Source organism: Ruminococcus sp., from assembly GCF_019417665.1.
Classification (GTDB): domain Bacteria; phylum Bacillota; class Clostridia; order Oscillospirales; family Ruminococcaceae; genus Ruminococcus_C.
This window is the reverse complement of record NZ_DXUU01000003.1, coordinates 57672-115342: the sequence shown is the minus strand read 5'-3', so window position 1 is coordinate 115342 and position 57671 is coordinate 57672. Positions and strand designations below refer to the sequence as shown.

Genomic DNA, 57671 nt, shown 5'->3' with positions numbered 1-57671 from the left:
GTGATTACATTGGGGAAAAAGGGCGTTGTGCTCAGCGAACCCTCTGCCATTGCTTATCATACACGCACGAAGGAAGTTCTTGCTGTGGGCAAGCGTGCTTATCAGATGATCGGCAAAACGCCGGATTATATTGAGGTAGTGCGTCCGCTTTCTGGGGGCGTCATTTCTGACGACCGCATGACCCAGTATATGATCCGGGAGTTTATCCTACAGGTCACCGGACACCGTCTCACAAAGCCACGGATTATTATTTGTGTGCCGTCTTTTATTACGGATGTGGAAAAGCGTGCGGTAGTAGAGGCTGCTATGAGTGCTGGGTCTCGAAAAGCTTATCTGATCGACGAACCCATTGCGGCGCTGATCGGTGCTGGGGTGAATATCGGCAAGGCACGAGGTAATATGGTTGTGGATATCGGCGGCGGCACTACTGATGTGGCGATTGTCTCCATGAACGGTGTTGTTACTTCTCATTCTGTCCGTGCGGCAGGGAATACACTGGATCAGGCAATTATCCGCTATATGCAGACCAAGTACAAGCTTCTCATTGGGGAACGCACAGCGGAACGAATCAAGATCGAGATGACCAATCTCTACGACCCCAGAGCCGATGTGACGGCATGGGTCAAGGGACGTAATCTGGTCAGCGGACTGCCGGAAATGCAGGAGGTCAGCGAGCTGGAGATCTTCGAGGCGGTGGAGGACGTAGTTGCTGATATTATTGAGGCAATCAAAACGGTTCTGGAGGAAACACCGCCGGAATTGGTGGGAGATATCTACGAAAACGGTGTACTTATGGCAGGCGGCGGTGCTATGCTGGGCGGTCTGCGGAAACTGGTGGAGCGTACGTTACAGGTGAAGTGCGTTGTGGCAAAGGATGCTATTCACTGTGTGGCAAAGGGCACGGCAATTGCATTCCGGAAGATGGATACGCTGCTGGATGGGTTTGAGAATATTGCGGTGTATCAGTTTAAGTGAGTTTTTTTGGGGAGAATTTTTGGATCTGAAAAAGTACTTGACAAAAATGAAATTATGTTATTTATGTATATCGAAAGGGACTGTTCAACAACCCTTTTTCGACAGTTATAACGAGAGAATACATGTTCACAACAAAAAACGACAGTTCAATCGATAAAACCACTGTTTAGTAATTAAAAGGAAAATGCTATTATGAATATCCCGAATATTCCGGACAACAGTATAACAGAAGAAATAAAGGAAATTGTTGCTTTATGTGAGGAACTTGAAGCAGAATATGGTGAGGATGCATCTTGGTTTTCGGATCCTGTTTCCGAGACTGAAATTGCAAAATGGGAGTATGAAAGCAAAATGATCATTCCAGAATCATATAAAGAATGGTTAATGTTTTCAAACGACTCACAAATACTTAATAATACCGCACGCTTTTTCGGTTTGAAAATGATCGGTACTTATAATGATGATGTTCCAAATGATTATGTTGTGATAGGTGAACTGATTGGAGATGGAGAATTATTATGTTTTTCAAAAACGACAAATAAAATTATCAGATATAATCATGGAAAGTCAAAAGAATGCCAAAACTTTAAAGAAATTCTAAATCTAATTTTAAATATAGTGTGAGATTATCCTCAAAAAACCGCTTCTGGTTCTATTTTTTGAATTCAGAAGCGGTTCCTTATTTTTGGAGTGCTGCAACAGCCCCTTTGATTCACTTTATCAGATATACCCCAACGTCTTCAAAACAAACAGCCACGCAGTCAGCGTAAATGCACTGAGCAGGGTTGTCGTCATCACCGCACATGCTGTGATTGTTCCCTCGTGCTTCATATTGCGTGCCATGACGAAACAGCTACCCGTGGTGGCGCTGCCCAGCATGACCAGAATGGCGATGAGTTTTTCATCTCGGAATCCCAGCCAGATGGCAGCCGGCAGGAAAATGCCGCAGAACAGCACCAGCTTGATAAAAGCAATGCTCAGTGTTACAGGCAATTTTCCCTTGGCATTGCCCAGCTGGAAGGATGCACCCAGTGCAATCAGGGACAGGGGCGTTGCCATATTGCCCAGATAGGAGACGGACTTCGACAGGATCACCGGCTGGGGAATATGCAGTACCGACCAGAGCATCCCTACCACAATCCCCAGGATAATGGGATTTGTGAGAACGTCTTTCAAAGTTCGCAGGAACAATGCTTTTGGATTGGTCTTTTCGCCGTCTTTCGGCGCAGTCAGGGAAAGGGTAATAACAGCAATGATGTTGTATAGGGGGACAGTTCCCACGATCATGAGCGCCGCCATGGTGGCTTCACCGTAAATATTGTTGACAAAGGCTATGCCCAGGATTGCCGCACTGCTCCGGTAGGATGCCTGGATGATCTCACCCCGTTCGACCTTGTTTTTGTGGAGCAGGGAGAAGAGCAGGGCGATGACAATGCTGCATACCGTAGCAAGAAAGCAAAACAGCACGAATTTTGTGTCCCAGACTGTCAGGAAATCTGCTGTGGAGAGATCCATAAACAGCAGCGCTGGCAATAGCGCCTTGAATACGAACTGGTTGATCCTGGCGGTAGTGTGGTCGTCCAGCAAGTGGACTTTTTGCATACACCAGCCGAATACCATCATGAGAAACACCGGGATCGTGGCGTTGAGACTGAAAATCAGATTTTGGGTGAAGGTTTGCATCACATTCGCTTCCATTCTTTGTTTTTCCTCTTTTATAGTGTAGCGCATTTTGGGAGATTTGTCAAATGGTGACTTTTCAGCCAGATGAAATGATATTGATTAAAAGGTAAAACAAATGAGAATTGACATTCGACAAAAAGTGCCCTTTTACGACAATTCCATTTTTAGGATGATTTTAATTTTGAAAAAACGTACGTGATAAAGTTAAATATATTTTAACGGAACAAATTCACTATTATAGTGACTATATAAAATTCAACGTGATTTCTAACTAAAATTGTGCTTTTATATACTATAAAAATATGGTAAAAATCAACATATGTATTTTTACACATATGATTATATTTTTGTGTACAATAAAATTTTACAAATCTAGCACATGCTTAACTCTTGACATTGAAAATGAATCGGCGTATAATAATAGTAAAAGATGAAACTGTGTAAAGAGTATAGAGTTATTCCACATATGTTGAAAGGATGAAGGCTTTTTCTTCCTTCGTTTTAAATTGTCATTCTGAAGCAGAGGATATAAGAAAAAGTTTTGGCTGTGGGCACAACTCTTTCTAATATATACATAGCAAGTAAGCAATTTTTAATCGTAGTATATATGAATACAGCAGATATAATCTGTTGATATTTTTTAAGGAGGTAATTTTATGAAAACAAGAAAGGCAATCTCATTTCTTACGGCAGCAGTCATGGCTGTTTCCGCACTTCCAATCCTATCTGTCAGCGCAGAAGAAAGCACCTATGCACTGGGCGATGTAGATATGGATGGCTATATCACTGGTCATGATGCAGCTAGGGTGTCTCGTTATTTAAAAGTTGGTGATGTCACATTGACAGAGGAACAGCTTGCATTGGCTGATGTTAATGGGGATGGCGCAGTAGATCAAGCGGATGCGGATTGGATTTTTGAAAACTGTGCGTATATGTTGGGTGACATGCTGAAAGATGGAACAGTGGACTATATAACTTCATTAGGCACGAGCTTCGCCATTGCAATACACGTATATGCTAGGGAGAGTGTTCTCAAATCTGTGAATATTATTGAGTCTCCCATTCCTGATATGCCGCATCTCCATGGATTTGGTGTTTCTGGACGAGACCCTGGAGTTGCAACCGTTGAGATTTGCGAAGGAGAGGAGCGTAAATGGCGCACACTTGATCCGACAGAAGATGCTGCAATTTATAATGAAGTGTTGCGTCTTACTTGGTTGGAAGATTATGATTGTTCGCTTACTCAAATGGAGTACAATCTGTTGGACATTGATGGTGATAACAAAATTTCTATGGACGATGTTACATTTTTGATGGGTATGTATGTCGAAGATGCAGTTGGTCGTGACATAGTTGAATTGTACTTTGGCGATGGAAAGTATTATGTGGATATGGACAGCTTAGGTGATCGTGTACAATTTAATCAGTGAGCTTAGGTTGATTGGCATGTGTGATAAGAATAAATCTGTGCAGGTTTGGGCGAATAAGCGATTCATGTGACAAAACGCATATTTTATGACGGAAAGACCGTCGGCAGATGATTTGCCGGCGGTCTTTTGCACTGTGTATATAAAAAGGGTACTGATTTCAAAACCAGTACCCTTTTTTGATTATAAATTGTGCAGCTTATATGAGAGCGTCATGAGACTGTCGTCCAGATGCACGGTAACCACCTGAGCATGTTCCACCGCAATGTCACAGTGGCTGAAATTCCACAGACCGCGGATTCCCAGAGACACCAGACGCTCTGCCGCTGCCTGGGCAGACTCCTTTGGCAGACAGAGCACCGCTGCCGCCGGATGATGGGCTGCGCAAAACGCCTCCAGCTGTTCTAGGGGAGAAATCGCAATCCCTGCCAGTTCTTTTCCGATCAATTCCGGCTTAATGTCAAAAATGCCTATGAGCCGAAAGCCACGCTCTTCAAAGCGCACATTTTCGGAAACTACCTTACCCAGACTCCCGGCACCTACCAGAATTGCAGGCAGAAGCTGTGGCAGCCCCATAATGCGCTCCAGATTTTCCCGCAGTTCTTTCACGGCATAACCGCTGCCCTGCTGCCCGAAACAGCCGAAACAGCTGAGATCCTGCCGGATCTGGGACGCTGTCATACCCAGCTGCCTGCCCAGTTCCCTGGACGAAGTTCGCTGCTGTCCGATACGTTCCAGTTCCTGCAACAGTCGGTAATACCGGGGCAGACGGCGCACCACAGATGCAGAAGCCTCATATTTTTGTTCCAAAACCGATCGCTCTCCTGTCATGCACATGCATCATTTTTTTCGAACACACTCTAAGAGCCTGTTTAGCATCTTTTCGCACGCATCTTTTCAGTGAATTTTGTCGGTTTCTGCGTTAAAAATTCTTGCCATACGCCAGTATGCCTGCGAATTTTCGCCTTGAAATCGGCAAAAATTCCCTCGAAAATCTGCGTACGCCAAGATACTAAACAGGCTCTAAGGAAACAAACCTCGCCTTAAAAATCACGCCATTGCAAGCATGTTTCAATCAATCGGCTAAGCTTTCAGTCATTGTGCGGTGTTCTCCTGGAAAGGCATACCGCAGCTCCACCGGAAAGCACTAACAGCGAAAGCACTCCAACAGGTATCTCATTTCCTGTGGCAGGCGAACTGGAAGTTTTCTTCGTTGATGTAGTCGGCGTTGCTGTTAAAACTTCTTTCTCTGTTGTCGTGGCAACAGTTGTTGTTGTTTCCTCAGAACCCATCGTGATGTTGGTAACATTTGAAAGCGTAAATACAATTCGGATGCTCTCATGCACCTCTGTGGTGATATCGTTATAGCCTTCGCCACGAAATGTGCAAAACATGCCCCAAACACATAATTTACCATGTGTTGGATAATAATCCAGTACTACACCATTATACACCTGACCACTCACGCCTTCTGCCTTGACACCATCCAGCCAAACTTCATCAATGGAAAGGTTCACATCGCCATCATACCCGAACAAATTGTAATCCGTATGTTCAATCTTCAGTCTGATTGTTTGCGCTTCCTGAACGTTCACATCACTCGGAATCTCCCAAGTCATATCATACTGACCGTTTCCATAAACAGCGTCACCCGCCAAATTTTCCTGACCAATTTGAAGGGATGCTGTACCAATTGCTGTAGTTTGTTCCGTATCTTCCGCAGAGACAATTCCCACTCCCATGGTAGAAACTGCAAGAGCGGATGACAATGCAATGGATAAAATTTTCTTCTGAATCATTTTAATTCCCCCTGTGAAATATGATTGATAATTACACGAAATATATAGAACAACGCCGCACAAAGAGCGTTCGTCAACCTTGCATGTCATATCCTTTCTTCTGACGCATCATTCTTGTGCGGTATTGCTTTACGCCATCAGCGCAGCCAGACGCTCGTTGATTGCCTCCAGGAATTCCTTGGAATTCACCTTCTTCTTGTTCTCCAGCTTGGAGATCAGATACAGGTCACCAGTCATAACGCCATCCTCAATGGTCTGGATGGTTGCCTTTTCCAGCTTATCTGCAAACTCTACCAGTTCCGGCAGCTTGTCCAGTTCGCCGCGCTTGCGCAGTGCACCGCTCCATGCAAAGATGGTTGCAACGGAATTGGTAGAAGTCTCCTCGCCCTTGAGATACTTATAATAGTGGCGCTGTACAGTGCCGTGTGCAGCTTCGTATTCATAGATACCGTCCGGTGAAACCAGAACAGAAGTCATCATTGCCAAGCTGCCATAAGCGGTGGAAACCATATCGGACATAACATCGCCGTCATAGTTCTTGCAAGCCCAGATATAGCCGCCGTTAGAACGAATGACACGGGCCACTGCGTCGTCGATCAGGGTGTAGAAGTATTCGATGCCAGCAGCCTCGAACTTCTCCTTGTACTCTGCATCGTAGATTTCCTGGAAGATATCCTTGAAGGTGTGGTCATACTTCTTGGAAATGGTATCCTTTGTTGCAAACCAGACATCCTGCTTCAGATCCAGACCGTAGTTAAAGCAAGCACGAGCAAATCCGGCAATGGAGTTTGCCTTGTTGTGCAGACCCTGGATGATGCCGTCTGTATCCTTGAAATCAAAGATCAGTTCCCGGGACTCGTTGCCTTCTGCATCGGTAACGATCAGCTCAGCCTTGCTGCCCTGCTTTACCTTCATTTCGGTATTCTTGTACACATCGCCGTAAGCGTGACGAGCAATGGTAATGGGCTTTGTCCAGGTGGGGATATACGGTTCAACGCCTTTCACCAGGATCGGAGTACGGAATACGGTGCCGTCCAGAATTGCACGGATGGTGCCGTTGGGGCTTTTCCACATCTGGGACAAGTTGTATTCCGGCATTCTTGCCGCATTGGGAGTGATGGTAGCGCACTTCACTGCAACGCCATATTTCTTGGTTGCGTTGGCGCTGTCGATGGTTACCTGATCTTTGGTCTTTTCACGATATTCCAGACCCAAGTCATAGTATTCGGTCTTGAGGTCTACATATGGGTTCAGCAGAATGTCCTTAATCCACTGCCACAGAATACGAGTCATTTCGTCGCCGTCCATCTCAACCAGCGGTGTTGTCATTTGAATCTTTGCCATTATTTTTTCCTCCTGCCCATCTGGGGCTGATTATTTTCTTAAAATTGCTTCATTTTGTCAATTCCAAAGAAGTCAAGGGATTTCCACTTCATCAATGGTATGTCCTGCCAACAGTGCCAGATTGTAAACCGACAAATGCTGTTCTTTCGACAATATGGTCAGTTCATAATCATCGCTGTCCATACAGAATTCACAAAGCACCAGTCCATGCTCAAACCAGAAGAACTGCCTATACTCCTCTAGCCAGCCATAGAATCCTTCTGCTTTTGGCTCTGGCACAGTCAAATTCATCTTTTTGACCAGATTCAATTGACTGAGCGACCAGCGCAGATCTTCTGCTTCACATGCGGTATCCACACCAACCAGATCGCCGGAGTCCTCCAATTCATCTGCAAGCGCAATCCAGCAAAGCGTGTCCCGATCACAATGCGCGATGTCGATGCCACGCTGTGCATAACGTTCTGCATACTGTCTGCTGTACGCCAGCGTTTCGTCAAGACAATATACCATAGAAGCGTGTAATGTGGGGTTGTTTTTGCTGAGAATATCAGCAATTTCAATGAGTTTTTCCAAATCTCGATCTGGTTGCTTTTTCTTTTTCAGAAACCCGAACATTTAGGCAAACACCACCCACTTCAACAGTCCCAGCACCAACAAATGCGCTGGATAGAATACATAGAAAAACCATTTATGTACCGTTTTTTTGCTGCCGCTTTTGCCGTTATAGCAGAACTGAATAAGCAGCGGCACCAGAAAAATACCAATCTGAAACAGCTGTGTCCAACCAAATATGAGCATAGGACTACAAACAAAAAAGCCAACACAGCAGAATGCAATCCATTTTCCTTTGGTGTTTTCACGAAATATGTACAGAAACAAACACCACAGCACATCGAAGATTGCCCAGTCTCCCACAATTGAAAGTGCGCACAATCCGATAATGCCTAAAATCTTTACCGGTTTCGAACATTTGCCCTTATCCCAGAGCCAGATGGCAAGCAGTCCCAGCAGCAGGGTGTACAGCACGCCGAAATAGGGACGCACCTGTACAGAACCTTCCTGTATGACAATCGGAAGTGTGCCATATTCAAAGTATACAAAGGGAATCCACGACAACAAAGCGAAAATCCCCAGCCGCAGGGCGTATTTTTTCACGTTTCGGGTGTAATGATACCCTTCCGCCACAAAGTACGCCATAGTCGGACCGGTCAGCCGCCCGATGAAGTGCATTACCTGTCCCAGCAGAGAAGCTGTTGGGACAAATGCCCAGGCAATATGGTCGATGAGCATAGCCGCAATGACCAGATATTTCAATTGGTTGCGGTTCAAAAAACCGCTTTGCTTCGTCAGTCCCATGCAGTTAGTTCCTTACTTTTTTCTATTCCGGAAATAATTCCGAATCACAGTAATTCCGATTGCCAGTGCAATTGCAATAACCAGGATCAAAATCGCCTTTACAGGACTTTCTTGAAAAACACCGAGAAGATTTCGTACTGTCCGCTGTCTGCGCCATGCATAGAGCAGAAAGACAACGACAAATGCCAAAATCCATCCCAAAATCCCGCCCAATTTTCCGCCTTTTCCGCTTCCATTTTCCGACATGTCCAATTTCTCCTTTTTGCTTGCTTTGTCAGCTGATTGCGGTTCAAAGAACGTTTTGTCAACGTGTCACCTCAGTTTAACAGTTCCAGAATGATCTCTATCACGGTTTCTGCTATGTCGCCGATCCATTCCGTACGTTTTTTCATTTTCCAGTGCTGGTTTTGAGATGCACGCTGCTTTTTTCTGTGCTTTTTCGGCATTTACTTGTTCAGAGAATCACGAGTATAATCCAGCAGACCGCCGGCAAGAATGATATCCTTGGTACGGCCAGTCAGTTCGCACAGCACCGGAATTTCTGTACCAGTTGTCTTGTTGACAACGGTCAGCTCTGTTTCGTCTGCTTCTACCTTGGCACGAATATCTGCCAGTTCCAGTACATCGCCCTGGGAGATCTTGTCATAATCTGCTTCATTCACGAAAGTCAAAGGCAGGATGCCAGCGTTAATGAGGTTCGCACGGTGGATTCTAGCGAAGCTCTTCACCAGAACTGCCTTGACGCCCAGATACAGGGGAGCCAGTGCTGCGTGTTCACGAGACGACCCCTGACCATAGTTAGAACCGCCTACGATAATGCTCTTGCCCATTTCTTTGGCACGTGTCGGGAACGCTTCATCACAAACCGTAAAGCAGTGCTGAGAAATTGCCGGGATATTCGAACGCAGCGGCAGGATCTTTGCACCCGCCGGCATAATGTGGTCGGTGGTGATATTGTCGCCAACCTTCAGGGAAACGCCTGCGGAAATGGTTGCTTCCAGCGGTGCAGTCTCCGGGAACGGCTTGATGTTCGGGCCACGGAGAATTTCTACGCTGTCCATTTCCTCTTCCGGTGCCGGCAGAACGATCATATTATCATTGACTGTAAACTTCTCCGGCAGAACGAATTCCGGCATTTCGCCCAGTTCTCTCGGGTCACTGAGATAACCGGTCAGTGCGGAATAAGCTGCCAGTTCCGGCGAAACCAGATAGATCTGACCATCCTTTGTTCCGGAACGTCCCAGGAAGTTCCGGTTAAAGGTACGCAAGGAAATACCACCAGAATTAGGAGCCTGTCCCATACCAATGCACGGACCGCAGGCACTCTCCAGGATTCTGGCACCAGCGTCGATCATGATACCCAGCAGACCCATATCTGCCATCATATTCAGCACCTGCTTCGAACCCGGTGCAATTGCCAGAGAAACATCAGGATGTACAGTTTTGCCCTTGAGGATATGGGCAACCTTCATCATATCCAGCAGCGAGGAGTTGGTGCAGGAGCCGATGCAGACCTGGTCAACCTTCAACTTTCCGATCTCTGCCACGCTCTTGACATTGTCCGGAGAGTGCGGACATGCTGCCAGGGGCACCAGTTCGCTCAGGTTGATCTCTACGACTTCGTCATATACTGCATCCGGATCTGCCTTCTGCTCTGTCCAGACTTCACCTCTGCCCTGGGCTTCCAGGAACTGCTTTGTCACTTCATCCGACGGGAAGATGGAAGTTGTTGCGCCAAGCTCTGCGCCCATGTTCGTAATGGTTGCACGCTCCGGCACAGACAGGCTTTTGACACCTTCGCCGCAGTATTCGATAACCTTGCCTACGCCGCCTTTGACAGACAGACGCTTCAGGACTTCCAGGATCACATCCTTTGCAGCCACCCAAGGAGACAGCTTTCCGGTCAGTTCCACTTTTACAACCTTCGGGCAGGTGATGTAATAAGTACCGCCGCCCATGGCAACTGCCACATCCAGACCGCCGGCGCCCATAGCGATCATACCGATACCGCCGCCAGTCGGGGTATGGCTGTCAGAGCCGATGAGTGTCTTTCCCGGTACACCGAAGCGTTCCAGATGTACCTGATGACAGATACCGTTGCCCGGACGGGAGAAGTAGATACCGTGCTTCTTTACCACGCTGCCGATAAAGCGGTGGTCGTCTGCATTTTCGAAGCCGCTTTGCAGGGTGTTGTGATCAATGTACGCTACGCTGCGTTCTGTCCGTACACGCGGTACGCCCATTGCCTCAAATTCCAGATATGCCATTGTGCCAGTTGCATCCTGTGTCAAAGTCTGGTCAATGCGGATTCCGATTTCAGAACCCTTTACCATTTCGCCCTCTACCAGGTGCGCTTTCAGGATCTTTTCCGTCAGGGTCAGTCCCATGTCCATCATTCCTTTCGTGTTTGGCTCTGCAAACGCACGGCAAGCCATCCATTTACGAGCATTTATCAATACCCTATTATTATAGCAAAAATCGGACATACTTGTCAAGGGTCGGGTTCGGGATTATGTTATGATTGATAATTGACAAACTCTATCGGAACATGCTATAATAAAGTAACGTAAAATGCAGCGTATATCATAGACGATACGATGGTCTTCATTTGGGCATTTTGATGAACGTCATAGATTTTTAGAAGCATCATTTAGATATAGGAAGAAGGAACAACAATGGAACAGGAATATAGCGCAGATACCTCGGTCATTCTGGTGTGCGCCGGAAATGCCACAAGAATGCAGGGAAAAAACAAGATCTTACTGCCCTTGGGAGATACCACAGTCATTGGTCAGACCATGCGTGCTTTTGAAGCGTGTGATCGGGTGGCGGAAATTATCGTTGTGGCACGTCCGGCAGATCATGATGCGATCTGGGAATCGGCAGATCAGTGCGGAATATCCAAGCTGCACGCTGTTGTGGAAGGCGGTTCCACCCGGCAGCAGAGCGTCATGTGCGGTCTGCGTGCGCTTTCCAAAGGAACGACCCTGATTGCGATACATGACGGCGCACGTCCGCTGGTACAGACAAAGCATATTGCACAGGTAATTCAGGATGCTTCTGTTTTCGGCGGCGCAACCCTGGGCGTTCCGGTAAAGGATACTATTAAAATAGTAAATGATCACTTGATCGTGGACACGCCTTATCGCCCCCATTTGTTCATTACCCAGACACCTCAGGTATTCAAGCGGCAGCTATACTTTGAGGCAGTGACCTTTGCCCAGGAACATGCCCTGGATTTTACCGACGACTGCCAGCTTGCAGAGGCGATCAATTGTAAGGTGTACATGACCACGGGCGACTATACCAATATTAAAATTACAACGCCGGAGGATATTGCAATTGCACAGCTGTTATTGCAGCGGCTGGAGGAGGAAGCATAATGGAAACGATACCTTTTCGGATCGGACATGGCTATGATGTGCACCGCCTGGTGGATGAACGGAAGTTGATTCTGGGCGGCGTGGAAATTCCCTTTGAAAAGGGTTTGCTGGGGCATTCTGATGCAGATGTGCTGCTCCATGCGATTTCGGATGCCCTATTGGGTGCATTGGCACTGGGGGATATCGGAAAGCATTTCCCGGATACAGACCCCGCCTATGCCGGGGCAGACAGCCTGAAGCTAATGGAATGTGTAGTGGAAAAAGTGCATAACTGCGGCTATGTTGTGGGAAACCTGGATGCCACCATTCTCTGTCAGCGTCCGAAACTAGCGCCCTATATTGTGCAGATGCGGGAGAATATTGCAAACGCCTGTGGTGTTTCTGTAGAACAGGTCAGCGTAAAGGCAACGACCGAGGAAAAACTGGGCTTCACCGGAGACGGTTCAGGTATTTCCGCCCACTGTGTTTGCTTATTGGTAAAACAGTGATAGAATACATAGGCGGAGACACCGCTTTTTCTGAAAGCAACACTGTGTAAAGATTTGATGAAAGTTCAAATCTCATTTTGCATTTGCCCATTCTCACCCGATTCTTTCCCTTGGCATATACTGAAATGAGGAACTAGTTTCCTCATTATGATATGTAAAGGGGTGAGAAAGATGTCTGGATGCAAGGCGGCTATGGTTTCGTATACGAATGCCAATCAGGCACGCCGGATTTTGCAGCGGTATGGATATTCCAGCGAGATTCGCCGATTGGAACACCTTGGACCGGAAGGCTGCGGATTTGTGCTTTTGGTGCAGGGAGACTGCGGAAAGATTTCGGATATTCTGACAAGAGAAGGCGTTCCGTTCCGGGAACTGCAAGAGGGACGTGAGATGTGGTGATAGTCAATTTTGACAATGCGGCGACCACATATCCGAAGCCGCCGGAGGTTCGCCAGGCTGTGGCAGAAGCTGTAGCAAAGTACGGCAACGCCGGCAGAGGCGGTCATGCAATTGCAGAGCGCACTTCGGAAATGGTCTACCATGCACGAGAAACTGTGGCGGATTTTTTTAACGCTAAAGTAGAAAACACTATTTTTACACTTAATTGCACCCATGCACTGAATTTGGCGATTCAGGGCATTTTAAAACCCGGAGATCATGTGATTATCAGCGATCTGGAACACAATTCCGTTTATCGTCCCGTTGCGGCACTTGCCAAAGCGGGAAAGATCTCCTATAGTATTGCACAGGTCTCACCGGATGATGCTGTGACCCTACAGCATTTTCGGGCAGAGATACGACCAAATACGCGTGCAGTCATCTGCACGATTGCTAGTAATGTGACTGGACAGATCCTGCCCTATCGGGAAATCGCTCAGTTGTGTCGAATGCACGGGATCTGTTTTATTGCGGACGGTGCTCAGGCGTGTGGGATTCTACCCCTGTCATTGGAACGGGACGGTATGAATATACTGTGTACTGCCGGGCACAAAGGTCTGTATGGCATTACTGGAACAGGCGTGCTCATGACGGACTGTGCATTCCCCATCCAGCCTCTTATGCAGGGCGGCACAGGCAGTGCTTCACGCAGTCCGGAACAGCCGGAGTTCTTGCCGGATCGGCTGGAATGCGGAACACTCAATGTCATCGGCGCAGCATCGCTCTGTGCTGGGATCTCGTTTGTAAAACGGCGCACGGTGCAGGGACTGTACCGGCATGAATCCCGGTTGTGCGAACTGTTTTGTCAGGCACTGCGGGATATACCGGAAATTACGATCTATCGGAAGCCCGGTGTCTCTTATGTGCCAATTGTGTCTTTCACTGTGGACGGTGCGTCACCGGAAACAGCGGCCGCATGGCTCAGTCAGCAGGGATTTTGCCTTCGTGCTGGTTTACACTGTGCGCCGTTGGCACATGAGAAACTGGGCACAGAGGATGGTACGATTCGGTTTGCACCTTCTGCTTTCAGCAGGGAGACGGATACCCTGAGACTGGCATCCTCCTTGAAAAATTATGTCAATATTCTGAAAAATCAAGGAAACCTATTGAAAAAATCCGGTGATATGTTACAATAGTAATAGGATCGGGTGCGAGGGCGCTGCCCTCGTTACATAAGGCAACACTGCACAATCCTTGTGTGGTATTGCTATGAAAAATGATGATTGCTTTTATACGGCATTGCAATATATACATAACAAGAAGTGAGAAAGGACGGAATGCGCATGGATTGGAAATGGAGAGACTTGTTGGATATGGTTTTCAGCGTCATTAAGACGGCTGAACCAGTGGATATTTTGGATATTCTTGTGCTTTCTTACGTGGTTTATGTGGTGATGAAGCTGGTACGTGAAACACGTGCTGGTCAGCTGCTGAAAGGTATCCTTCTGCTTTTGATCGTCTATATTGTGTCCATGTGGATCAACATGAAAGCGATTTCTTATTTGCTTTCAGAGACGCTGAATATCGGTATGATCGCCGTAATTATTCTGTTTCAGCCGGAATTGCGGCGAACACTGGAAAAAGCCGGATATACAAAGCTGGGACTGCGATTTGCGAGTGGATATGGAACAGACGATGGCGTCTGGCGCAATGCCATTGATGTCATATGCGATTCCTGCGTGGAATTGTCCGCGACTTCTACCGGTGCACTGATTGTCATCGAGCGGCAGACAAGACTGGGGGAACAGATCGACAACGGTACGATTCTGGATGCCATTCCCAGCAAGGAATTGTTTGGAAACATCTTCTATAATAAGACGCCTCTGCACGATGGAGCAGTGATTATCCGTGACGGTAAGATCCTGGCGGCGGCATGCTTTCTGCCGAAGCCCCAAAAAGAAGAACTGATCAATAAGCGTCTCGGTTCCCGCCACCGTGCTGCCATTGGTATGAGCGAGAACTCTGATGCCATTGTTATTGTAGTATCAGAGGAAACTGGAGCGATTTCTGTAGCAGAAAATGGTGTGCTTAAAAGCGGCTTTACACGAGAAAATCTGCATCATCTGCTGACAGATCGTCTGATCACAGTAAATACAGAAACTCCTATTGTTAAGGTGGCGAAAAAAATTCCGTTCATTAAACTGGGCAGGACAAGAAAGGAGAAGGACAATGTCAAAGATTCCGAACAATCTGCAGAAACAACGCCGGAAGAAACAGAAGACCAGCCATAACAGCACGCTTTTTCAGCGGTTTTATGAAAGTCGTCCGGCAATGATGATTGCATCTATTGCCATTGCCATTATTCTTTGGTTTGTTATTTCCATTGCCATTTATCCCACAACGCCTCGTACCATCAATCATATTCCATTACAGGTGGAGATCGCCGGGACTTCTGCAGAGGAAAACGGACTCAGCGTCATTGACTTTGATGTGGAAGAAGTCACGGTGCAGATCGAGGGAAACCGCTCGAAAGTGGGAAATATCGAGGCGAATGATCTGACCGCAACGGCTGTGATCGAAAATGTTACTGCTGCAGGAACCAAAACCCTTTCTATTGCTGTCACAGGTAATAATAATGAGCAATTTAATGTGAAATCCATTGCTCCATCAAAGGTGAATGTGACCTTTGACCGTATTGATACTTATACATTTGATGTTCGTCCCTCTGTGCCGAATGTTACTTATACAGATGGATGCGTTTTGGATGAGGAAAATTTTGTGAGCAATCCGGCTACCATTGATGTTACCGGACCTCAGCAACAGTTGGATCAGGTTGCCTATTGTGTAGCGGAAACGCAGCAAAAAGAACAACTGAGTGCTTCCAAGATCCTGACTACAGATACGCTTCTCTTTTATAATGAGGCAGGAACTCAGGTGGATTCTTCCAATTTTACATATGACGTGGCGGCATTCTCTATCGAAGTGCCGGTGTTGTATCAGAAAACGATGGATATCACATACCAGATCACCAATGCGCCGGCAAATTTTGATTTGGATTCGCTGAATCTTTCTCTCTCAGAAGATCAGATCACATTGGCTGCCCCCAATACTTCTCTGGATGAAATGAATGAGTTCAACATTGGTTCTATTTCTCTCCGGGATATTGACCTGAATTATTCCAATGACTTTGTGGTTACAGTACCCGATGATTATGTCAACCAATCTGGCTTCTCCACAGTGACACTGACGCTGGATTCCACAGGTCTGGCGAAGAAGGACTTTGTCCTATCCGATATTGGAATTGTTAATGCACCGGCATCCTATGACTTTGAAGTGTTGACCCAGCAGCTGACAGTCAGCATTATCGGACCGGAAGAAGTCATAGCTGACCTGGATGCAAGTGATATTACGGCAAATGTGGATCTGCTGAGTTATTCCACTCAGGCAGGTGCTGTAGATGGGGATACAGTGACATTTAACTACACGCCGACCATCTCTTGTGCACGATACGATACCGTTTGGGCGGTGGGCGATTATCGGGTTGCTGTAAAAGGTGTCCGGAACGCCGGCACCACCGCCATGGCAACAGCACAGAATAAAACTGTCACTGAACCGTCTCCTTCCGAGTAATCAAAAAATAAAACAAATCAATTGAAATGTAAAAGCGGCATCTTGGGTTGGGTGCCGCTTTTATATTTGAAATCTTATCTATTGCTTTTTGATATGTGCAATGATTATGTGCAGGTTGCACAAAATAAGAGGGGGATGTTTTTCGCCTCCAATCGCAATCTTAACAATTTATACATTTACTTTCACAATTATATTTGCTATAATAAATATAGCTGCAAAATGAATACTTCGTTTTGCAGCTATAAACAGAAAAGACAATCTGCCGTCTTTCCTGTGACGAAATCAACAGATGAAATTTATTGAAAAAGGAGCGATATGAATGAGCAAAACCTTTCATAAAAGAGTAAAAGCATTGCTTATTAGTGTAGTAATGGCTGCTAGCTCAGTAGCAGTTACTTCCGGCGGTACGTTTTTCGTAGAAGCTGCTGGCAGTGAAGTAACTGTGGGTAAGACGTTGAAAACAGCAAATCCGGATCCAAAGAATCCCAAGGGTGATCCGTTGAATGCAAAAGAATGTACTTATATGTGCAAAGCAAAGACGGATGAGTGGACGACATTTACAGATACGTCGGGAAAATCTCCGAAGGATCTTCTGGGAACCGATAGCCCGAAAACATTGCAGATCAATCTGAAGGCAGATCAGATGGTAACCGATTTTTCCTACTATTTCGGCTGCGCTGCAGATGAGGCTCACGATTATTACTGGGATACGAATTCTTTGACTGAGGATGGGGAAGCAATTCAGTGCCACCCTTATGCATCGGAATTTTCTGTTGTAATAGAAATTCCGAGTTATGCAGATTTGGGAGCTTCAGGAAAGTTCCAGTTCCAGAACTGCTACACCGGTCTGATCGATGAAACAGATCAAAAGACTCGGACACAGGATGCAAGTATTACACTGGTTTCCATTACTGTAAATGGTACAACAGATACAAGTAATAACGAGCCGCCGGCATGGATCAACAGCGGTGACGATCTACCGGGCGGTGCAGAAAATACCGGTGGTTTGTATTTCTCCAGTGCAAACGGCGGTGCTGCTGCCTACAGCGTAGATCAGAGCGGCGATACCTGCACGGTGAAAACACTGAATTCTTTGAAAATTGATGGCCTTGATATCAAGCTGACACCTGGTGACAATTACAGTGAGGAATATTATGCGTCTGAGGAATTCGCTGCAACAAATGATGGAAAGACCTTGACTTCTGAGTCTGCGATCCGTGAAGCTGGTCTTCCGCTGAACAGCCACAAGTTTACTTATGCAGACTTTAACTTCATTCCGGGTCAGACTGTTGCTGCAAATGCAAAGGTAAAATCCTTGAGTGTTACACTGAAAACAGCTGACAAGACAAACGTTAGCCGTGTTATGTACGGCGGCGGTCTGAATGTAGAGTACATGAGCCTGGCAGACACAGAGTATGCAAAGCTCAAGGCTGGTTTGAAGGATGACATTAATGCCGGTTATTGGTATAATGATATCGGTGGTGCCGCATTGAAGGAATGCACAGAAGCTGGTGTAGATTGGGGCAACGGCAAGGGTGAATTCGAAGTTGGCGGCGGCTCTGACCTGGCAAAGCAGGAAGTGGGCAGCTACTTCACTGTTACCTGGGATGTTCCGGAACAGGTGCTTGACTGCGTTACCACAAAGATTACAGATCAGATCTCTTTCCAGCTGTGGTATGCAGCTTTGACAGATGGCGACTTCACGGATGCTACTATTGTGGATGCAACTTTGACATATGAAGAAGCCATGACATTCCCGTGCACAGGCACTGCTTCTGTAAAGAATGCTGGTTCTTCTACTGTTGGTAAGTCTGTTTCCATCCCGTATGCTGATTTCGGCATGACATTTGACAAGACCGCTGATGTATATGCTGTACAGTTCGATGTAACCACTTCTGCTGATGCGAACCAGGTTCAGGTTGGCGCAGGCACAAGTGTTCTGGAAAAGCTGGGCATGACTGACAATTGGTGTCAGACAGATGATGTCTTTGTTGGTGACAGCGGTAATGTATCTCACCCGATCCTGCTGTATTGGGAAAAGACTACTGCTGGAAGCCGTCCGGCAGCAAATGATGACAGCGTTCCGGTATCTCCGTATCAGGATGCAAAGGGCACAAAGACCTATACTTATATGTGGATTGTTCCGCCGGTAGTTGCTACAGGTCAGTCCATTAACAGCGAAACTGGCGCCACCAAGAGTGCATGGAACAACGTTAATGCAGAAGAAGAAGGCAGCCATGTTGACATGGGCGTATGGTATGCGAATCTGGGCGAAACTGTATCCGACTCTTTCTCTATCGATAACGTAACAGTTTTCTATGCAGCAGATGATGTGAACAATTCTGCAAAGAGCTATAAGTTTGAGGATGTTCTGACAGTAGCTGAGTCTATTGATGTACAGGTTGGCGAAAGCGCAACTCTGGAAATTAATGTTCCGGGCTGCACTATCATTACTGCAGATAAGAATACTGCAACTGCAAAGATCTCCGATGGTCAGAATGCTACTGTCAGCGGTAAGAACGTTGGTACAACTACGCTGACAATTACTACACCTGGCGGTCAGACTGCTGAAGTTACAGTAAATGTACTGGCAGAAGTGACAACTGAAACAACTGAGACCACAGAGACTACAACAACTAGCACCACTACCACAGCATCTTCTGGTTCGACTAGTCAGGGGACATCTTCCTCTGCCACAACGAAAACAACTGCAAGCGGCACACAGACTACCGCTCAACTGAAGGCACTGTATGGTGACGTCAATGTTGACGGTCGTGTAGATATCACAGACGCTGTACTCCTGAATAAGGCAGCAGCAGGTGCTGTAAAGCTTTCTGCACAGGCATCACTGAATGCAGACTGCGACGCAGATGACGAACTGGGTAACAATGACGCAATTGTTCTGCTGAAGTTCCTGGTATCGCTGATCAAGTCGCTGCCGTCCACAGATTAATGCAATCAGTCGAACTTTAAAAATCGTAACAAAACAGGGCTGGTGATGTCCTGTCAATAAGAACAGCCGCAAGGGGATATGCACTAATCCTTGCGGCTGTTTTTTTTATTGTGTGTATTATTATGATTTCCCAGTGAGCGGTTGGTCAGCCTCTTCCAGCTTGCAGCGTAGCTTTCGGATGATCTTTTTTTCCAGCCGTGAGATATAGGATTGGGAAATGCCGATGGCTTCTGCTACTTCTTTCTGTGTACGTTCCCGTCCGCCAGCTAGCCCGAAGCGCATCTGCATGATCTCCTGTTCCCGTTCGCCCAGTTCGGACACAGCCGCCCGGAGCATTTCTCGTTCGGCTTCTGTTTCAATATCCTTACAGACAATATCCTCGTCTGTGCCGAGAATATCGGAAAGCAGCAGCTCATTGCCGTCCCAATCGGCGCTCAGCGGTTCATCAATGGAGATCTCCCCTCGTGTCTGGGTATTCTTGCGCAGTACCATGAGAATTTCATTTTCGATACAGCGAGAGGCATAGGTGGCGAGCTTAATTTTTTTTGCAGGACAAAATGTCTCCACGGCTTTGATAAGACCGATGGTACCGATGGAAATGAGATCCTCCAGTCCCAGACCGGAGGATTCGAATTTTCGTGCGATGTACACCACCAATCGCAGATTGTGGACAATGAGCGTTTCCCGTGCATGGGGATCGCCTTGCTCCAAAGCGGCAAAAACCGTTTGTTCCTCTTCTTTAGAAAGGGGTGGCGGCAAGGTGTCCGTACCGTTAATATAGTCCACTCGGCATGGCGCAGCGAGTTTTTCTCGAAGCTGGGTGAAAAAAAGTTGAAGTTTCCAGAATAATGATTGCATGTTCAGGTTCCTTTCTGTTATTCCATCAGATTGGGGTGAAAAATGGCGCTTTCCTGACTGCCGCTGATGCCGATCATGACGTCTACAGCACGGCTCTTTCCGGTGGAAAGATTCCGGATACAGACTTCATCCGGACGGAATACGGGGATTAGCCCTTGGGCTGTTACGGTAGTACAGGGCACCAGGCGATATCCCCGGAGTGTTTCCACGGCTCTGTCATCCAGCACATCGGAAAGCATTTCTTTGCTGCAAATGATTACCGGTATGCCGGAAAACATGTCAGTCAGGTTGTTTCCTGTGTCAGCAAGTCCTGGCAGTGCAGCTGTTTTTTCACCGAGCCGCAGAAATACTTGAAAGCGGTCATCGGTATGACGGCGGCGGTTTCGCAGCAGACTGCATAAATGCAGCAAAGAATATGCCAGTGCAGTGAATAGAATCAACTGTAACAGGGAAAAATCCAGATAGCAATAACTGTTCCCCCAGGTGGCAAATCCATGGCTGGAAAGGCTGCTGACTGCTAGAAGCAGACCTGCCAGGAGAAAATTGCATGCAAAAAAGCAGCCGAACTGCCGAAGCCAGCTTTCTCGATGGATTCCGAACGCCATGGTGACCGTCACCGCCGCTGCCAGAAGCTTGCAGACCAGCTGGAGCAGTATTGGCAGGGGCGGCAGCAGGATCAGCAGGGAAAACAGACTGCTGCCGGCAGCCGTCAGGAAACAGCGCAGCAATCGCAATCGGGAATGCGTGATTTTTGCAGCAGCACGCAGCAAAAAATAATTGACATAGAGGCTCTGCACCAGCAGAACGTCCAGATAAATCGTTTGCACTGCTATCACCTCTGTGTCCATTATAACAAAGCAACTGCGCAGTTCCTGTCAAAACGGGGTGGGGTGATTTGTGTGTTGTAAGAGCCTGTTTAGTATCTTGGCGTACGCAGATTTTCGAGGGAATTTTTGCCGATTTCAAGGCGAAAATTCGCAGGCATACTGGCGTATGGCAAGAATTTTTAACGCAGAAACCGACAAAATTCACCGAAAAGATGCGTGCGAAAAGATGCTAAACAGGCTCTAATGCGTGGGTAAAATAAGCAGATATGTAGGGACGGCTATTAGCCGCCCGCAGGCAAAGGCTTTTCAACCGAAAAATGCGGACGGATGATATCTCCCACTACAAACACGTATCGAAAACAAAATTCAGCCTTGTCAGCCCACTATTGACGGAGCATCTTTCCATGTGGTATAATGTAGGTGACAACGGTGCCGCAGGTGGGGATCGCTGCGCATCTTGTCGCAGAAGTGTTCCGTCCTGATTCAGAATAGGAGTAATGATATGATGGATCATAATGAAAACAACAGACCGTTGGTGGATGGTGTTCCTGCACTGGAACGCAAGTTGGCTCAGGTGCGCCGTGCGCAGGAGCAGTATGCGGAATACACACAGGAACAGGTGGATCGGATCTTCCGGGCTGCTGCACTTGCGGCAAACCATGCACGGCTTTCGCTGGCAAAAATGGCAGTGGAAGAAACCGGTATGGGTGTGGTAGAGGATAAGGTCATTAAGAATAATTATGCCTCTGAGTATATCTACAACGCCTATAAAAACACCAAAACCTGCGGTGTCATCGAAGAAGATCCTGCCTATGGCACTATGCGCATTGCAGAACCTATCGGCGTTGTGGCGGCGGTAATTCCCACAACGAATCCCACTTCTACTGCGATTTTCAAGGCACTGATTTGCCTGAAGACACGCAATGCTATCTTGATCTCACCCCATCCCCGTGCCAAGGGCAGCACCATTGCAGCGGCGAAAATCGTCCTGGATGCAGCGGTGAAAGCCGGTGCGCCGAAGGATATCATTGGCTGGATCGATGTGCCGTCTCTGGAAATGACCAATACCCTCATGCGGGAGGCAGATATTATTCTGGCAACAGGCGGCCCTGGTATGGTACGTGCAGCCTATTCCAGCGGTAAGCCTGCCCTGGGTGTAGGTGCCGGCAATACCCCTGCAGTCATTGACGCTTCAGCAGATATCCGGAAGGCTGTGAACTCCATTGTGCATTCCAAGACCTTTGACAATGGTATGATCTGTGCTTCGGAGCAGTCGGTGATCGTGGATACGAAAATTTATGATGCCGTCCGTGCCGAATTCCAGAAGCGTGGCTGTTATTTCCTCTCGCCGGAGGAGACAGAAAAGGTACGCAAGACCATTCTCATTAACGGTTCTTTGAATAGTAAGATCGTAGGGCAGCCGGCGGCAAAAATTGCAGCCCTTGCGGAAGTAGATGTGCCGGAGGAAACACGGGTGCTCATCGGCGAGGTCACCTCTGTGGAGATCAGTGAGGAATTTGCCCACGAAAAGCTGTCTCCGGTGCTGGCAATGTATCGTGCGGAGAATTTTGAACAGGCAGTGCAGTATGCCGACCGGCTCATCAAGGACGGCGGCTATGGTCATACCGCATCTTTGTATGTAGATGAGGTGCAGCAGCGGGAAAAAATTGCCATTTTCGCAGACCGGATGAAAGCCTGCCGTATCGTGGTGAATACACCGTCCTCTCACGGCGGTATCGGCGATTTGTATAACTTCAATCTGGCACCGTCCCTGACCCTGGGCTGCGGTTCCTGGGGCGGAAATTCCGTTTCGGAAAACGTCGGCGTGAAACATTTGCTGAATATCAAGACAGTGGCTGAGAGGAGAGAAAATATGCTGTGGTTCCGCACGCCTCAGAAGGTGTACTTTAAAAAAGGCTGCTTGCCGGTGGCACTGCGTGAGATCGAAGAGGTGCTGCATCGGAAGCGTGCTTTTATTGTGACGGATCAGTTCCTGTTCAAAAGTGGTATGACCTCCTGTGTGACAGAACCCCTGCAAAAAATGGGCGTGGCATACCAGATCTTTTCCGATGTTCAGCCCGACCCCACCCTTGCCTGCGCCAAGGAAGGTGCGGCGCTGATGCGCACCTTTGAGCCGGATGTGATTATTGCTTTGGGCGGCGGCTCGGCAATGGATGCGGCAAAGATCATGTGGGTGCTGTATGAACATCCGGAGGCAGATTTTGCAGATATGGCAATGCGTTTCCTGGATATCCGAAAGCGCACTTACGAATTTCCGGAAATGGGCGGAAAGGCGTATTTTATCGCCGTTCCCACCTCGTCTGGTACCGGTTCGGAAGTAACGCCCTTTGCAGTCATTACCGATGAGACAACCGGAACGAAGTATCCGTTGGCGGATTATCAGCTGCTGCCCAATATGGCGATCATTGACACGGATCTTATGATGTCTCAGCCCAAGGGACTGACGGCGGCATCCGGTGTTGATGCCATGACCCATGCACTGGAGGCATACGCATCTGTTATGGCAACGGATTATACCGATGGGCTGGCGTTGCAGGCACTGAAAAATATCTTCACCTATCTGCCGGAGTGCTACGAAAACGGCGCAAATGCGCCTCTGGCACGGGAGAAGATGGCGAATGCGTCTACTATGGCTGGTATGGCGTTTGCCAATGCATTCCTGGGCGTGTGCCACTCTATGGCGCACAAGCTGGGGGCATTCCACCATCTGCCCCACGGCGTTGCCAATGCCATTCTCATTACGGAGGTCATGCGGTATAATATTGCAGAAGCACCCCGGAAAATGGGAACGTTCTCCCAGTATCCCTATCCCAAGGCACTGTCCCGCTACTGCGAATGTGCACGATTTGTGGGCGTGACAGGCGAAACGGATGAAGAAGTATTTGAGAACTTCATTGCAAAGATCGAAGAACTGAAGGCGCTGGTAGGCATCAAGAAGAGCATCCGGGAGTATGGCATCGAAGAAACTGCATTCCTGGAGACTCTGGATGAAATGAGCGAACAGGCGTTCGATGACCAGTGCACTGGCGCAAATCCACGTTATCCGCTGATCTCGGAAATTCGTGAGATGTACCTGAAAGCATATTACGGCGCATGAGCCTGAGGAGGAATCGATGTATGGAACCATTGTTGGAAAGCCGGGAAAAGACCAGCTATCGAGAGGGAAACACTCGTGTAAAGGTGTTCGGTCACGGTTTTAAGAAGTCGGACATTCTTAACGAAGCCCTGAACCAGGCTCGTGTGGAGGAGACTGGCCTGCGTATCCCGAAGCTGTTGGAAGTGCGCAAGGTAGAGGGAAAATGGGCGATCGTCACGGAATTTGTGGAAGGAGAGACGCTACAGTCCCTTATGGAAACCAATCCTGACCGGATGCACAGCTATATGGAACAATTTGTGCTGCTGCAAAAGGAGATCCAGAGCAAGCGTTCGCCGCTGCTGACGAAGCTCAAGGACAAAATGAACCGAAAGATCAGCCAATCCGGGCTGGATGCCACCACACGCTATGACCTGCACACCCGTTTGAACGCCATGCCGGATCACATCAAGGTTTGCCACGGGGATTTCAATCCCAGCAACGTCATTGTGGATAAGGATGGCAGACTGTATGTCATTGACTGGTCACATGCCACCCAGGGAAATGGTAGTGCAGATGCAGCACGGACATATCTCATGTTCCGGCTTAGCGGCAGGGATGACTGGGCGGAATTATATCTGGATATGTTCTGCGACATGAACGATGTGGCAAAACAGTATGTGTCCCAGTGGCTGCCCATTGTGGCAGCGTCACAGCTGGTGAAAGACAATCCCCAGGAACGGGATTTCCTGCTGCGCTGGGTAAATGTGTTTGATTACGAGTAAATCGGAATATGCAAAAAAGGTAGATGCCGCCGGAACTTGGCGGTATCTGCCTTTTGTCATAAGGAGAAAAATCTAGGGGAAGAAAAAATTGTGAATGTGTTTATTCATCCAAAGGAGGAATGTAGGTGATATCATTTCCGCCGGCTGTATCAAAATGATTGACTGCCGGAGAACGATAGCCTTTTTCAATGGGAACAGTGAAACAAGTTTCCCCATCTTCCATTTCTCCTTTATCTGGAACAATTGTAATGGAAATGGAGGTCGCATCTATTAAGGGAGCTTCCCATGTGGAGACGCCGTTGAAACTTAGGGGAGTGTCCGTGTCAAAAATGGGCTGATACGAATTTTGATTCTGATCAGTGATATATACGGTATCATATTCTCCGAAATCACCAGACATGGCGATTTCAATGGAAAATGGTGAAACAATGATGTGTTCCAATGTAATGCCGTTTTTTGTCTCTTGGACGTCATAAGTGGTTTTCAATCCAGACTGGTATGGGACAGTTGTTTCCAGAGAAAGGTTAGCTTGACAAATGCCGATGTCCTTTGGCTCATAGCAACGGCTTCCGTCTTCTGTTTCAGAAGCCAGAATTTGAATACTTGAATTACTGCCTCTGTAATAAGGAATCGACAGTTGCAAAGGGAGTGTGTCTTTTATTTCACCATCATAGGGAGCTGTTAAAACAGTACAATATCCATTGTCAGACTTTACAAATCCTGCCAGGCTCATGGTTGCATAGGTGGTTTTTCCCTCGGCTTCTTCTGACATAGAGGCAATCACTCCAGTTTCCGAATCTACAGCAAATTCACCAGTGATGTCACGGAATTTTAACTCTTGCCCACCGAGTGTTGCTTCGATTGGTGCGCTGAGACAAGTGCTCTCTAGCATATTCTCCGGTAAATCTGTAAGCCGTAGGGTCATGCTGATATTATCACCGTCAAAGTAAACGCTTTCCACGTGAAGTGTTCCATTTTGTCCATCTGTTTCTTTTTGTACTAACTGTGCATAAGGAGAAAGGTTGTTCTGTGTGGCTGGATCCTTGGAATAGACTGCTTCACTTGAAAAAAACGCATAAATATTCTGCATGATCTCCGAAGATGCCACTGCCGGAGCAGCAAAGGTGATCCCCAGTGCTGCTGCCGCTGCCACGGAGACAATGGCGGCTGCTTTTTTGCGGACACTCCAATGGCTGCACTTTTTACCGGATGCTGATTCAAGACGGATCTGCGCATATGCCTCCTGGCATTTTTCTTCCACGATCTCCGGCAGATTGTCGTTGGATGGGGAATAGTTATCATACTTGTTCATATCAGATACCTCCTGTCGATTCTTCCGAAAGGCTGATTTTGCGGCAGGCGCTCCTGCCCCGGGACAGTCTTGTTTTCACGGTGTTTTCGTTCATGTGCATCATTTCTGCAATTTCCCTGACAGAATAACCGCCCTTATAGTAGAGCGAGAGTATCACCGCATAGCGGCTGTCGATCTTCTGTAAAAGGGAATCCGTTGCATAGGCGTGTTCCTCAGTTACCGGTTCAATACCGTCGTAGCTGTCCACATAGACGATATTCCGATTTTGCCGCAGGATTTTTTTACAGCAGTTGATGCAGATGCGTGTGACCCATGTTTTACAATATTCCGGCTTGCGCAAGGTGTGGATCTTCTGCCAGCAGGTGAGTATGGTCTCCTGTATGGCATCGGCTGCATCGGTGTCGTTGTGCAGAATGGCACGTGCTGTTCGGTACAGCTCCGGTTTGTATGCCTCCATCAGCGAAATAAAGGCTTCGCTGTCTCCGTCTCTTGCCGCAAGGATCTGTTCCATCATGGGTGCTCGCCTCCTTCCCTTTGCCTATTAGATACACGAAACAGGCAAAAAGTTTCACCACAACAAAAAATACAGTAGGAATCAAAAAAGCACCTGAAACCGCAATCAGGTGCTTTTGGTTTTTATGGGAATTCAGCAAAACTTATGCGTCAAAAGACTCATACCACACAGTTTCTTCCAGAGGTTTGCGGTCAGTGTCATAGCGATCAGCAGGCTTTACCGCTTCCGGTTTTGCATAGCCCAGGCAGAGGATATTCACGGGAATGTATTTTTCCGGGATATGGAAAGCTTCACGAAGCATATCCGGCTGGAATCGGCATACCCAGAGAGAACCCAGTCCCTGTTCCGTGGCAGCGAGCATCATATATGTAGTAACAATAGAAGCATCGATTTCGTAGATGTTATGTCCGTCAAATTTCCGTGTCCATGCGGCGTCCTTTTCTGCGCAGACGATGATGAAAGCCTTTGCGGTATAGGCATCTGGCTTCACCACGGCCTCTGCGACTTTTGCAATGCCCTCGGGGGATTGTACTACCAGCAGGCGCTGCTCCTGAAGATTCACGCCGGTGGGTGCGAGCCGTCCGGCCTCCAGAACTGCCTGTAGCTTTTCCGGTTCGATGGGCTTGTCCTCGTAGGAACGGATGGAACAGCGCTTTTTTGCCAATGTCAGAAAATCCATGGAAATCATCCTTTCAGTTTTTTCTATAGTATAGCATGCTTTGTGGGAAAATGCAACAGCTTTGGTGAAATTGACAGAATCCATACTGTTTTTGATAAGATAAAAGAAATCCTATGAAAATCGGAATTATACGTAGGGTGGGGACTTGCTCCCACCGTTCCCGAACATGACGAATGCCCCTACATGTTCTGACTAGAGATCGTGCAAGCCGGTTTCTCTGAGATTTACATTGTATGTTAATTTTTACAATGCAGAAATCTTCGAAATTGCGTGTTTTTATTCGAATTAACAAAAGTGTATCCGCTGGATTTCACATTTAGCATAGATTTAACATTGCCGGGATGATAGAGTTTACATAGGGCTGATATAATAGAATTGTTCATTGGAACAGGGAAATAAAGATGTTCCCCAAGGGAACAAATTCAGGAAGAGAATGGAGTATTACTTATGAAAAATGGAATTAAAATGGCAGCAGCTGCTGCGGCAATCAGTGTACTGGCAGGCAGCCTCACCGGCTGCGGCGGTGCAAGCGGTGCGATCTCTGTTATCACCCGTGAGGATGGCTCTGGTACCAGAGGTGCATTTACAGAACTCTGCGGCATTGCAGAGGATGACAAGGACAATACCATTTCCAGCGCAGAAGTGACCAACAGCACAGCTGTTATGCTGACTACCGTTGCTGGCAATGCATCTGCCATTGGCTATGTTTCCATGGGCTCTCTGGATGATTCCGTGAAGGCACTGACCATTGAGGGGGTAGAGGCAACCACAGACAATGTGGAAAACGGCAGCTATGCGATTTCCCGTCCGTTCAATATCATTACAAAGGAAAGCAACCTGAGTGATGCAGCACAGGATTTCTTTAATTACATCATGAGCACAGATGCTGCAACTGTAATTTCCGAAGAGGGCTATATTCCGGTAAACACCGAGAGTTATACAAGCAATGGTGCAAGCGGCAGCGTTGTTGTAGCAGGCTCTTCTTCTGTCACACCGGTTATGACTAAGCTGAAAGAGGCTTATGCAAATGTAAACCCGGATGTTACCGTTGATGTACAGCAGAGCGATTCTACTACTGGTGTCACATCTACTCAGGAAGGCATCTGCGATATCGGCATGGCATCCCGTGAACTGAAGGAAAGCGAGACAGGCGTCAAGAGTACGGTTCTTGCAATGGATGGTATCGCTGTGATTGTCAATAAGGATAACGCCGTAGAGGAAATGACCTTGGATCAGATCAAGCAGATTTATACAGGGGAGATCACCGATTGGTCCAGCCTGACCGCAGAATAATTGCAGGGAAAACTGCAATAGAGTATTCTCGAAAGGGAGAAGTTCATGAAAAAATATCGTGAGTCCATCATGAAGTTTGTCTTTCTGGTGGCGGCATGTATTTCTATTGTTGCCGTTGCTATGATCTGCATCTTCCTGTTTGTGAATGGTCTGCCGGCAATTGCGGAGATCGGACCGCTAAAATTCCTGGGCGGCATGGTCTGGAAACCCCAGGAAGGTGAATTTGGAATACTGCCCATGATCATCGGTAGTATTTATGCCACGGGCATTGCAATTCTTGTGGGCGTTCCCATTGGTCTGCTGTGTTCCATCTTTATGGCACACTTTTGCCCGAAAGGGTTGTATAAGATTCTGAAACCGGCGATCTCCCTGCTGGCAGGTATTCCGTCCATTGTGTATGGTTTCTTCGGTCTGGTCGTTCTTGTGCCCATCATGCAGAGCATTTTTGGCACAGGAAAATCCATTCTGACAGCTGGAATCCTGCTGGGTATCATGATCCTGCCGACGATCATTGAGATCTCAGAGTCGTCTCTCCGTGCAGTGCCGGGCAGTTATTATGAAGGCTCTCTGGCACTGGGTGCGACCCATGAGCGCAGTGTATACTGTGCCACACTGCCGGCAGCGAAATCCGGTATTATGGCCGGTATTATTCTGGGCGTAGGCCGTGCTATCGGTGAGACCATGGCAGTGGTTATGATCGCCGGAAACCAGCCGGTTTTACCGAAGAGTCTGTTACAGGGAGCCCGTACCATGACGGCAAATATTGTTATGGAAATGGGCTATGCTACCGACTTACATAGAGGAGCACTGATCGGTACAGGTGTGGTACTGTTCGTCTTTATCCTGATCATTAATGTGTGCTTCTCTCTGGTGAAGAAGAAGGAGAACAAATGAACGAAACAAATGTGGAATCCATTGTGGGGATCAATCAGCAGACGTTCAAGCAAAAAATGGCGGCCTATCGGCATCACCCAGGCTCTCTGGTGGTTTTGATCGTGACCATTCTCGCTGCGGCTATCACCGTAGGCGTATTGCTCAGTCTGATCGTTTATATTGTGGTAAAGGGTGTGCCCAATATCCATCTGTCTCTGTTTGAATGGAAATATACCACAGAAAACTGCTCCATGATGCCGGCAATTATCAATACGCTGCTGATGACGCTGCTCACATTGATTATCGCCGTTCCCATTGGCGTATGCTCTGCCATCTATCTGGTGGAATACTCCAACCGGGGCAGTAAATTTCAGATGACCCTGGTGAAGATCATCCGTATGACGACGGAAACGCTTCAGGGTATCCCGTCCATCGTATTTGGTCTGTTCGGATTTCTTGCCTTTGTCATTGCCTGCAAATTCGGATATTCCCTGCTGGGCGGTGCGATCACTATGGCGCTCATGGTACTGCCCCTGATCATGCGTACCACGGAAGAGGCGCTGCTCAGCGTACCGGATTCTTTCCGGGAAGGCAGTTTTGGTCTGGGTGCAGGACGCCTGCGGACGATTTTCCGCATCATCCTGCCCAGTGCCGTGCCGGGGATTCTGGCAGGCGTCATTCTCGCCATCGGACGAATCGTGGGTGAAACTGCGGCGCTGATGTATACAGCCGGTACTTCTACTGATGTATGTACCGGTCTGCTGAAGCCCTGCCGTACACTGGCAGTGCACATGTATCAGCTCCTCTGTGAGGGCAAGTACATGGATGCAGCCTATGCTACTGCGGTAGTACTGCTGGTAATGGTGATCGTGATCAATGCATTGTCCAGCTTTGTGGCAAAGAAACTGACCAAAAAGTAGGAGAGAAAAAGTATGGCAAAATTTGAAATTCACGATATGGATTTGTATTACGGTACATTCCATGCGTTGAAAAACATCAATCTGGAACTGCCGGAACATGAGGTCAGCGCATTTATCGGGCCGTCCGGCTGCGGCAAATCCACGCTGCTGAAATCCCTGAACCGCATGAATGATCTGGTAGAGGGCTGTAAGATCACCGGCGATATCCGTCTGGATGGAGAAGATATTTATGGCAATATGGATGTGAACATGCTGCGCAAGCGTGTGGGTATGGTGTTTCAGAAGGCAAATCCATTCCCCATGAGTATCTATGACAACATTGCATACGGACCACGCACCCATGGCATTCATTCCAAGGCAAAGCTGGATGAAATTGTGGAAAAATCGCTTCGGGATGCCGCCATCTGGGATGAGGTCAAGGATCGGCTGAACAAGAGTGCTCTGGGGATGTCCGGCGGACAGCAGCAGCGTCTGTGTATCGCACGTGCCCTGGCAGTACATCCCGAGGTACTCCTCATGGATGAGCCGACCAGTGCATTGGATCCCATTTCTACGTCAAAAGTGGAAGATCTGGTCATGTCGCTGAAAAGTGAGTATACCATTATCATTGTTACGCATAACATGCAGCAGGCAACACGTGTTTCTGACCGTACTGCATTTTTCCTCCTGGGTGAAGTGATCGAATATGCGGAAACAGAACAGCTGTTCTCCAAACCCCAGGATAAACGTACTGAGGATTACATTTCAGGGAGGTTCGGTTGATGAGAATTTATTACGATGCACAGCTGGCAACGTTAAAAACCAATATGATCCAGATGAGTGCACTTTGTGAGGATGCTATTTCAGCTGCGATTCAAGGAATGCTGGAGGATGATGAAAAGCTTGCGGAAAAGGTTTTCAACATTGAATTGGAGATCGATCAGTACGAACGGGATATCGAACGTCTTTGTATGCGCCTCCTGCTGATGCAGCAGCCCGTGGCAACAGATCTGCGTGTGGTTTCCTCGGCACTGAAAATGATTTCAGATCTGGAACGGATCGGCGACCAGGCATTTGATATTGCGGATATCACAAAGCATGTAACGTTCCGTGACTTTTCCAGCAAGGTGCACATCAAGGAAATGGCAAAGGCAGTCATTATTATGGTAACAGACAGTGTGGATTCCTATGTGAATCATGACGTTTCCCTTGCAAAGAAAGTGGCGGAGGAAGACGATAAGGTGGATGCACTGTTCAGTAAGGTGCGCAGTGAACTGGCAGATCTGATCCGCACGGATCAGGATAAGGCAGAGGATGCCATGGATCTGCTCATGATTGCGAAATATCTGGAGCGCATTGGTGACCATGCAGTGAATGTTTCCGAGTGGGTTATTTATGCCATTACAGGAGATCATGTGTGAGGGATATATTATATGAAATTTTGTATGTATTTACTTGACGTGCAGTCAGATTCATGATACTATAATAATGATCGGAATTCGAAAACGCCATAACAGGGTAAGAAAGGAACATCCGTGTGACGTTCCTTTTTGTATTATCGGGAACGGAACGCAGGAAAGGCGGTAATATGATTTATTTGGTAGAAGATGATGACAGCATCCGGGAGTTAGTGATCTATACATTGCGCAGTACCGGTATGGAGGCCCAGGGGTTTGCGCTGCCTTCTGCGTTTTGGAATGCCATGGCGGCGCAAAAGCCTGAACTGGTACTTCTGGATATTATGCTGCCCGAAGAGGATGGTCTGGAAATTTTGAAAAAGATCCGCAGGGAAAAAGCTACCCGGGAATTGCCTGTCATTATGCTGACGGCAAAGGGAACAGAATATGACCAGGTAGTGGGACTGGATTGCGGCGCAGATGATTATGTGCCAAAGCCCTTTGGCATGATGGCGCTTGTGGCACGTATTAAGGCGGTTATGCGCCGGACGGAGAAGCCTACGGAAGAAAAAATTCTGTATTTGGGAGAATTGACCGTAAATTCCACACGCCATGTGGTACAGGTTGCCGGTGAAACGGTGAATCTGACTCTGAAGGAATTTGAACTGCTGTGCCTGTTGCTGGAAAATCCGGGAGTGGTCTTTACCCGGGATCAGCTGCTGAACCAGATCTGGGGCTATTCCTTTGACGGAGAGAGCCGTACCGTAGATGTGCATGTACGCCACCTGCGGCAGAAGCTGGGGGAATGCGGCAAATATATTGAAACTGTCAGAGGTATCGGCTATCGCTCAGGAGATGGAACAACATGACCAAGAAGATTTTTCTCTCCACCATTACTGTGGTAGTATCCGTGCTGATGCTGAGTATGGCGCTGATCACTGGTGTGCTGTACGAACACTTCGAAAAGCTGCTTCTGGAACAGATGGCGACAACTGCATCCTTTGTGATCCAGGGAGTGGAGGATGAGGGGATTTCCTACTTCGACGCATTAGAGGAAAAGGACTGCCGTATTACATGGATTGCCCCGGATGGCACAGTGCTCTATGATAACTGCTATGATGCGGAGAAAATGGAAAATCATGCTGACCGGGAAGAAGTGAGGCAGGCAATGGAAGGCGAATCCGGCACCAGCATTCGGAGATCCTCCACCTTGTCAGAGCATACCATTTATTATGCAGTACGTGTCAGAGACGGTTCAGTGGTGCGTATCTCCAAAGCGCAGAGTTCGGTGCTCTTTCTCATGGGCGGAATGCTGTCGCCTTTTTTCTTTATTTTGCTGGCGGCGTGCATTCTCTCCGGGCTTTTGTCTTATCGAGTATCCAAAAAAATCGTGCGTCCCTTCAGTGAGATTGATCTGAAGCATCCGGAGCAGGTGGAGACCTATGAGGAACTTTCCCCTTTTCTCCAGCGTATTGCAGCCCAGAACCGGGAAATTGATGCAAAAATGGAGGAAATCCGAAAGCAGCAGCAAGAATTTTCCATGATCACAGAGAATATGAGCGAGGGGCTGTTTGTGGTAGACCGCAATTATCAGATTCTTTCGTATAACAAAAGTGCTATGCGGATCTTCGGGATACATTCGGATGAAACACATCTGAATCTTCTGGCGGTAAATCGCAGTGAAAGTTTTCGGACGGCAGTGGACAGCGCACTGCGGGGACGGCACTCACAGCAGACGCTGGAACTGGACGGCAGAGTGTATCAGATCCTAGCCAATGCGGTGTGTCAGCCGGATACAGGGCAGGATCTGGTGGGGGCAGTAATTCTTGTTCTGGATATTACGGAAAAGGAGGAACAGGAGCAGTATCGCCGGGAGTTTACGGCGAATGTTTCCCATGAGTTGAAAACGCCGCTGACTTCCATTTCCGGCATTGCAGAGATCATCCGGAACGGCATTGTGCGGCAGGAGGATATTCCCCATTTTGCCGGGAAGATATACGACGAATCTCAGCGTCTGATCACGCTGATCGGTGATATTATAAAACTGTCTCAGCTGGACGAGGATCAGGTGCCGTTGGAACGGGAACAGGTAGATTTGCTGGATATTGCCCGAGATGCGTTGCAGCAGCTTGCTCCTGTGGCAAAGAAAAACAGTGTGACCTTTGTCATCAATGGTACTCATGGCCTTGTATTTGGTGTGCGGCAGGTACTGTCGGAAATGGTCTATAATCTGTGCGAAAACGCTGTGAAGTACAATCATCCAGGTGGGCGTGTCTATGTCAGCGTAAAGCAGACGACAGATTCTGTGGAATTGACGGTGAAGGACACTGGCATTGGTATTCCCATGGCAGAGCAGGGACGTGTCTTTGAGCGGTTTTATCGGGTGGATAAGAGCCATTCCAAGGCTGTCGGCGGCACTGGACTGGGCTTGTCTATTGTGAAGCACGGCGCCGCACTGCATCATGCGGCTATTGAGATGGATAGTGAAATGGGAAAGGGCACGGAGATCAGATTGACGTTTCCCAAACGCCAGAGGTAATGGAAAAGGGACTGTTGTGTTTACAACGGTCCCTTTATTTTGTCAGACGATCAATCAGGTTCAGAACCAGTAAAAGGTCGTCATCGTTTAGTTGTTTTATTCCGTCCAGCGCCTTTTGTATCAGTTCTGGACTGGATAGATTTTCATCAAAAAATTCCGCCGGTGTGATTTCAAAATACTCACAGATGGCAAAGAGCTCGGATAGAGGCGGCAGGGATTTTCCAGAAGATATATTATAAATGTAACCCCGGCTATGCCCCAAGTCATAACTCATCTGGTATTCTGAAACATTCTTTTTCAAGCGAAGCTGCGTAATTCTGTTTCTGACAAACTCTTCATACACGGTTATCAAGCTCCTTTTCTATATCATACATGAAAAAGAACTTTGTATACTCCAAATATTTATGTTATTTTATATTGAATTGTTCTGAGAAATATGTTATAATCAAGTTGTAGTAGTGATAAAGCAAAAAAATATTATAGATAACTACTGAAATTTGATATTGATATATTTGGAGGAAAAAATATGAGATTTTGCATGGTCACTGGAAAAGCATCGTCTGAATTGTCGTTCGGTATAGATGCGGAAAAATCGGAATATGACGAGATAAAATTACGATTGAGAGATGCGATAAAACAACTGGTATTGCAAGGCGTGGAGGGCTTTTTATGCAGCTGTGAATATGGTATTCCGCTATGGACGGCTGAAATAATATTAGAGTTAAAGAAAAATCGGGATTTATTTTTGTGTATTGTAATGCCATATGAAGAACAGGCAACGAATTGGAGTGAGGAGATTCGAGATCGGTTTTTTGCCATACATGAATTTGCAGATCAAGTTGTCATGCTGCAAACACAATACTCTGATATATGTTATTTTCGTGCGGATATGTATATGCTAGACCATGCAGATATATTGCTTACAGATGACGAAGAAAGCATAATCACTAGAGAAGCAAGGCGGAGAGAGATTGGTGTTGTAATGTTTTAAGGTATGGAACGATGTGATGTGGGCAGCACGCTTCATACGAATTCCTCAAATTACAATAGGTAAATTTGCGGTATTATCCTAGATTGACAAAATTTTTCTTGTAATTTTATCTATTTCCACTTAAGAAATTCGTATTACAAAACACGTATATTTGATGCTTGTATTTTCTGTTTTCATTGCGTATATATTTTCTCTGGACATTCTTTCAAATCTATGCTATAATAATGCAGACAAACTACCACAAGGAGAATGATCATGGAAAAACTGCTTCTCATCGGACTGCCCGACCCCGGGATAGTGGAACAAATCGCCGCAAAACTCCGTTTCCGCACCATCATTGTCCCACCGGAACAATATTCCCGAAGCCTGGGCAGCCTTGCCGGCTATGCCAACGTCAGTGTTTCCACGGATGCAGCCGCAGATACGACACTGCCGAGGACAGGGATGCTGGTCATGTGCGGGCTGAAAAATAACCGCATCGACCGTCTGCTGGAAACTTTGCGGACAGCTGGGCAGGTGATCCCATATAAGGCAGTGCTGACCCAGACCAATCGCAATTGGAACGCCTTTCAGCTGGCGCATGAGCTGGAACGGGAACGGCGTGCCATGGCAGAAAAATGAAATGAAAAAAGCACGGTTCATCTTTTCAGAAAAACCGTGCTTTTTGTGCTATAAAGGTTAGTTTTTATTCACCAAGCAGAAATCGCAGCAGTGCCACTGCATCCGGTGTGCCGAACATGCCGTCCTGAGTCATATCCAGAGCAGCAAATTCTGCGTCAGTGACTACTGTAGTCGTTGTAAATGAGATCAGCTGCTGCCGCATAAGCGATAAGTCAAAGCCGTTCAGTTTGCTGTCTCTGTTGACATCTCCCGGAATGACTTCCAGTTGAGACGTTGTTGTGGTTGTTGTTTCCGAAGTGCTGGTGGTCGTGCTAGTAGTCGTGGTGACCGGAACTTCCAGACCATCAATGATGGAATAGTATGCCGGCTTTGCAGTAAAGTCTTCGTTGAACAGCAGCGGATACCTGGAAGCACGCCAACTCTTGTCGTCTGTTGTGCCCCAGAATACTACGGCAGAAACGCTGTCCTTATATTCTATAATGGCATCCATGATGTCGCTGTAATACTGCGCCTGTGCTTTGAATCCGGTTTCAGTATTGTCGTTTACTGTTGCATCCAGTTCGGTAACCTGGATATCCAGACCGGTTTCTGCGAATTTTGCAAGGGCTTTTTTATAGGCACTGGCAGAAGGGAACGCATCGCTGCCAGATCTGACATCCAGATGTGACTGCATACCGATACCGTCGATGAGTCCTTTTTCCTTCAGATCCATTGCCATATCATAGATGGCCTGTGTCTTGCCGGGCATATATTCGTTGAAGTCGTTGTAATAGAGCTTGCAGCCCTCCGGCGCATACTTTCTGGCATATTCAAATGCCGGTTCGATAAAAGAATTGTCCCCGAAGATCTGTACCCACAGAGAGTTATTTGAACTGTCTGCCTGTGTACCTGCCGGACGATGGCTGCCGTCATCCAGCCAGCACTCATTCACAACGTCCCATGCGTAGAAATCTACAGTGGGATATTCTGTCTTTACAGCGGTGAAAACATTCTTGATATAGTTTTCCAGACGTTCCAGCATGACTTCCTTGGAAACCCAGTCGCCGTCATCAGCGAAGCCCTCTTTGAAGAACCAGTCCGGTGTCTGTTGATGCCATACGAGAACGTGACCTCTTACGGAAATGTTATTGTCCCGGCAGAAGTCCAGAATGGATCTGGCGCTTGCCAGATTGACCTGGGGATCGGTGTTGCTGCCTGTTGCCAGGGTAGCCGCCTGATCCAGAATGGCATCCGGTTTCAGCTCGTTGCCCAGAGTAACGCTGTTGAAATGCTTCAGGATCAGATCCTTTGCAGACTGGGGTGCAAGTTCTGATGTAGTAACTGCGGTGCCCACTTTGAAATAATCTGCATAAGCGTCTTTCAGGGATGTGATGTCCTCTTGGATTTTGTAGACTGGTGCAGTGCGGATCTCGAAGTCATCTATATAGAGATTTGCCTGGTCGTTGCACTCAAAGTAGAGGTATACCTTTGTGACATTTTCCGGAATGCTGAACTTGATCTTGGAAAATTCGCTCCAGTCGCTGCCTTCATTTGCAACAGAACTGAGATTGTTATAGTGGCGTTCGCCGGCTGCATCGGTGTATTCCATACTCAATTTAATGGAGTTGTACCATGCAGCTTTGACATATGCACTGACGGTGTATTCCACGCCCACCTTCAGCATATCATCCAGCAGGATCTGAGGACCATTCCAGTTCTTTGCTCTGTCGCTGATGCACATGGAATAAGAACCGCTATGCGCTTGCTCGGTTGTGGCAGCAATGGTTTCCACGCCGCCTCTGCCTGTAAAGGCATCCACTGCGCCGTCCTCAAAGTCTGCGGCAAACATGACGGTAGTACCGTCCTCTTCCTCCGCAGCACTGACAATGGAAGATTCTGATTGGGTAGATAGCACACCTGCCGTTGGAACTGCTGCACCCAACAGCACTGTGCTCAGCAGACCCGCCAGAATCCGTTTTCCTAACATTGATTTCATAAACCTGTCCTCCCAAAAAGCATAAATACACATATATTTTATCACATTACGGAGAAGATGTCAACCAATTGCACAAAAATATATCAGTGAAACTGTCTGATATTTTTATTTGAAGATTTGCTGCAGCTGTTCCGCTGTCATTTCTTGTTCCGGCTGGAACGCATCAGAAGCTGCATACGCCAAAAGGCTCTTTGCGAACCAACGTACTTCTGGACGTGTGGCAATACTGGAAAGCCGGCTGGTGCAGACTAGCAGACTGCCGCTGCCCACCTTTGCCTCCCAGACAATACCCAGCTTGTGGTTGCGTTCGAAGTTGTCGATCATCTGCACGATGGGTGTGAATCCCTCCGGTGTTTCGTCCAGAATGGCACAGTCTGCGTTGCTCACAATGTCATACCACTGCGGCGTACTGTATTCTTGTGTGGGGAATTGCTCCAGTGCCGGGTGATCCGCCTGAATGCACAGTCCCATCGTCCCCACGGCAACCGGCTTGTTCATCCAGTTGCAGATGTCACGGAACATGGGATAACACCAGAAATCCGTGCAGTAAAAGCCCGGAATGGACTGGGCTGTTTCTTTGGGCAGGTAGAGGACACGACCGCCATTTTTCAGCTGCGACAGAGCTTCTTCCAGATTTTCTGTGACGCAGAGATCTTTCCGACTTTCCAGTGAAGGCATTCCGATGGCAGGATAGAGCATCAGGTCATAGGCGTTGCATACATCTGTATCGGTAATAGACAGGATCAGGTGCATCCGCAGGGGATGTGCCGTTTCCTCCGGCATCCGACAGAAAATACTGCCCACCTCGATCAGTCCGACAGATTCTGCGGTAATGGGGAAGCTGCCCTCGCCCAGCGTCTCGCCGTTTTCTGTTACCAGCAGCCATTCTGCGGTACAGTGCTGCGGCAGAGTGGGGAGTGTCGTGCGCAGAGAAACCTTTGCTACAAACATTTCACCAGTAATGCACACGTAGGATGGGAATTGTGCCAGGAGCACACAGTCAGAGCAGAACATGCGCCATTCTTCCGGTGTGATCAGTCCCTTGCTCTCCATGAAAGCGTCCAGCATTCCCACCAGTGCCGTGCCCTGTCCGCTGAAATCCTGTAAGTCCAACAGCTGGAATCCTGCTATATACTGGGAACGCATTGCCGCTTCGATCTCCTCTTTGTAACATGCTGCCGCCAGTGCGCCGCTGCACCGGAAGAAATCATCTGCCTGGGCAAGCATTCCCTTTGCCACCAGGCGTTCCCGGAATATCTCGAAATTTCGTGCTTTTAATGGGCCGGTGTACTTTTCGATCTCATTGAAATCAGGGTATACCTCATACTGTCCGATCTCGTGGCTGATAACGGGCTTTGTAGGGATCAGACCGCCGTCAGATTTACTGACTTTGACTTTCTTCACGCCAGTGCCATATTGGATCTCGATTTCCTGTACATCATCTGCTGCAGTATCCTTTGTTTGTTTCGGAAAAATGATGTCGTCGTAATTGTGCATAGTACAGGGTCTGTCTGTCTGTACATGTCCCAGAGGCGCATCGCACATACCATAGGAACCACGGATGAGCCGTTCCTTGCTCAGACGGACGCCCACATAGTAATCATCTTCCGGCAGGATCATGGGGAAGTGCTGGAAGTTGTTGCAGCCCTGTGTGTAAAGATGCCGATCGTCCAAGGATTTGTAATGCCGCAGGATCTCTCCGATGCGCTCCGGGCTGCCCCAAAGCTCGTTACCCAAGGAGAACATGACAAATGAGGGATGATTACCGAAGGTTTCCAGCATTTTGTCACCCAGTTCAATGAGGTATTGCTGTTCAGTTTCGTTATGATTTTCATCTGTTTTTGCGGTGATCGTGCCCCAGAACGGCAGTTCCGGCTCCATGTAAATGCCCAGAATATCTGCTGCTGTAAATGCAGCATCCGGGGGACAGCAGGTGTGGAATCGATAGTGGTTGATGCCATAGTCCTTGGCAACTTGCAGAATGCGAATCCATTCGTTTACATCGGTGGGCGCATAGCCGGTTCTGGGGAAGATCATGCCGTCGTGTTTTCCTCGGAGCATGGTGGGCTGACCATTGATGGTAAAGCGATTGCCGTCGGCGCAGAATTGCCGCAGTCCGAAACTGAGCGTTCCAACATCATGGCCATTTACCCGATAGGTCATAAGATATAGGGCGGGGCTGTATTCACTCCATGCATAGACCGTTTCTCCCAGGGGAATGGTAATAGACGCCTTTCCTGTTTCGTCTGCTGTGATCTGTGCCTGGAAGGGCGGAATGCGGTCTTCTTCGTTTTCCTCGCAAGTAATACCGTCTGCGGAGAACACGGCGCTTTTTGCACCGTGAAGCTGCATGGTCAATGTAACATTTTTCTTCTCCAGATTGGGGTATGCCTGAATATGATCTGTATAGACCTCTGGAAATACCTCCAGTTTGATCTCGCCGGTAATGCCGTTCCAATTGGATTGGGTGTCCGGCGAAGTCAGATGACCGCCCTTTGTGGGATAGCCTGTATTTTCTACCAGAATCGTAATGTCTACCAGTGGTTTTGTCACATATTCGGAAATATCGTAAACATGGGGTGTGCACAGACTGTCGCAGGAACCCACGCACTTGCCGTTGATCCAAAGGGTGGTCAGACGGGTACGCTCCAGGGTCAGTTTCATGGGCATCCCTAGTTGTTCAGGGCGAACATAGATAGTTTTGTGGAACCATGCTTGTCCTTCAAAGGCGTAGGAATCTGTGAGAAAGCCAGTTTCCCGATTGAGATTGGGTGTGCCTTTTTTGGCAAGGGAGGTTGTGCCTGGCAGGGAAATGGTGTCGTCAAAGGCAGAGGGGCAGATGCCCTTTGCCATCTGTGCCATGGAAAAATCCCAGACACCGGTTAAATCATACATTGTCAGCATATTGCAGCAATCCTTTCGATAAAAATAAGAACCTGTCCAGATGGGAGATAGGACAAATTTTAAAAGGGCATTTCAACTAAGATTAGTTTACCATGTCCGCTAGATTCTGTCAAGAAAAACAAGTTATTCTGTTGGTGATCGCCGGTACATTGTGACAACAAAACTTTGTACGGTAGCGCTCTGGATTTTTCTGATAAAAACAGGTTGACATTCCGTGCAGACTGTGCTATACTGTAACTATGGTGTTGTGTGATAAATGCAACAGCTAAAACAGTTATAGAGAAAACCATGGCAATACAGCAATGTAACATGCTGCATCGGGAGGAAGGAATATGGGAAAATCCAGAAAAATTATCATAGGGACTGTTGCCGGAGTAACGGCGGCGGCTGTTGCGGCAGGTGTCGGCGGTGTCATGCTGTGGCGGCATTTCCGTACGGACGGCGATTCTGACGGGTTGGCATATGTGTGTCAGGTGTCAGAAGTAAACACTGCTGTTGTCTCAATTTCTGATATGCGCTTTTCGGGAGTGGTAGAGCCTCAGGAGACCAAGGAGATCAAGACAGATCTATCCAAGACCATTTCAGATGTTGCCGTTCAGGAGGGAGCGCATGTAGAGGCGGGCGATCCGCTTTTTACATATGATGTGGAATCCATGCAGCTGGAACTTGCTCAGGGCAATGTGGAGATCGAACGGATGGAAAATGAGATCACTGCCAGCAAGCAGCAGATCACCCAGTTGGAGAGCGAAAAGAAATCCGCCAGTGCAGATGATAAGCTGACTTATACTACACAGATCCAGTCTTTGGAAACAGATATTGCTAAGACAGAATATGATATCAAGACCAAGAAGATCGAACTGGAAAAGCTGCAAAATACCATTAACAATGCTACAGTCACCGCTGAAATTGCCGGGACAGTGCAGTCGCTTAAGACAGTGGAACAACTCCAGACAGACGGTACGGATGTGCTCATGAAGATCACATCGGATGGGGAATTCCGTGTGAAATGTACAGCCAGCGAGCAGAATATGTACATGCTGTACACAGATGAGCCGGTCACAGTACAGTCCCGGATCGACGACACTTCCTGGAATGGTACCATCTCCGAGATCGGCTCTGAACCGGAGACCAACCAGAATGACATGAATTACTACGATGGCAGCGACGACACAACTGCATCCAAGTATCCCTTTTATGTGACCCTGGAATCCAGCGAGGGACTTATGCTGGGACAGCATCTTTTGGTGTCACCGAGTATGGGAGATACTGTGGAAAAGGACGGTATCTGGCTGTATTCTGATTATGTTTTGACAGATGAGGACGGCAAAAGCTATGTTTGGGCAACCGATTCGAGAGATCGTCTGGAAAAGCGTGAGGTCGAACTGGGACAGAGCGATGAGATGATGGGTGACTGCGAAGTAGTCAGCGGTCTGTCGGAAGACGACTGCATTGCCTATCCCTCTGATAATCTGGAAGCGGGAATGCGCACTACCACAAATATTGATGATGTTCCCATGGAGGAAGAGGGGGATCTTGCCGATGATGGCATGATATACGACGAAAACGGTGAAGCGATAGACGATGGCGTGGTATACGATGAAAACGGTGAAGTGATAGACGATGGTATGATGAATGATGAAAACGGTGAAGTGATAGACGATGGTATGATGAATGACGAAAACGGCGAAGTGATAGATGAGACATACAGTGAAATTGCCGACGGTGATACAGGGGAAGGCGGTGCGGCAGATGGTACTTGAGCTGCATGATATTTGTAAGTCCTATTTGCAGGGAAAAGAACCTGTTCCCGTGCTGCATCACATCCATCTGGCGGTGAAAGAAGGAGAATATCTGGCGATCATGGGGCCTTCCGGGTCAGGAAAATCCACGCTCATGAATATTATCGGTCTGCTGGATCAGCAGACAAGCGGTTCCTATTCTTTTGACGGTCAGGATATGGCGCAGTGCAATGACAACCAGCTGTCTGTGATCCGCAATGAGAAGATCGGATTCGTGTTCCAGAATTTTAATCTGCTGCCGAGACAATCGGTGCTGGAAAATGTCGCATTGCCGCTGCTTTATGCCGGTGTACGCAAGAAAGATCGGCTTGTTCGTGCCAAGGAAATGCTGGCACGGGTGGGTCTGGAGGATCGTGTTCAGTTCAAGCCCACCCAACTCTCCGGCGGTCAGAAACAGCGTGTGGCAATTGCACGTGCCATGGTGAGTCATCCCAGACTGCTGCTGGCAGATGAGCCTACTGGTGCACTGGATACCCGTTCCGGGGAGCAGATCATGGGACTTTTTGAACAGCTTCACCAAGAGGGCGTTACCATTGTCATGATCACCCACGAACCGGAAATTGCACAGCATGCCGAACGGATCGTGACCATCCGTGACGGAAAGCTGGAACAGGGCGGTTTTCAGGAAACCATGTCGGAACAGGAGGATGATGCATCATGACAAAGGGAAAAAAGATCCTGACCGCTGTCATCTGTCTGGCAGTGCTGGCAGGAGGCGGCACCGGCGGAACGCTGTTCTATCGGTCGAAACAGGCGGAAAAGCATAAGGTGGATGTGATCCCAGTGTCCAATCTTATGGATCATTATTGGGGCGATGAGATCTCCATGGACGGCACAGTCATTTCCGGCGATGTGCAGAATGTGGTGCTTTCCAGCGATCAACTGATCGAAAAGGTATTGGTGAAAGAGGGCGATACTGTCACTGTGGGAACACCGCTTCTGGAATATGACATGACCGCAGTGGCGCTGGATGCTGCTCAGAAAAAGACTAGCCTTGCAGTAGCGGAGGATAATGTCCGCCAGGCGAAGAAAGAACTGGAGCGCATCAAAAAGCTGAAGCCCTCGGAGGAAGCACCTGCAACGCCGATCTATCCTGAAACGCCGGATGATCCCGGCAATTGGGAGGAGCCGGATGCGCCGGCAAATACATTGTCAGAAGTTTCAAATCTGACACAGGCTGCCGCCGGAACAGGTACTCAGACAGATCCTTATCAGTTCGCTTGTACAGGGCAAACTGTGGTGAAACAGGCTGTTCTGGCGCAGATCCTGGATACAAAAAGCTGTGCGGTTTTTGTGGTTTATGATGAGACTGGTATGAGCCTTTACGCATGGCTGGTGCGTGGAGATACCCTCTCCGGCATGACCCTGGCAGATTGGACACTGGGCGAACAGGTCAACGTGACAGAGGACGGCGGTGTCCAGATCCGGGGTGGCGGCACATGGTACGGCACCATTCAGGTGGGCGGTACATTCACATATGATCCGGCGGCAGAGCCGGAAGTACCAACTCAGCCGGATACGACAGCGCCGACAGAGCCATCCGATACAGTACCGGACAATACAGAAACGACACTCACGGAAACAGTTCCGGAAACAACGCCTGCGGCAGAACCTACTGCAATGATCCGCCCCATGGCATCTGTTACACTTCTGGCAAGTACCGGGGATTCGGAGAACTATATGTATTCCCGTGCGCAGCTGAAACAGAAGATCGCAGAGCAGGAAATCGAGATCCAATCTTTGGAAATCGCACAGAAAAAGGCACAGATCGAATATGACAGTGCAGCGGAAAAAGAGGAAAGTGCACAGGAACTGTCCAAGATCAACGGTGTTGTCACAAAGGTGGCAGAGTCGGTGGAATCTCTGGAACAGAATGAGCCGTACCTGGTAGTGCAGGGCAGCGGCGGCGTTATGGTACAAGGCGGCGTCAGCGAAATGAATCTGGATAAGTTGACAATAGGGTCGCTGATCAGCGTCACTTCCTGGGATACCGGGGAAATGATTACCGCAGAGGTGACGGAGATCGACACCACACCGATTTCCTATAACTCTCAGAATTATGGGGAAAATCCCAATAACAGCATGTATCCTTTCCGGGCAACTGTGACAGATGCCACAACGCTTTCCGTGGGCAGCTATGTGAGTCTGAGCTTCACCGGTGAAACAGATAGCGAACATTTTTATCTTCCGGTCAGCTATGTGCGCCAGGAAAATGGGCAATATTATGTCATGCGGGAGTCTGAAGATCACAAGTTGGAAAAACAGTTCATCCAGACGGGAAAGATCATCTATGGCGGTTATTCCATCGAGATCCTTTCCGGACTCAGCGAAACGGATAAAATTTGTTTCCCATATGGAAAATATGTCGCAGAGGGTGCATCTGTGCAGGAAAACGGCAGCAGTGCCGCATATGATTAAAGGAGGGGCGGCAATATGCTGGAAAATATACGCTTATCATTACAGGGAATCCTTTCCCACAAGGTGCGTTCCATTCTGACAATGCTGGGTATCATTATCGGCATTGCGGCGATCATTGCTATCGTCTCCACCATCAAGGGAACCAATGAACAGATCAAGAACAACCTCATCGGTGCAGGTAATAACACTGTGGACATACAGCTGTATCAGGGAGAAAGCCCTTATGATTTCAGCTATCAGGGCGTGCCGGACGGAGTGCCGGTAGTATCCGACAGTACCCGGGCAGAAATTGCTGCTCTGGACGAGGTAGAGTCTGTTTCTTTTTATCGCACACGTTCCTACTGCGAAAATGTGTACTATCGGAACATGCCTTTTAATGGTGCTATGTTCGGTATTGATGAAGCCTATTTTGACACAGCCGGATATCAGATCCAGCAGGGGCGTGGATTTACGGAAAAGGAGTATGCAGACAATCGCAAAGTAGTGATCCTGGACAATACGGCGGTAAAGAGTCTCTTCTCTTCGGAAAATCCAATTGGCGAGACTGTTGACATTGGCGGCGAACCTTTTACCATTGTGGGAATTGCAGTGGAGAGCAGTACTTTTGAACCGGTCATCAACTCCGAGGAGGACTACTGGACATATATGGGTTCTTCCGGCGGAAAGATGTTTATTCCCAGCCAGTCCTGGCCCATCGCATACCGGTTTGACGAGCCGGAAAACTGTCTGGCGAAGGCAGTGGATACGGATAGTATGCCATCGGTGGGGAAAAAGGCAGCCGATCTGTTGAATGCAGCTTTGCAGACTGGTGCAGGCGGTGAAAGTGAAATGCAGATCCAGTATCAGAGCGAGGATCTGTTGGGACAGGCAAAGTCCTTGCAGGATCTCAGTTCGTCTACGAATACCATGCTCATTGCGATTGCCAGCATTTCCCTGCTGGTAGGCGGCATCGGCGTAATGAACATCATGCTGGTCTCCGTCACAGAACGTACCCGTGAGATCGGTCTGAAAAAGGCAATTGGTGCGAAAAAAGGACGCATTCTGGCGCAGTTTTTGACAGAAGCGTCTGTGCTCACCAGCATAGGCGGCGTGATTGGTATCGGCATCGGTATTGTGCTGGCGCAGGTGATCTCTAAAATTGCATCTGTTCCTGTGGCGATCAGTTCTCTGTCCGTTGTGGTCTCCGTGGTATTTTCCATGGCAGTGGGCATTGTGTTTGGTCTGATCCCATCCATCAAGGCGGCGAATCTGAATCCCATTGATGCGCTGCGGTACGAGTGATTTTCTTAATATGGAAAAAATCCCGGAAGGTGTTGCTGCACTTCTCCGGGATTTGTTATATACTATTATAATTATTATAATACATCTGCGAGAACGGCTGGCTGTATCGCTGGGCATTTTTGGAGCAGGGAAAGAGGCATAGTGTTATGTGTTTTTACACGACAAAAATTGAGATTTAGAAAAGTTGCACAAAAACGGCGTGGTATTTTTTGCAAGGCTTATAAATTTATGTGGAAAATGAAAAAAGTACTTGCAAAATTCGGATAAATATTATATACTGGTATATGGAGAAGTATGGTGCAGACAGGCACATGGGACTGCACGAGGATGCGGCGTATGGCTGTACAATTTGGAGGCGGAAAGGGGGACGCAAACGACTGGTACAGCGGCGGCGCAGACAACTGCGGCAGCTTCTCTGCATCCATGCGGCGGCGTTTTGCCGCGGCTCACAATTTTTTAATAGAGAAAGGAAGAATGATAATCATGAAGATGAAAAAGTTTATTTCATCTCTCACAGCTGGCGTAATGGCAGCTACTACGGTTTTCACCAGTGCACTGGTAACTCCGGCTATGTCGTTCTTGGCTAGTGCGGCTGATGCTGATGAGTATAGTTCTATTAGCTACCTTAGCATTAATGGTGTTAATGACTATTCTGGATGGGAAGATTATGTTACTATCACATCGGCAAAGATTGGTGAATATTCAGTTGTTAACACGTATCTTAGCGAGGATGTTGATACAAACAATAAGAGTCAGTATGCTTTGTACAACAATTGGGGTGAGGCAATCTCCCTCGGTGACTTTGTTGGAGATGCTAATGCTGTTGTAAGCAAAAGTGATGAGATTTCGATCACTTTTGAATTGTCTGAAGACCTTGCAAATCCTGTAAATTTTGCCATTAATATGCAGGCGTACACTAAAACAGGTGCAACAGTACAGTGTTGGAATTCTTCTGATGCAGGTTATGTAGCAATTTCTGCTCAAAAAGCGGGCGAATACACAGTAACCTTTACTGCTGATCCTGGCGAGGTTACTGAAACTACTGACGTTAGTGAAACCACTGATGTAACAGAAGAGACAACCACCACTGAGGCTGAGACAACCACCACCACTTCTACTCCGGTAAACAAGGATAAGGACGCAGACATTACAATTGGTTCCGAGACTGGAACAGACGGCAAGGTTTATTCTTATGCAACGTTTGATCCGGATGGTGCAATTTCTGCAACACTGTATTATACAGTAAAGTCTACTGATACAGAATCCAGCGGCGCATTCGGATATATGCCGAATGACGGCGGTGAATGGACACAGAAAGACTTCAAAGCAGATGTACCGGAGAGCAAAGAAGTTACAGTTGATTATACCATTCCGTCCAATGTTGGTAATTCTGTAAAGGCTAGCGTTTACTGGCCAGGTGTTGACGATGTAGAGATCACAAAGATCGTTCTCCACTACGGCGATACTCCGACAACTACAGAGAGCCAGACTGAGACGACTACAACAGAAGCAACTGAGGCTACGACAGAAGCAACTGAGGCTACAACAGAAGCAACTGAGGCTACAACAAAAGCAACTGAAGCTACAACAGAAGCAACTGAAGCTACAACAAAGGCAACTGAGGCCACAACAGAAGCAACTGAAGCTACAACAAAGGCAACTGAGGCTACAACAGAAGCTACTGAGGCTACAACAAAGGCAACTGAAGCTACAACTGAAGCTACAACTGAGGCTACAACAGAGGCAACTGAGGCTACAACAGCTAGTCAGACAACTCAGCAGGAACAGTCCTCTGAGACAGAGCAGACTACTGCTAAGACAACCGCTAAGACCACTGCCTCTACTACCACAAAGGCTCCTACAAGCACAAGTGCAACAGAAGCCGTAAAGGGCAAGGGCATCGTATTCGATGTTGCAGAGGTTGAAGCAACACCGGGTGAGTCAGAAGTAGCTGTTCCTGTTACTGTAAAGAATGCTGTTGCTGCAAACGGTATTTCTCTGACTCTGGATATTCCGGAAGTTACCGCACGGATCCTGACCCTGACCTATGGCGCTGAGGATTCTGTAGACAACTACATGAGCTTTGACAGCGTTCAAAAGAACCTGGTCGGTTATGAGGAATACACCGCAAATGGTGTTAATACTTCTATGGAAGCGGAAGACCGTTGGCTGTACTTTGCATGGACTGTAAACGGTTCTGCTTCTACACCGGATGACGGCGATGCATTCGCAGTTCTGTTCGACGTTTCCGCTGATGCTGTTTCTGTTGCAGAAGAGTATGGTCTGGAACTGATGACAGACGCTGACGGCAATACTTACTATGACTTCCCGATCTATTTTGCACCGCAGGGTACTGTAAACTGGGACTACACTGGTGAGTATGCTGATGACGATCCCACAAACCCGTATCTGCTGCCGACTCAGAGCTATGCAGATGCACAGAACAAGGACATCTTCGACACTGACGTTACTTGCTACGGCGGTGCAGTCCGCATCTACACCGAAAAGCAGAGCACAACAACCAGCACTTCTCAGGAAATGCCCATCAACCTGGATATCGACGAAGTATTTGCTTATCCAGAAGATGAGATCGACCTGCCGGTAATGGTTACTGCACAGGATGGCGTTGATGCAAACAGCATGGCAATCAAGGGCGTTATCAATATGCCGAATCCGACTGCAGAAATGGTAATTCTTCCTTATGATGAGGATTCTTCGATTACAAACTTTGGTGACTCTAACCAGGTTAACCTGAAGGAATTTGTTGCATACAAGAATGGTACTTCTGACATCACTGACGGTAGTGACCAGTGGATCCGCTTCGGTCTGACACAGCAGAATAATGCTGCTGATCCGACCGCATTGGATTACATCATGGCAGTCACATTCGAGATCCCGGATAAGGCTACCGTTGAGAAGATCGCTAAGCAGTATGGTCTGGAACTCCAGACCGGCGAATATGACGGCGAAACGATAGAATACTACGAATTCCCGGTTGACTGGGCTCCGCAGGGTACTGACCTTCAGGAGAGCGGCGACTCCATGGTTGAGGTTGAGCGCTTCCAGTACTCCGACGCAAGCAACGTGGATATCTTCAAGAAGCAGGTTGGCTTAAAGGATGGTGCGATCCGTGTTATCATGGGCGTAAAGCCTGTTGATACTACCACTACTACCACCGTAACAACTACCACCACTACAACAACAACTACTACCACTACTACAGAAGAAAGCACAACCGAGAGTGCAACTGAAAGCACTACAACTACAACTACTACCACTACAACTACAACACAGTCTGAGACAACTACCACCACTACTACCACTACTACTACAACTACAACACAGTCTGAGACAACAACTACTACCACTACCACAACAACTGAGTCCGAGACCACTACTACTACAACTACTACTGAAGCCAGTGAGACAGAGGCAACAACAACAGAGTCCACTACTGTTTCTTCTGAAACAACTACAACTTCCAGCGAAACAACCACCACTACTACCACTACTTCTGCCACTACCTCTTCTACTACGACTACAACTTCCAGACCTGGTCCTGGTACGATGACATTTACATCTTCATCTACAACAACTTCTGACACTACTATTACCAGCGAAAGCACTACAACTTCCGAAATAATCCCGATCGGTACAACTTCTCTCTCTGTTGAGGTAAAGGATGCTGGCTTCTACTTCTCTGTAGATGACAATGACTTTGTTCCGGCTGACCTGATTACAGTTTATGCGATTGATGAAGATGGCCAGCAGGTTGATGTAACAGATCAGATCACATTCGAATATGCAACACCGGCTGACATGTACGAGGCTGTTGGTGAGGCATATGTTGCAACTGGTTTGACTGCATACTTCAACGATGAAGACGGTACAAAGACTGAGCTTGAAGAGAAACCGATGGTTTATATCGGCGTGAAGGGCGATACGAACTTGAATGGTAAGGTAACCGCAGACGACGCTTATGAAGTACTTGTTTACTATGCAAGTGCATCTGTTAACAAGCCTGCCGCCTTCACCGACGGCAAGGACGCAAATCTAGAGATCCTGGCATACTTCCTGTCTGATGTTGATACAGAAAGCAAGGAAGGCAAGAATACGGATAACAACATAATCGATGCTAACGATGCATATCATCAGTTGGTATACTATGCAAGTGTATCTGTTAACAAGCCGATCACATGGCCGGATGTTATTCCGTCCCTGAAGACTCTGGAAGGCTCTATCTGGGCTTCCTGAGCGAAAATGTAAACTGACAGCATAAGGAAATGACATAATATTATGAAACCCGATGCAGGAGAAATTCTGCGTCGGGTTTTTGTTTTCAGGTGGTTGTGTGGATTTTCATGCTTTTTGAAGGAGAATACTTTGCTTTTTTCAAATTCTTCAGAAATAAGTAAAAAAATCAGCGCAGTGCTTGCAAAATTGCACAGAATCGGATATACTTATTATTGGGCGGTTATCGCTTTCAGATAATGATAGTGTGAACAGAGGAGGGAATGCTCTTGAAAACAATACAGCAGACGCGTCAGATATTGGAATCAGGCGTATTGGATGACAGCATTGCAAAATTGTGCGGCGGAGTAGATCAAGTCGATACTTATCGGCAGCGTTTGCTCAATGCAATCGATGCCTTTGGGGCACAGTTTGGCACGGATCGGGAAATTGCATTATTTTCTGCTCCGGGACGAACAGAGCTGGGCGGCAATCACACCGATCACCAAAGAGGACATGTCCTTGCAGCAAGTGTCAACCTGGATATCATTGCAGTTGCAGCACGCCGGGATGACAATGTGATCCAGGTGCAGTCGGAGGGCTTTCCGATGGATGTGGTATCCCTGGACGAACTGGAACCCAAAACGGATCAGAAACCCGGTGCGGCAGAGCTGATTCGAGGCGTGGCGGCACGATTCGGACAGCTCGGCTGTTCTATCACAACGGGCTTTGACGCATATACTACATCGCAGGTCATGAAAGGTTCCGGACTTTCTTCATCAGCTGCCTTTGAGGTGCTTATTGGAAATATCTGTAATGCGTTCTATGGAGCGAATCGGTTCAGCCCTGTGGAATTGGCGGAAATCGGGCAGTATGCAGAAAATGTTTACTTCCAGAAGCCTTGTGGTCTTATGGATCAGATGGCGTCTTCTGTGGGCGGCGCTGTTGCTATTGATTTTGCCGAAGCTCATGCGCCGGTGGTACAATCAGTGTCTTTTGATTTTTCCAAGACGGGTTATGCATTGTGCATTGTGGATACTGGCGGCAATCACGCAGATCTGACGGCGGAGTATGCGGCGATCCCAGCAGAAATGCACTCGGTTGCGGCATATTTCGGAAAAGAAGTGCTGTCCGAAGTGCCGGCGAATGAAGTACTCCGTGCCATTCCGGAACTGCGAAAATCCTGCGGTGACCGTGCGGTACTACGTGCCATGCACTATTACCGAGAGGATCGTCGGGCACAGGGTGAGTCCGATGCCCTGGAACGGGGCGACTTTGAAGCATTTCTCCATCTGGTAGAAAATTCGGGACAGTCCTCGTACTGCTTGCTGCAAAATGTTTACCCCTCCTCGGCACCACAGGATCAGCCTGTTTCCATTGCCCTGGCAGTTGGATCGGCGGTATTGGGCGGAAGAGGTGCTATCCGAGTACACGGCGGCGGCTTCGGCGGAACCATTCAGGCATTTGTCCCTACAGTACTTCTGACACAGTTCCGGGAAGACATGGAGAAAGCATTGGGAGTCGGATGCTGCCATGTGCTGCAAATTCGTCCGGTGGGCGGAACGACAATTTTGATATGACATTTTAGATAAGAAAGGAAGCATAGGAAAATGGGTAAAATTCTAGTGACCGGAGGAACCGGTTTTATCGGAAGTCACACTTGTGTCGCTTTGATCAATGCAGGCTATCAGGTGGTGATCATGGATAATCTCAGCAATTCCAAGGTGGAGGCAATCGCTCGGATCGAACTGATCACGGGAAAGCATGTGCGCTTTTATCAGACAGATATGCGGGATGAAGAAGGGATGCGGCAGATCTTTGAGGATAATAAAATTGATGCGATCATTCATTTTGCCGGATTAAAGGCAGTAGGAGAATCAGTGGAAAAGCCGCTGGAGTATTATCAGAACAACATCGGCGGAACATTGTCTCTGTTGCGTGTGATGGGAAAATATCAGTGTAATGTGATGATCTTTTCTTCTAGTGCAACGGTTTACGGCTGCCAGAATCCTGTACCGTATCAGGAGGAAATGCCCACCTCTGCCACAAATCCTTATGGTTATACCAAGGTGATGATTGAGCAGATTTTGCGCGATGTGTGTGTGGCAAATCCGAAATTCAGTGCGGTTGCGCTGCGGTATTTCAATCCCATTGGCGCACATGAAAGTGGTCTCCTGGGTGAGGATCCTAACGGGATTCCCAATAATCTAGTTCCCTATGTGGCGCAGGTTGCCGTGGGGAAATTGGATCATCTGAATGTCTATGGCGATGATTACGATACTCCCGATGGCACAGGTGTCCGGGACTATATCCATGTCATGGATCTCGCCAGTGGTCATGTAGCCGCATTGGCTTATGGCACAGAGCGCAGTGGCTTTGAAGCCGTAAACCTGGGTACTGGCAAGGGCAGCAGTGTACTGGAAGTCGTGAAGGCTTATGAAAAAGCCTGCGGAAAGAAAATCCCGGTGGAGATCACCGACCGCCGTGCCGGGGATATTGCAACATCTTATGCAGATCCGGGAAAGGCAAAGGTACTGTTCGGTTGGGAAGCGACTGCTGACCTGGAAAAAATGTGTGCCGATAGCTGGCGGTTTACTCAGCAGAATCCGGAGGGACTCTAATATCAGAAAGGAGCAGATATGACAGGCAGATTCGGAGATGCCATCGACAATTTCCTGATTGTCATCGTAGCAGTTGCAGTTGTGCTGCTGCTGGTGGTGATGCTCGGCTCTCGTCAAAGTCCGTTTCGGCAGCGGCTCAGCAAGATGCTGGCGCAGAATCCTAATGCGCCAGAGAAACGCCAGCCCCTGGAGTTTAATCGGGAGTATTACATCACAGGAGAGAAAAATATGCGCAGACCAAACCGTGGAAAAAATCCGCCTCGTACCGTCATTGCTGTTCTGGTACAGAAGGTGGACGAACGCCGCAGAACCATGGATCCCAGCGGTACCATGAAGTTGTATAATGAATATTATGAGCTGATTTTCAAGACACGCAAAGGCGATATCCTGCATATTGTCACAAGCAAAAAAGCGTACATTGAAACGCCCTTTCATCAGCAGGGTCAGCTGACTTTTCAGGGCGACAGGTTGATCCGGTTTCAATATCCGGGCGGCGAGGTAAACGAAGATCAGGACGCTTTCACCGGTGCGATTCCGGTGGCACGCCGGGCTTGATACCCATCATTTACATACGATTAAAACATCCCCACAGGCATCGAAACCTGTGGGGATGTTTCCTTTTATTTGATTTTTACGGAATGATCATAACTGGTGTGTTGACAGTGACTTTGTTGTAAATTTTCTCTGCTACATCCAGGGGCAGGTTGATACAGCCGTGAGAGCCGTTGGTCTGATAGATCTCGCCGCCATAGGCACTGCGGTTTAGGTCGTGGAGACCGATTCCCGTATATGTAACAGGCATCCAATAGTCAACCCAGACCTCATAGCCCTGGACTTCATAAGTACCCAGCTTTCTGGGGGATTCTCGTGACCAGACCTTGTATGCACCAGGAGGTGTGGCGCGGCTTGGGTCTGACGCCAGTCCGGTGACGATATCACTTTCCAGATACAATTCACCATTGACATAATACCACAGTTTTTGGTGGCAGATGTCTACTTCGATGTAGGTATCTCCGGTATATGTAACACCAGCAGTAGAATTCATGCGGAATCCTTCTACCTTATAGACTGGTTCAATGGTGACTGGTTCACCGGCTTTGATGTATTCTACCAGTTTTTCTGCCGTGGCGCTGACGTTTGTTTTCCATCCATAGATGCCGTCTCCGCCAATGGGGAGTTGGATGGTGCCATCCATGGTAGATTCAAAGGTGCGTGTATATCCAGTGACCAGTGTATCATATTTATCAGCGATGTTCTCCTGTACCCACGCAGTTGCTTTGTCCAGGTCTACGGAAATATCACCGGATTCGGTGGAGATCCAGTCCATAATGGTTTCGTGATCCAGTGTTTCTGTGCCTACCGGATCCATGATCTCTTCCCGGTCTGTCATATCATATGTGATCTCCACAGCACCGATCTGATTGTACAGTGCCAGTGTACTCTCCAGACTGGAAGCAGTCACAGAAGCTTTTTTATAGCAGTTGCTGTCTATCATATTGATGGTGTTGTTGCCTTCACGCATTTGTGCAATGGTATAATCGGAGAGCGTCTGGGTGTCCACCATATTGCCATCATCTTCCGGCTGGATGGAAAATGTACCATCTTCGTTCTGTACGACTTTTGCATCTGTGGGCGGTACGTTGCCCCAGTCATAGGCTGCAATCAGACTTACCAGAGCGTCCTCGGAATAAGAATCCTGAAGTGCTGCTGTATATTCACTTTTGGAAAAGAATTTTTTGAACCAAAGTGCATGACTTTCATCAGCCGGATCTGCGAGGCTATCCTCTGAAAGAGAAACCGTGCATCCAAAAGAAGAACCCTTGAATATAATAGGGTCGCCTTCTTTTGGGAGGAAAGTCAGTCCCATATCCTGAGCAGTATTCAGGACTGCCGATTCTGCCTCTTCCATTGTCATGCCTGCAATATTTACGCCGTTGACATAAGTCTGCGGCAGGAATTTTCCGTGATAGATCAGCAGTCCACCCAGATAAACCAAGATCAGTGCAGCTGCTACAGTGATACCAATGATGATCCAGATACTTGCAGCGCTACGTTGTGTTGTGGCAGCAACAGGTTCATAATGCCGTTTCGGTGGTGTTGGTCTGACGGGGTGAGGGGCAGTAGCAACCGGAGCAGATGGCTTTGCCTTTCGCTCTGGCTGTCTTGGGGACGGCGAAGGGGGAGACGTTTCTGTGCGCCGTTCCTCGCTGCGCTGTGATGCAACCGCTTCCCGAATCTGGCGTGCCTTGTCCGAACGAGAACGCTCGGCAGGGGTTATAACCCCTGTATGTGCTCGTTCCGACAAATTTGACGAAGAAGACGGTGCCGCTGGTTTCCTGGACGCATTTTGTACTGGCGGAGTCGTTGTCTGCTGATGGGGTTCTGATTCAGAAGTTTCTCTTGCAGCAAGGGAAGCTTTGATTTTCTGGCGCATTTCTTCCTTTGTTAAGTGCGCCGGACCGCCGGCAGAACTGGGATTGATAGGATTTGGCTGCTGTTCTTTATTGTTCAATGATATCGTTCCTTTCTTCCCCTATGATTTTGATACATGGCAAGTATCTGATTTCCTGTTTTCTATTTATCACAAATTTTCATTTTGGAAAACGCCTTATAAAATGTGGGTGCTTTTTTGTTTGTGGAATATTATCTTAGGTATTTCATTTTTGTAAATGCACTTTTTCAAAAAAAGCGACACAAAACACACTACAATACTATTATATACATCCCCTTTGATTTTGTCAACACTTTTCGACGCGAATCTCGGAAAAAACAAGAATTGTAAACAACTTTTACCGATTTGTTTCCAATGCCATTGGATTTGGTTTTGACACCAGTATATGCAGCTGGAACTGCGGACATGCTATATCTGAATTGTAAAAATAATTATACAAAATTAGCGAAAATTGTGCAATACAACCATGACCAGCGTTCGAAATTTATGTAAAATGCAGATTGACAGTATATGAAAAAAGGCGTAAAATAAAATAGGATAGATACAGCATATACCCGATGCTGTGTTGATCAATTGAAATAAAAATACGGGTTTGATCTGGCGTATGCACACGGCAGATATCAGGAGGAATGGAACCATGAAGAGTAAAAAAATGGGCTGTAGTATTCTTGCAGCTATGGTGGCCGCTACAACAGCGGTATCTTCGTTTTCGGTGACCGCAGCCGGAAATGATGTATTGACTGATGCTGTACAGCAGATCGTTGCTGCAAGCAGTGCATCTGTGTCGGTGATCGCAGCAGCCGGTGTACAGGAATCGGCTTATGCAGAGTGGAGTGCAGTGACCGGCGCAGAGGGCTATAATGTCTATGTGGATGGGACCCAGATCGACTCCATGCTGATTCGTCAATATGCAGATCGTTTCCGTGCAGATGCGGTCGGTCTGAAGGCGGGAAGTCACACCATGAAGATCGTGCCGATCATTGACGGTAAGGAAGATGCTTCTAAGGCGGCAGAAAAATCTGTGACTGTAACTGCCCATGACCGGAGCGGTTTCGGTTGGGTGAATGGTACTTCTTCTGGTGCGTATAATGAGGATGGCACGCTGAGAAGCGGTGCAGTTGTTCTGTATGTCACCGAGGATACGAAGGACACCGTTTCCATGGATGTCACAACAAGCTCTAAGGGCGATACCACTGCATCTGTGGGTCTGCAAAACATTTTGACTGCTTATCAGAAGGGATATGAGACAAAACCCCTTTGTATTCGTGTGATCGGAAATGTTACCGACCCATCGACACTTATGGACGGCGATGTTCTGATCAAGGGCAATGGCGCTAACAAGAGGCTGAGCTGCGGTGTCACCATCGAAGGTATCGGCATGGATGCGACTCTGAACGGCTTCGGACTCAGAATTGCAAATGCAAGCAATGTGGAAGTCCGCAATCTGGGCTTTATGAACTGCAACAGCGGTGAGGGCGATGACTGTGGTCTACAGCAAAACAATGACCATGTCTGGGTACATCATTGCGATTTCTTCTACGGCGATGCCGGGTCAGATGCCGATCAGGCCAAGGGCGACGGTGCACTGGACACCAAGACTTCTACTTATATTACCCATTCCTATAACCATTTCTGGGACAACGGAAAGTGCAACCTGCAGGGCATGAAGTCAGAGTCTACCGACAATTATATCACCTATCACCACAATTGGTATGACCACTCTGACTCTCGTCATCCCCGTATTCGTACCTGTTCGGTTCATGTTTACAACAACTACTTTGACGGCAATGCAAAGTATGGCGTGGGTGTAACCATGGGTGCCTCCTGCTTTGTGGAAAATAACTACTTCCGCAACTGCCCAAATCCTATGCTGAGTTCCGGTCAGGGTACAGA

At 47.8% G+C, this 57671-nt stretch carries 47 protein-coding genes (2 of these 47 cut by a window edge); 30 read left to right on the top strand and 17 right to left on the bottom strand.

Features of this window, described 5'->3' with window-relative positions:
• A protein-coding gene (locus QZ375_RS01765) for a rod shape-determining protein (RefSeq protein ID WP_295214315.1) crosses the window boundary here: on the top strand, nt 1-975 show its 3' portion. It extends 45 nt beyond the left edge of the window; 975 of the gene's 1020 nt are visible here — the last part of the coding sequence; the start codon falls outside the window, past its left edge; its stop codon occupies nt 973-975.
• 192 nt (nt 976-1167) lie between these two features.
• Nucleotides 1168-1599, top strand: coding sequence for an SMI1/KNR4 family protein (locus QZ375_RS01760; protein WP_295214313.1), 432 nt, complete (start codon nt 1168-1170; stop codon nt 1597-1599).
• Nucleotides 1600-1695: 96 nt separating this feature from the next.
• Here the strand turns inward: QZ375_RS01760 and QZ375_RS01755 are convergent, their stop codons facing one another.
• Nucleotides 1696-2673, bottom strand: a complete 978-nt coding sequence (locus tag QZ375_RS01755) for an AEC family transporter (RefSeq protein ID WP_295214311.1) — start codon at nt 2671-2673, stop codon at nt 1696-1698.
• 641 nt (nt 2674-3314) lie between these two features.
• Between QZ375_RS01755 and QZ375_RS01750 the strand changes: the two genes are divergently transcribed.
• Nucleotides 3315-4088 carry a dockerin type I repeat-containing protein gene (locus tag QZ375_RS01750; protein ID WP_295214309.1) on the top strand — a complete coding sequence of 258 codons (774 nt, stop codon included), beginning with the start codon at nt 3315-3317 and terminating at the stop codon, nt 4086-4088.
• A 180-nt stretch (nt 4089-4268) separates the two neighbouring features.
• Here the strand turns inward: QZ375_RS01750 and QZ375_RS01745 are convergent, their stop codons facing one another.
• From QZ375_RS01745 to QZ375_RS01715, 7 genes are all read right to left on the bottom strand, one after another.
• A complete protein-coding gene (locus tag QZ375_RS01745) occupies nt 4269-4895 on the bottom strand; it encodes a redox-sensing transcriptional repressor Rex (RefSeq protein WP_295214306.1) in 627 nt (208 codons plus the stop codon).
• A 281-nt stretch (nt 4896-5176) separates the two neighbouring features.
• Nucleotides 5177-5884: a hypothetical protein gene (locus tag QZ375_RS01740; RefSeq protein ID WP_295214305.1), complete on the bottom strand. Its 708-nt coding sequence runs from the start codon at nt 5882-5884 to the stop codon at nt 5177-5179.
• Nucleotides 5885-6013: 129 nt separating this feature from the next.
• The gene (locus QZ375_RS01735) at nt 6014-7228 is read right to left on the bottom strand and encodes an NADP-dependent isocitrate dehydrogenase (RefSeq protein ID WP_295214303.1); all 1215 of its coding nucleotides are present in this window, start codon (nt 7226-7228) and stop codon (nt 6014-6016) included.
• A 72-nt stretch (nt 7229-7300) separates the two neighbouring features.
• Nucleotides 7301-7843: a hypothetical protein gene (locus QZ375_RS01730; RefSeq protein WP_295214300.1), complete on the bottom strand. Its 543-nt coding sequence runs from the start codon at nt 7841-7843 to the stop codon at nt 7301-7303.
• Nucleotides 7844-8584, bottom strand: coding sequence for a TraX family protein (locus QZ375_RS01725; RefSeq protein WP_295214298.1), 741 nt, complete (start codon nt 8582-8584; stop codon nt 7844-7846).
• Between the two features lie 12 nt (nt 8585-8596).
• Nucleotides 8597-8830: an alpha/beta-hydrolase N-terminal domain-containing protein gene (locus tag QZ375_RS01720; protein ID WP_295214296.1), complete on the bottom strand. Its 234-nt coding sequence runs from the start codon at nt 8828-8830 to the stop codon at nt 8597-8599.
• A 200-nt stretch (nt 8831-9030) separates the two neighbouring features.
• Nucleotides 9031-10971 (bottom strand): aconitate hydratase, encoded by a 1941-nt coding sequence (locus tag QZ375_RS01715; protein ID WP_295214294.1) that lies wholly within the window; start codon nt 10969-10971, stop codon nt 9031-9033.
• Between the two features lie 288 nt (nt 10972-11259).
• On the opposite strand from QZ375_RS01715, the gene ispD reads away from it, so the two are divergent.
• The 7 genes from ispD (at nt 11260) to QZ375_RS01680 (ending at nt 19416) form a co-directional block, all read left to right on the top strand.
• On the top strand, nt 11260-11967 hold the full coding sequence (gene ispD, locus QZ375_RS01710) for a 2-C-methyl-D-erythritol 4-phosphate cytidylyltransferase (RefSeq protein ID WP_295214292.1): 708 nt from the start codon (nt 11260-11262) through the stop codon (nt 11965-11967).
• Nucleotides 11967-12455, top strand: coding sequence for a 2-C-methyl-D-erythritol 2,4-cyclodiphosphate synthase (ispF, locus tag QZ375_RS01705; protein ID WP_295214290.1), 489 nt, complete (start codon nt 11967-11969; stop codon nt 12453-12455). The genes ispD and ispF overlap by 1 nt, the downstream gene beginning before the upstream one ends.
• 171 nt (nt 12456-12626) lie before the next feature.
• A complete protein-coding gene (locus QZ375_RS01700) occupies nt 12627-12854 on the top strand; it encodes a hypothetical protein (RefSeq protein WP_295214288.1) in 228 nt (75 codons plus the stop codon).
• Nucleotides 12848-14029 carry an aminotransferase class V-fold PLP-dependent enzyme gene (locus tag QZ375_RS01695; protein WP_295214286.1) on the top strand — a complete coding sequence of 394 codons (1182 nt, stop codon included), beginning with the start codon at nt 12848-12850 and terminating at the stop codon, nt 14027-14029. The genes QZ375_RS01700 and QZ375_RS01695 overlap by 7 nt, the downstream gene beginning before the upstream one ends.
• Before the next feature lie 147 nt (nt 14030-14176).
• Nucleotides 14177-15124 (top strand): diadenylate cyclase CdaA, encoded by a 948-nt coding sequence (cdaA, locus tag QZ375_RS01690; protein ID WP_295214284.1) that lies wholly within the window; start codon nt 14177-14179, stop codon nt 15122-15124.
• Nucleotides 15063-16463: a CdaR family protein gene (locus QZ375_RS01685; protein ID WP_295214282.1), complete on the top strand. Its 1401-nt coding sequence runs from the start codon at nt 15063-15065 to the stop codon at nt 16461-16463. Before cdaA ends, QZ375_RS01685 begins: the two co-directional genes overlap by 62 nt.
• Before the next feature lie 319 nt (nt 16464-16782).
• Complete coding sequence (locus QZ375_RS01680) at nt 16783-19416, top strand: DUF5620 domain-containing protein (RefSeq protein ID WP_295214280.1); 2634 nt, start codon at nt 16783-16785, stop codon at nt 19414-19416.
• A gap of 120 nt (nt 19417-19536) precedes the next feature.
• On the opposite strand, the gene sigE is transcribed toward QZ375_RS01680, so the two are convergent.
• Together sigE and QZ375_RS01670 are read right to left on the bottom strand one after the other, a co-directional pair.
• Nucleotides 19537-20274, bottom strand: a complete 738-nt coding sequence (sigE, locus tag QZ375_RS01675) for an RNA polymerase sporulation sigma factor SigE (RefSeq protein ID WP_295214278.1) — start codon at nt 20272-20274, stop codon at nt 19537-19539.
• Nucleotides 20275-20291: 17 nt separating this feature from the next.
• Nucleotides 20292-21101, bottom strand: a complete 810-nt coding sequence (locus QZ375_RS01670; protein ID WP_295214276.1) for a sigma-E processing peptidase SpoIIGA — start codon at nt 21099-21101, stop codon at nt 20292-20294.
• Nucleotides 21102-21606: 505 nt separating this feature from the next.
• Between QZ375_RS01670 and adhE the strand changes: the two genes are divergently transcribed.
• Nucleotides 21607-24219, top strand: coding sequence for a bifunctional acetaldehyde-CoA/alcohol dehydrogenase (gene adhE / locus QZ375_RS01665; protein ID WP_295214345.1), 2613 nt, complete (start codon nt 21607-21609; stop codon nt 24217-24219).
• A 20-nt stretch (nt 24220-24239) separates the two neighbouring features.
• Entirely contained in the window at nt 24240-24980 is a 741-nt protein-coding gene (locus QZ375_RS01660) for an aminoglycoside phosphotransferase family protein (RefSeq protein ID WP_295214273.1), read from the top strand.
• A 100-nt stretch (nt 24981-25080) separates the two neighbouring features.
• Here QZ375_RS01660 and QZ375_RS01655 read toward each other — a convergent pair whose 3' ends face one another.
• From QZ375_RS01655 to QZ375_RS01645, 3 genes are all read right to left on the bottom strand, one after another.
• Entirely contained in the window at nt 25081-26292 is a 1212-nt protein-coding gene (locus QZ375_RS01655; RefSeq protein WP_295214271.1) for a DUF4179 domain-containing protein, read from the bottom strand.
• A gap of 1 nt (nt 26293) precedes the next feature.
• Nucleotides 26294-26806, bottom strand: coding sequence for an RNA polymerase sigma factor (locus QZ375_RS01650; RefSeq protein ID WP_295214269.1), 513 nt, complete (start codon nt 26804-26806; stop codon nt 26294-26296).
• 142 nt (nt 26807-26948) lie between these two features.
• Nucleotides 26949-27485 carry a nitroreductase family protein gene (locus QZ375_RS01645; protein ID WP_295214267.1) on the bottom strand — a complete coding sequence of 179 codons (537 nt, stop codon included), beginning with the start codon at nt 27483-27485 and terminating at the stop codon, nt 26949-26951.
• Nucleotides 27486-27932: 447 nt separating this feature from the next.
• Between QZ375_RS01645 and QZ375_RS01640 the strand changes: the two genes are divergently transcribed.
• The 7 genes from QZ375_RS01640 (at nt 27933) to QZ375_RS01610 (ending at nt 34486) form a co-directional block, all read left to right on the top strand.
• The gene (locus QZ375_RS01640; protein ID WP_295214265.1) at nt 27933-28778 is read left to right on the top strand and encodes a substrate-binding domain-containing protein; all 846 of its coding nucleotides are present in this window, start codon (nt 27933-27935) and stop codon (nt 28776-28778) included.
• A 45-nt stretch (nt 28779-28823) separates the two neighbouring features.
• Nucleotides 28824-29672 (top strand): phosphate ABC transporter permease subunit PstC, encoded by an 849-nt coding sequence (gene pstC, locus QZ375_RS01635; RefSeq protein ID WP_295214263.1) that lies wholly within the window; start codon nt 28824-28826, stop codon nt 29670-29672.
• Nucleotides 29669-30571 carry a phosphate ABC transporter permease PstA gene (gene pstA / locus QZ375_RS01630; RefSeq protein WP_295214261.1) on the top strand — a complete coding sequence of 301 codons (903 nt, stop codon included), beginning with the start codon at nt 29669-29671 and terminating at the stop codon, nt 30569-30571. The genes pstC and pstA overlap by 4 nt, the downstream gene beginning before the upstream one ends.
• A gap of 12 nt (nt 30572-30583) precedes the next feature.
• Nucleotides 30584-31333 (top strand): phosphate ABC transporter ATP-binding protein PstB, encoded by a 750-nt coding sequence (pstB, locus tag QZ375_RS01625; protein WP_295214258.1) that lies wholly within the window; start codon nt 30584-30586, stop codon nt 31331-31333.
• Nucleotides 31333-31971, top strand: coding sequence for a phosphate signaling complex protein PhoU (gene phoU / locus QZ375_RS01620; protein ID WP_295214256.1), 639 nt, complete (start codon nt 31333-31335; stop codon nt 31969-31971). The genes pstB and phoU overlap by 1 nt, the downstream gene beginning before the upstream one ends.
• A 167-nt stretch (nt 31972-32138) precedes the next feature.
• Complete coding sequence (locus QZ375_RS01615; protein WP_295214254.1) at nt 32139-32816, top strand: response regulator transcription factor; 678 nt, start codon at nt 32139-32141, stop codon at nt 32814-32816.
• Entirely contained in the window at nt 32813-34486 is a 1674-nt protein-coding gene (locus QZ375_RS01610; protein WP_295214252.1) for an ATP-binding protein, read from the top strand. Before QZ375_RS01615 ends, QZ375_RS01610 begins: the two co-directional genes overlap by 4 nt.
• Before the next feature lie 34 nt (nt 34487-34520).
• Here QZ375_RS01610 and QZ375_RS01605 read toward each other — a convergent pair whose 3' ends face one another.
• Complete coding sequence (locus QZ375_RS01605) at nt 34521-34829, bottom strand: helix-turn-helix transcriptional regulator (RefSeq protein WP_295214250.1); 309 nt, start codon at nt 34827-34829, stop codon at nt 34521-34523.
• A gap of 183 nt (nt 34830-35012) precedes the next feature.
• On the opposite strand from QZ375_RS01605, the gene QZ375_RS01600 reads away from it, so the two are divergent.
• Nucleotides 35013-35477 (top strand): SLOG family protein, encoded by a 465-nt coding sequence (locus tag QZ375_RS01600; RefSeq protein ID WP_295214248.1) that lies wholly within the window; start codon nt 35013-35015, stop codon nt 35475-35477.
• Between the two features lie 255 nt (nt 35478-35732).
• On the top strand, nt 35733-36098 hold the full coding sequence (locus QZ375_RS01595) for a DUF3783 domain-containing protein (protein ID WP_295214246.1): 366 nt from the start codon (nt 35733-35735) through the stop codon (nt 36096-36098).
• Between the two features lie 64 nt (nt 36099-36162).
• Here the strand turns inward: QZ375_RS01595 and QZ375_RS01590 are convergent, their stop codons facing one another.
• Both QZ375_RS01590 and QZ375_RS01585 read right to left on the bottom strand, forming a co-directional pair.
• Nucleotides 36163-38073, bottom strand: a complete 1911-nt coding sequence (locus QZ375_RS01590) for an endo-1,4-beta-xylanase (RefSeq protein WP_295214244.1) — start codon at nt 38071-38073, stop codon at nt 36163-36165.
• A gap of 105 nt (nt 38074-38178) precedes the next feature.
• Entirely contained in the window at nt 38179-40977 is a 2799-nt protein-coding gene (locus tag QZ375_RS01585; RefSeq protein ID WP_295214241.1) for a glycoside hydrolase family 2 TIM barrel-domain containing protein, read from the bottom strand.
• A 332-nt stretch (nt 40978-41309) separates the two neighbouring features.
• On the opposite strand from QZ375_RS01585, the gene QZ375_RS01580 reads away from it, so the two are divergent.
• The 8 genes from QZ375_RS01580 (at nt 41310) to QZ375_RS01545 (ending at nt 53881) form a co-directional block, all read left to right on the top strand.
• Nucleotides 41310-42737, top strand: a complete 1428-nt coding sequence (locus QZ375_RS01580) for an efflux RND transporter periplasmic adaptor subunit (RefSeq protein WP_295214239.1) — start codon at nt 41310-41312, stop codon at nt 42735-42737.
• Nucleotides 42727-43437, top strand: a complete 711-nt coding sequence (locus tag QZ375_RS01575) for an ABC transporter ATP-binding protein (RefSeq protein ID WP_295214236.1) — start codon at nt 42727-42729, stop codon at nt 43435-43437. Before QZ375_RS01580 ends, QZ375_RS01575 begins: the two co-directional genes overlap by 11 nt.
• Nucleotides 43434-45194, top strand: a complete 1761-nt coding sequence (locus tag QZ375_RS01570) for a hypothetical protein (RefSeq protein WP_295214233.1) — start codon at nt 43434-43436, stop codon at nt 45192-45194. The genes QZ375_RS01575 and QZ375_RS01570 overlap by 4 nt, the downstream gene beginning before the upstream one ends.
• A 15-nt stretch (nt 45195-45209) precedes the next feature.
• Nucleotides 45210-46475, top strand: coding sequence for an ABC transporter permease (locus QZ375_RS01565; protein WP_295214230.1), 1266 nt, complete (start codon nt 45210-45212; stop codon nt 46473-46475).
• 336 nt (nt 46476-46811) lie between these two features.
• Entirely contained in the window at nt 46812-50729 is a 3918-nt protein-coding gene (locus QZ375_RS01560) for a cellulose-binding protein CttA-related protein (protein WP_295214227.1), read from the top strand.
• 260 nt (nt 50730-50989) lie between these two features.
• A complete protein-coding gene (locus QZ375_RS01555) occupies nt 50990-52285 on the top strand; it encodes a galactokinase family protein (protein WP_295214224.1) in 1296 nt (431 codons plus the stop codon).
• Nucleotides 52286-52315: 30 nt separating this feature from the next.
• Nucleotides 52316-53326: a UDP-glucose 4-epimerase GalE gene (galE, locus tag QZ375_RS01550; RefSeq protein WP_295214221.1), complete on the top strand. Its 1011-nt coding sequence runs from the start codon at nt 52316-52318 to the stop codon at nt 53324-53326.
• A gap of 18 nt (nt 53327-53344) precedes the next feature.
• On the top strand, nt 53345-53881 hold the full coding sequence (locus QZ375_RS01545) for a DUF2500 family protein (RefSeq protein WP_295214219.1): 537 nt from the start codon (nt 53345-53347) through the stop codon (nt 53879-53881).
• A gap of 76 nt (nt 53882-53957) precedes the next feature.
• Here QZ375_RS01545 and QZ375_RS01540 read toward each other — a convergent pair whose 3' ends face one another.
• Nucleotides 53958-55838: a L,D-transpeptidase family protein gene (locus QZ375_RS01540; protein ID WP_295214217.1), complete on the bottom strand. Its 1881-nt coding sequence runs from the start codon at nt 55836-55838 to the stop codon at nt 53958-53960.
• Nucleotides 55839-56415: 577 nt separating this feature from the next.
• Between QZ375_RS01540 and QZ375_RS01535 the strand changes: the two genes are divergently transcribed.
• A protein-coding gene (locus QZ375_RS01535) for a right-handed parallel beta-helix repeat-containing protein (protein WP_295214215.1) crosses the window boundary here: on the top strand, nt 56416-57671 show its 5' portion. It continues 2611 nt past the right edge of the window; 1256 of the gene's 3867 nt are visible here — the first part of the coding sequence; its start codon is at nt 56416-56418; its stop codon lies off the right edge, out of view.

What these genes read in the sequence shown, in the direction of transcription:
- QZ375_RS01760 (WP_295214313.1), top strand. Translation starts at nt 1,168, where the DNA reads ATGAATATCCCGAATATTCCGGACAACAGTATAACAGAAGAAATAAAG.
- QZ375_RS01755 (WP_295214311.1), bottom strand. Translation starts at nt 2,673, where the DNA reads ATGGAAGCGAATGTGATGCAAACCTTCACCCAAAATCTGATTTTCAGT.
- QZ375_RS01750 (WP_295214309.1), top strand. Translation starts at nt 3,315, where the DNA reads ATGAAAACAAGAAAGGCAATCTCATTTCTTACGGCAGCAGTCATGGCT.
- QZ375_RS01740 (WP_295214305.1), bottom strand. Translation starts at nt 5,884, where the DNA reads ATGATTCAGAAGAAAATTTTATCCATTGCATTGTCATCCGCTCTTGCA.
- QZ375_RS01735 (WP_295214303.1), bottom strand. Translation starts at nt 7,228, where the DNA reads ATGGCAAAGATTCAAATGACAACACCGCTGGTTGAGATGGACGGCGAC.
- QZ375_RS01730 (WP_295214300.1), bottom strand. Translation starts at nt 7,843, where the DNA reads ATGTTCGGGTTTCTGAAAAAGAAAAAGCAACCAGATCGAGATTTGGAA.
- QZ375_RS01725 (WP_295214298.1), bottom strand. Translation starts at nt 8,584, where the DNA reads ATGGGACTGACGAAGCAAAGCGGTTTTTTGAACCGCAACCAATTGAAA.
- QZ375_RS01720 (WP_295214296.1), bottom strand. Translation starts at nt 8,830, where the DNA reads ATGTCGGAAAATGGAAGCGGAAAAGGCGGAAAATTGGGCGGGATTTTG.
- QZ375_RS01715 (WP_295214294.1), bottom strand. Translation starts at nt 10,971, where the DNA reads ATGGGACTGACCCTGACGGAAAAGATCCTGAAAGCGCACCTGGTAGAG.
- ispD (WP_295214292.1), top strand. Translation starts at nt 11,260, where the DNA reads ATGGAACAGGAATATAGCGCAGATACCTCGGTCATTCTGGTGTGCGCC.
- ispF (WP_295214290.1), top strand. Translation starts at nt 11,967, where the DNA reads ATGGAAACGATACCTTTTCGGATCGGACATGGCTATGATGTGCACCGC.
- QZ375_RS01700 (WP_295214288.1), top strand. Translation starts at nt 12,627, where the DNA reads ATGTCTGGATGCAAGGCGGCTATGGTTTCGTATACGAATGCCAATCAG.
- cdaA (WP_295214284.1), top strand. Translation starts at nt 14,177, where the DNA reads ATGGATTGGAAATGGAGAGACTTGTTGGATATGGTTTTCAGCGTCATT.
- QZ375_RS01685 (WP_295214282.1), top strand. Translation starts at nt 15,063, where the DNA reads ATGTCAAAGATTCCGAACAATCTGCAGAAACAACGCCGGAAGAAACAG.
- QZ375_RS01680 (WP_295214280.1), top strand. Translation starts at nt 16,783, where the DNA reads ATGAGCAAAACCTTTCATAAAAGAGTAAAAGCATTGCTTATTAGTGTA.
- sigE (WP_295214278.1), bottom strand. Translation starts at nt 20,274, where the DNA reads ATGCAATCATTATTCTGGAAACTTCAACTTTTTTTCACCCAGCTTCGA.
- adhE (WP_295214345.1), top strand. Translation starts at nt 21,607, where the DNA reads ATGGATCATAATGAAAACAACAGACCGTTGGTGGATGGTGTTCCTGCA.
- QZ375_RS01660 (WP_295214273.1), top strand. Translation starts at nt 24,240, where the DNA reads ATGGAACCATTGTTGGAAAGCCGGGAAAAGACCAGCTATCGAGAGGGA.
- QZ375_RS01655 (WP_295214271.1), bottom strand. Translation starts at nt 26,292, where the DNA reads ATGAACAAGTATGATAACTATTCCCCATCCAACGACAATCTGCCGGAG.
- QZ375_RS01650 (WP_295214269.1), bottom strand. Translation starts at nt 26,806, where the DNA reads ATGATGGAACAGATCCTTGCGGCAAGAGACGGAGACAGCGAAGCCTTT.
- QZ375_RS01645 (WP_295214267.1), bottom strand. Translation starts at nt 27,485, where the DNA reads ATGGATTTTCTGACATTGGCAAAAAAGCGCTGTTCCATCCGTTCCTAC.
- QZ375_RS01640 (WP_295214265.1), top strand. Translation starts at nt 27,933, where the DNA reads ATGAAAAATGGAATTAAAATGGCAGCAGCTGCTGCGGCAATCAGTGTA.
- pstC (WP_295214263.1), top strand. Translation starts at nt 28,824, where the DNA reads ATGAAAAAATATCGTGAGTCCATCATGAAGTTTGTCTTTCTGGTGGCG.
- pstA (WP_295214261.1), top strand. Translation starts at nt 29,669, where the DNA reads ATGAACGAAACAAATGTGGAATCCATTGTGGGGATCAATCAGCAGACG.
- pstB (WP_295214258.1), top strand. Translation starts at nt 30,584, where the DNA reads ATGGCAAAATTTGAAATTCACGATATGGATTTGTATTACGGTACATTC.
- phoU (WP_295214256.1), top strand. Translation starts at nt 31,333, where the DNA reads ATGAGAATTTATTACGATGCACAGCTGGCAACGTTAAAAACCAATATG.
- QZ375_RS01615 (WP_295214254.1), top strand. Translation starts at nt 32,139, where the DNA reads ATGATTTATTTGGTAGAAGATGATGACAGCATCCGGGAGTTAGTGATC.
- QZ375_RS01610 (WP_295214252.1), top strand. Translation starts at nt 32,813, where the DNA reads ATGACCAAGAAGATTTTTCTCTCCACCATTACTGTGGTAGTATCCGTG.
- QZ375_RS01600 (WP_295214248.1), top strand. Translation starts at nt 35,013, where the DNA reads ATGAGATTTTGCATGGTCACTGGAAAAGCATCGTCTGAATTGTCGTTC.
- QZ375_RS01595 (WP_295214246.1), top strand. Translation starts at nt 35,733, where the DNA reads ATGGAAAAACTGCTTCTCATCGGACTGCCCGACCCCGGGATAGTGGAA.
- QZ375_RS01590 (WP_295214244.1), bottom strand. Translation starts at nt 38,073, where the DNA reads ATGAAATCAATGTTAGGAAAACGGATTCTGGCGGGTCTGCTGAGCACA.
- QZ375_RS01585 (WP_295214241.1), bottom strand. Translation starts at nt 40,977, where the DNA reads ATGCTGACAATGTATGATTTAACCGGTGTCTGGGATTTTTCCATGGCA.
- QZ375_RS01580 (WP_295214239.1), top strand. Translation starts at nt 41,310, where the DNA reads ATGGGAAAATCCAGAAAAATTATCATAGGGACTGTTGCCGGAGTAACG.
- QZ375_RS01575 (WP_295214236.1), top strand. Translation starts at nt 42,727, where the DNA reads ATGGTACTTGAGCTGCATGATATTTGTAAGTCCTATTTGCAGGGAAAA.
- QZ375_RS01570 (WP_295214233.1), top strand. Translation starts at nt 43,434, where the DNA reads ATGACAAAGGGAAAAAAGATCCTGACCGCTGTCATCTGTCTGGCAGTG.
- QZ375_RS01565 (WP_295214230.1), top strand. Translation starts at nt 45,210, where the DNA reads ATGCTGGAAAATATACGCTTATCATTACAGGGAATCCTTTCCCACAAG.
- QZ375_RS01560 (WP_295214227.1), top strand. Translation starts at nt 46,812, where the DNA reads ATGGCTGTACAATTTGGAGGCGGAAAGGGGGACGCAAACGACTGGTAC.
- QZ375_RS01555 (WP_295214224.1), top strand. Translation starts at nt 50,990, where the DNA reads ATGCTCTTGAAAACAATACAGCAGACGCGTCAGATATTGGAATCAGGC.
- galE (WP_295214221.1), top strand. Translation starts at nt 52,316, where the DNA reads ATGGGTAAAATTCTAGTGACCGGAGGAACCGGTTTTATCGGAAGTCAC.
- QZ375_RS01545 (WP_295214219.1), top strand. Translation starts at nt 53,345, where the DNA reads ATGACAGGCAGATTCGGAGATGCCATCGACAATTTCCTGATTGTCATC.